The organism is Micromonospora sp. CPM1, assembly GCF_023896895.1.
In the GTDB taxonomy this organism is placed as follows: Bacteria; Actinomycetota; Actinomycetes; order Mycobacteriales; family Micromonosporaceae; genus Micromonospora; species Micromonospora tulbaghiae.
The window spans coordinates 114,536-170,334 of the sequence record NZ_JAMHIU010000003.1 but is presented as its reverse complement, the minus strand read 5'-3'; the positions used below and the strand labels follow the sequence as shown (position 1 = coordinate 170,334).

Genomic DNA, 55,799 nt, shown 5'->3' with positions numbered 1-55,799 from the left:
CTTGTCATGCCGGCGTGGCTGGCCGCCCTGATCGTGGCGGTGGCGCTGTTCCTGCTCGCCGGGATCCTGGCGCTGGTGGGCAAGAAGCAGGTCAGCCGTGCCGTCCCGCCGGTGCCCCAGGCGGCGGTCCGCAGCGTCCGGGCGGACGTCGACACGGTCACCGCCGCGGTGAAGGACGGGAGGCGGGCATGACCGGTAACGGGACCGGGGACGTGGCGGCGCTCCGGGAGGAGATCCGCCGGACCCGGGTGGAGCTCGGTGAGACGATGGAGCTGCTCGCCGCCAGGGCCGATCCGAAGGCGCTGGTGCGGCACTCCGCCGAGGCGGCGAAGGCGCGGATGCGTGAGCAGGCGTCGCTGACCGCGGCCCGGGTGCGCGGGCGGGCGGCGGAGCGGGCCCGGCTGGTCCGGGCGCAGGCGTACGAGAAGGGTGAGGCGGTCGGGCGCAACCCGTTGCCGTGGGCGGCCATCGCGGCCGGCGCGCTGGTGACCGCGGTGGTGCTGGTGATCGTCCGAGGGAGGCGCAGGTGAGCGGGAAGATCGGCAAGGCGGCGTACAGGCCGGTGGGGGTGCTGCTCGGCCTGGCCGCCGGTACCGTCGCCGGCGCGATCTTCCGCCAGGTCTGGAAGGTGACGGCGGGCGACGGCGAGGCGCCGAGCGCGACCGACGAGGACCGCCGCTGGGGCGAGGTGCTCGCCGCCGCGGCCCTGCAGGGGGCCATCTTCGCGGTGGTGCGGGCCGCCGTCGACCGGGGCGGAGCGGTGGGCGTACGCCGGTTGACCGGTCGCTGGCCGGACTGACGTAAAGGCCGGAAAGGCCCCTTTCCCGAGCGCGGGGAAGGGGCCTTTCGCATGGCCCCGGCGGGGCCGCGTAGCGCCGTCCGCGCGACCTTCAGGTCACATGTCGGAGAATTTCGTCCGCTAGGCTGTGCGAAGTTTTTGCGTACGTGGTTTGCTGTCTCACGCTGTTGAGAGACGCGTGGGTTGAGAGAAGTCTCCTGCATTGGGGGCCGCCTCAGGCGCCGCTGCTCGAAAACGGCCAATCGGCCGCACGGCGTGCTCGGCCGCCAGTTTTAGAAGGAGATACACATGGCGCAGGGAACCGTGAAGTGGTTCAACGCTGACAAGGGCTTCGGCTTCATCACCGTCGACGGCGGGGGTGCTGACGTGTTCGTCCACTTCTCGGCCATCCAGACCAGCGGCTACCGCACGCTGGAGGAGAACCAGCGGGTGGAGTTCGAGATCGCCCAGGGTCAGAAGGGTCCGCAGGCCGAGCAGGTCCGCCCCATCTGAGTCTCACCGCACCGGCCGCGCCGGCCGGTGCCGGAAGCCCCGCATCCCGCACGGGAGGCGGGGCTTCACCGTGCCCGGCGCCTCAGCGGCGCCGCGCCCGCATGCCCCACCAGAGCCCGGCCAGTCCGATCAGGACGAGCACCGGGCCGGCCGTCGCCCAGATCCGCTGGTCGCTCATGACGCTGCCCTCGACGTACCCGAGGCCCAGCACCGTCCACAGCGCACCGAGCACCACGGCGAGCAGCCCCAGGGTGAGCCGGAACCAACCCCTCATCGTTCCCCCTCCGACGACGACAGTCCCGCTCCAGCATGCCCGCCGCCGCCGGCGCCCGGCGGCGCCGCGCCGGCCGGCCGGCTCACCACCGGTCGTGCACCTGCGGGCGGATCAGCTCGTCGTAGGTGGCCCGCACCGCGGCCAGCTCCACCTCGGTCAGTGCCGGCTGCCCGGCCGCCTCGGCGTTGCGCCGCGCCTGCTCGGGGGAGCGGGCGCCGGGGATCACCACCGTCACGCCGGGCTGGTCGAGGACCCACCGCAGCGCGAACTGCGCCATCGTGCGGTCGTCGCCGACCAGCGGCGCGAGCCGGCGCACCGCGGCCAGGCCGCTGTCGTAGTCGACGCCGGAGAACGTCTCGCCCACGTCGAACGACTCGCCGTGGCGGTTGAACGTGCGGTGGTCGTTCGCCGGGAACGTGGTGTTCTCGTCGTACCGGCCGGAGAGCAGACCGCTCGCCAGGGGCACCCGGGCGATGATCCCGACCCCGGCCGCGGCGGCGGCGGGCAGCACCTGCTCCAAGGGCTTGTGCCGGACCGCGTTGAGGATGATCTGCACGCTGGCGACACCGGGCCGGGCGATGGCGGTGAGCGCCTGGTCGCAGGTCTCCACGCTGACGCCGTACCCGGCCACGCGTCCCTCGTCGACGAGCGTGTCGAGCGCGTCGAAGACCCGGTCGTCGGCGAAGACGGCGGTGGGCGGGCAGTGCAGCTGCACCAGGTCGAGCGTGTCGACGCCGAGGTTGGCCCGGGACCGGTCGGTCCAGGCCCGGAAGTTCTCCGGCGTGTACGCCTCCGGCGTCTGCTCCACCCGGCGGCCCATCTTGGTCGCCACGGTGAGCCCGTGCCCGGGGCGGGAGCGCAGGAACCGGCCGATCAGCGCCTCGCTGCGGCCGTCGCCGTACACGTCGGCGGTGTCCAGGAAGGTGACGCCCGCGTCGACGGCGGCGGCGAGCACGGCGAGCGCGTCGTCCTCGCTGACCTCGCCCCAGTCCGCGCCGAGCTGCCACGCGCCGAGTCCGATGATGCCGACGTGCCGGCCGAGCCGGTCGAAGCTGCGCTGTTCCACCCGGTCGAGCCTAGTGAGCCGCTTGCCGTTGCGCGCGGCGGGCCGTACGGTCTAACAAGACGTACGTACGGTTTGGAGGCTGTCATGTGGGATCCACGCACCTACCTGCGCTACGGCGACGAGCGGTCCCGGCCGTTCCACGACCTGCTGGCCCGCGTCGGCGCCGAGCACCCGCGCGCCGTGGTCGACCTCGGCTGCGGCCCCGGCACCCTCACCGCCACGCTCGCCGGCCGGTGGCCCGCCAGCCGGGTAACCGGCCTCGACTCCTCCCCGGAGATGATCGACCGGGCGGGCGCCGAGGGCGGTCCGGTCACCTACGCGGTCGGCGACGTCCGCGACTGGCGGCCGGAGCCGGACGTGGACGTGCTGGTCGGCAACGCCGTGCTCCAGTGGGTGCCGGAACACCGCGACCTGCTCCGTCGCTGGGCACACGCGTTGCCGGCGGGCGCGTGGATGGCGTTCCAGGTGCCCGGCAACTTCGACGCGCCCTCGCACCGGCTGCTGCGCTCCGTCGCCGCGGGGGACCGGTGGCGCGACGCGCTCGCCGGAAAGCTGCGCGAGGCACCGGTCGACGAGCCGGTCGGCTACGCCACGCTGCTGACCGACGCGGGCTGCGCGGTCGACGCCTGGGAGACTACGTACGTGCATCTGCTGCCCGCCGCCGGCGCCGACCACCCGGTGCTGGCCTGGATGGAGGGCACCGCGCTGCGCCCGGTCCGCGCCGCGCTGGACGCCGCCGGCTGGGCCGCCTTCCGCGCCGAGCTGGGGGTACGGCTCGCGCAGGCGTACCCGGTGCGGCATGGTCAGGTGTACTTCCCGTTCCGCCGGATCTTCATGGTGGCCCGCACCGGCGCCCGCCCAGAGGAGAACTCGTGACCGACCTGCCCACCTTCATCGCCGGACTGCCCAAGGTGGAGTTGCACGTGCACCACGTCGGCTCGGCCTCGCCCCGGATCGTCGCCGAGCTGGCCGCCCGGCACGAGGGGCGCAGCCCCGTCCCGGCCGACCCGGAGGCGCTCGCCGACTACTTCGCGTTCCGCGACTTCGCCCACTTCATCGAGGTCTACCTCAGCGTGGTGGACCTGATCCGCGACGCCGACGACGTCTGGCTGCTCACCCACGAGGTCGCCCGGGAACTGGCCCGCCAGCAGGTCCGCTACGCCGAGCTGACCGTCACGCCGTACTCGCACGTCAACCGCGGCATCCCGGCGCCGGCGTTCTGCGAGGCGATCGAGGACGCCCGCAAGCGCGCCGAGGCCGACTTCGGCATCTCGCTGCGCTGGTGCTTCGACATCCCCGGCGAGGCCGGCCTGCCCGCCGCCGAGCAGACGCTGCGGATCGCGCTCGACGAACGACCCGACGGGCTGATCAGCTTCGGCCTCGGCGGCCCCGAGATCGGGGTGCCCCGGCCGCAGTTCAAGCCCTGGTTCGACCAGGCCCGGGCGGCCGGGCTGCGCTCGGTGCCGCACGCCGGCGAGACCACCGGCCCGGAGACGATCTGGGACGCGCTGCGCGAGCTGGGCGCCGAGCGGATCGGCCACGGCATCTCCGCCGCGCAGGACCCGGCGCTGCTGACCCACCTCGCCGAGCGGCGCATCCCGCTGGAGATCTCCCCGACGTCCAACGTGCGCACGCGGGCCGTACCGAGCCTGGACGCGCACCCGCTGCCCCGGCTGGTCGAGGCCGGCGTGCCGGTCAGCATCAACTCCGACGACCCGCCGATGTTCGGCACCACGCTCAACGACGAGTACGCGGTGGCCGCCCGGCTGCTGCGACTCGGCCCGGACGGGGTGGCCGCGCTGGCCCGCGACGCCGTCGCCGCGGCGTTCCTGGCGCCCGCCGAGCAGGCCCGGATCACCGCCGAGATCGACGCGTACCTGGGGAGCGCGGCGGGCTGAGCGGCCGTACGGGCGCCGGCCGCCGGGACATCCGGGGCGGCCGGCGCCGCACGGTCAGCATCAGCCCGGCCAGCGCCAGCGCGGTGAGCGCGGTGGCGGAACCGGGAGCGACGGGCGCGGGCCGGACGGGACCGTGCGCGAGCACCGGGTCCTGCCACACCGCGAGCGTGAGCGCGATACCCAGGCCGATGACGGCGGCCCAGCGGAGCAGACGACTGACGGCCGGTGGCATGACGGTCACCTCGCGCCCGGGATCGACGGGAGAGCGCGCGCGACGGGAGCGAGGTGTGGGGGGACCGGACTCCCGCCGCGCGCATGATCCGTCGGCCGGAAGGTCTTACGGGGCGTCCCGGCCGACGGAACTGATGGGTTCTGTCAACGATCCTGGCAGTTCACGCCGGTTTCGCGGCCGTCGTTAAACCACCTTTAAGGAGAACTTGCGCCCGTACACAGCCACGGGTCAGCGCGGGCGCGGCCAGCGCCGCCCCGGACGTGGCTCGCGTGCCTCCCGGGCCATCCGCCCGACCAGCCCGAACCGGTTCACCGGCCGGGGTGCCGCGTCCGGGTCGGCCAGCAGCATCACCACGCTCGCGCCGCCGAGCCGGGCCCGGTCGATGCTCACCGAACCGTTCGCCTGCAACGCGACCCGCTTGGCGATGTCCAGCCCGAGCCCGGTGGAGCCCTTGTCGCTCTCGCCCCGGCGCAACGCCCGGTCCGGGTCGGCGATGCCCGGCCCGGCGTCGTCGATGCGGATCGCCACCCAGCCGTCCCGGCGGCTCACCGCCACCTCGAACGCGGTGCCCTGCGGCGTGTAGCGGAACACGTTGCCGATCACCGCGTCCAGCGCGGCGGCCAGCTCGGCGCGGGGCACCGGCGCCGGGATGCGCAACTGGGCCCCGACCACCCGGTGCGGCCGGTTCTGGTCCCCGGCCAGCGCCGACCAGAAGACCATCCGGTCCCGGACCACCTCGCTCACGTCGCACGACGCCGGCGCCGACTCCTGGGCGACCGCCTTGCGGGTCGTCTTGATGAGCTGGTCGACCTCGCCCTCCAGCGTGACGATCGCCTGCCGGATACGCCGGATGCCGCGCCGCCGGTCCAGCTCCGCCTCGCTGAACGTGCCGATGCTCGTGTCGTCGGACTCCAGCGCCTCGGCGTCCAGCCGCAGCGCGGTCAGCGGCGTACGCAGCCGGTGCGACAGGTCGGCGACCAGTTCGTGCTCGTCGGCGCGCAGCGCCACCAGCCGTTCCGTCATCCGGTTGAACGCGTGCCCGGCCTCGGCCAGCTCGCGCGGGCCGGTCGGCTCGACCCGTACCCCCAGCTCGCCGTCGCCCACCGCGAGCGCCGCCTTGACCAGGTCGCCGGTGGCGTCCACGGCCCGGGCCGCCACCCGGTCGACCACCGCGACCGCCGCGCCGACCAGCGCCAGGCCGATCGCGAGCAGCAGCAGCCACCGACCGTCGCCGCCGGAGTCGAGCACCTCGTCGGGGACGAAGACCTCCACCACCGCGACCCGGTCACCGAGCACCACCGGGTCCAGCCGCAGCACCCCGCCGTCCACCTCGGTCACCACCGAACGCCGCTGCGCGGCGGCGTCGGCGAGCACCCGCGGGTTCGCACGGCCGGCCGACTCGTCCGCGCCGATGCCGTGCACCACCGGTCGTTTGGCCGGATCGTCGCCGGCCGCGGCGGCCACCGCCCGCTCGATCGTCGCGGTGTCCGTGCTGACCGCCAGCGCGCCGGTCACCAGCGCGGCCCGGCGCGCGGCGTCGGCCAGCTCCGCCTCCCGGGTCCGGTCGGCGAGGGTCAGCCCGAGCGGGACGAGGAAGGCGAGCGCGATCAGGCCGCACAGGCCGGCGGTGAGCCCGGCGAGCGTGAGCCTCAGTCCGGCGCCACCAGCCGGAAGCCGACCCCCCGCACGGTGCGCAGGTAGCGCGGCTTCGCCGCGGACTCGCCCATTTTGCGGCGGAGCCAGTACAGGTGAACGTCGATGGTCTGGTCCTCGCCGACCGATGGCTGCCGCCATACCTCCTCCAAGAGTTCCCGCCGGGACACTACCCGGCCGGGACGTGCGGCGAGATACGCCAGCAGGTCGAATTCCTTGCGGGTCAGGGCCAGCGCCTCCCCGTCCAGCACCGCGCTGCGCTCGCCGACGTCGACCCGCAGGCCGCCGACCGTGTGCACGGCCGGCGCGACGGTACGGCTGGCCCGGCCCGCCCGGCGCAGCACAGTGGTGATCCGGGCGTCCAGGTGCGCACCGGTGAACGGCTTGACCATGTAGTCGTCCGCACCGGCGCGCAGCAGCCGTACCACCGACTGCTCGTCGTCACGGGCGGTGGCGATGATGATCGGCACGTCGGTGATGCCGCGCAGCATGCGCAGCGCGTCCGAGCCGTCCAGATCGGGCAGGCCGAGATCGAGCACCACCAGATCCGGTGTCTCCGCGGCGACCCGGCGCAGCGCGTCCAGCGCGGTGCCGACCGCGTGCACCGCGTGCCCCCGGTCGGTCAGCGATCGCAGCATGGCGCCGCGCACGACGTGGTCGTCTTCGACCAGCAGGACGGTTGCCACGTCAGCACCGTACTCGGCGTGGCAAGCCGGTCGCGTTGCGGCGGTCCGGCCAACCGGGCAAGCTGGGACGGCGATGACGTTCACGCTCTTCCCCGACACCCGCCTCACGCTCGCCCGCGACGCGCTGGCCGGCCTGTCGGTGGGCGACGCTCTCGGTTCCCAGTTCTTCGTTCCCGGCCGGCACCCGGACGACCTCGCCGCCGGGCGGCTGCCCGAGCCGCCGTGGGAGTGGACCGACGACACCGAGATGGCCTGCTCGGTGGTGGCCGAGCTGGCCGTCGCGGGCCGCATCGACCGGGACCGGCTGGCGCTGGCGTTCGCGCAGCGCTGCGAGCCGTACCGCGGGTACGGGCCGGGCGCGGTGACGGTGCTGCGGCTGATCCGCACCGGCACGCCGTGGCCGGTGGCCGCCGCGTCCGCGTTCGACGGGCAGGGCTCCTGCGGCAACGGCGCCGCCATGCGGGTCGCGCCGCTCGGCGCCTGGCACGCCGACTCCACCCGCCGCGCCGCCGAGCAGGCCCGCGCCTCGGCCGAGGTGACCCACGCCCACCCGGAGGGCGTCGCCGGTGCGGTGGCTGTCGCGGTCGCCGCCTCGCTCGCCGCCCGCGCCCGCCTCGACGGCGGCCGGCCCGACCCGGCCCGGCTGCTCACCGCCGTCGCCGGGGCGCTCGACCCGGCCGGTGAGGTGCACCGGGGGGTACGCCGGGCCGCCGCGCTGCTCGGACACTCCGCCGCCGAGGCGGCCGACGCGCTCGGCAACGGCTCCCGGGTGACCGCGCAGGACACCGTGCCGTTCACGCTCTGGGTCGCCGCCACGCTGCTGCACGACTACCCCGCCGCGATCCGCGCCTGCGTGGAGGCGGGCGGCGACGTGGACACCACGGCCGCCATCGTGGGCGGGATCGTGGCCGCGTACACCGGGGTCGGCGCGCCGGGTGGTGTGCCGGAGGGCTGGCTGACCGCCCGCGAGCCGCTGCCCGGCTGGCTCCCCACCCCCGCCTGACCGCCCGCCCTCTTTGGCCGGCTCTCCCTTGTCGGTTCCGGCCGGGCGCGCGGGCCAGTTCGGGGAGGTGGTGGGGTCGGGGGGGTGCGTGATGCGGCGACTTCCCCGAGCTGGTGTGGATCACGGTTGGTTCGGACCGTGCGCGCGGCCACCTCGGGGAGGTGGTGGGGTCGGCGGGGGCGTGATGCCGCCACTTCCCCGAGCTGGTGTGGATCACGGTCGGTTCGGACTGGGCGTGCGGGCACTTCGGGGAGGTGGTGGGGTCGGCGGGGGCGTGATGCCGCCACTTCCCCGAGCTGGTGTGGATCACGGTCGGTTCGGACTGGGCGTGCGGGCACTTCGGGGAGGTGGTGGGGTCGGCCGGGACGTGATGCCGCCACCTCGCCGCGCTGGTGTGGATCACGGTCGGTTTCGACCGGGCACGCGCCACCTCGGGGAGGTGGCGGGGTCGGCGGGGGTGGGATGCAGCCACCTCGGCGATCTGGAGTCGATCATGCGTCCCGGCGTGCACCACCGGCGGGGACGGGTTCGCCGAGCGGGCGCGCGGAGCTGCCCGAATCGGGCGAATCCGGCGCCAGCTCACCGCGGGGCGAGTCGGGTGCCGGGGTATCGGCGGGGGCGGGCTCGGGGGAGTCGGAGCGGGGGTCCGTTTCCGGGCGCTCGGTGGCGGCGGGCGCGTCGGGGGAAAGGCTGTCGTCAGGGGAAGGGCTGTCGTCGGGCGGGAGGGTCATGGTGTCGCGCCGGCGACGGCTGAGCAGCCAGCCGATCGCCGCGCCACCGGCCAGCCCGGCGAGCAGGCCGCCGCCGAGCAGCAGGTCCGCGCTCGGCCCGTCGTCGGCCGCACCGGCCGCCGGTGCCGCGCCGCCCACCGCACCGCCCTGCGCCCCGCCGGCAGCGCCGGGGCCGCCCGCCGCGCCGTGACCGCCGTGCGCGCCGCCGTTCGTACCGGCGCCGCCGTCGTGCGTCACGGTGCCCGGCAGCGGCGGCAGCAGCTCGACCGTCGGCGCCGGGTGCGCGCCACCCGCCGGGTCCGCCCACCGGACCACGGTGCCGTCGGCGTACGTCTGCACGACTGTGAACGTGAGCCGGTCGGTGGCGGGCATCGGTCCCATGCCCAGCGGCAGCCGGGCCGGCCCGGTGCCGGTGCCGGGCATCCGCAGCCAGCTCACCGCGTGGGTGACCTGGTTCAGCTCGGCCGCGTGCATGCCGGGGACGGGCTGGTCGAGCGTGCGGGTGGTGATGGTCGGCGCCCAGTCCGGCACCGACAGCGGGTACACCTCGCCGATCGGGGCGTCGGCGGGCATGGTCAGCTCGATCCGGTTGGTCCGCGTGCCGGGCCTGTCCGCGGGCACCAGCACCGCGAGTTCGATCGCGTCGCCCTGGCGTACCTGGGCGGGCGAGGTCGTGACCGTCACCCCGGCCGCGTTCGCCGCGCCCGGCCAGCCCACCGCCCCGGCGAGTACGGCCGTCAGCAACGCAGCCGCCCACCGGCCCTGACGGGTCATCCTCATGGTCGTCCCCATCCTCGTCGACTGGGGTCGGCACCGGCTCCGGCCCCACCTGGTAGTTCGGGCGGCGGGGCGAAAAGGTTCAACCCGGCACGGAACTCGCCGGGAACGGGCACCGGCGTCGGCGGCGGTCCGGGTCCGGGCGACCGATAGCATCGCAGGGGCCGGTCACCGGCCCTTCCGTACCGTCGACGACAGGAGTCACCGTGTCCGCACCCCGTATCCCCGTCGTGGCCGACCCCGTCGTCGTCGCCGCCGGGACCACGGCGGCCGACGCGGTGGCCGCGGCCGGCCTGCCGATGAGCGGGCCGAAGGCGATCGTGGTGGTCCGCGATCCGCAGGGCCAGCTCCGCGACCTGGACTGGCGCCCGGCCGAGGACGTCGCCGTCGAGCCGGTCACCCTGGACAGCCCGGACGGGCTGAACGTGCTGCGCCACTCCACCGCCCACGTGCTGGCCCAGGCGGTGCAGGACGTCTTCCCGGACGCCAAGCTCGGCATCGGCCCGCCGATCGAGAACGGCTTCTACTACGACTTCGGCGTCGACAAGCCGTTCCAGCCGGACGACCTGGCCAAGCTCGAGAAGCGCATGCAGGAGATCGTCAAGTCCGGCCAGCGGTTCCGCCGCCGCCGGTTCGCCGACCTGGACGAGGCCCGGGCCGAGCTGGCCGCCGAGCCGTTCAAGCTGGAGCTGATCGACGTCAAGGGGGAAGGGCTGGACTCCTCCGAGGTGATGGAGGTGGGCGGCGGCGAGCTGACCATCTACGACAACCTCGCCGCCAACGAGGACAAGGTCTGCTGGTCGGACCTGTGCCGCGGCCCGCACCTGCCGAACACCCGGCTGATCGGCGCGTTCAAGCTGATGCGCTCGGCCGCCGCGTACTGGCGCGGGTCGGAGCGCAACCCGCAGCTCCAGCGTGTCTACGGCACCGCGTGGCCGACCCGGGACGAGCTCAAGGCGTACCTGAAGCTTCTGGAGGAGGCCGCCCGCCGCGACCACCGCAAGCTCGGCGCGGACCTCGACCTGTTCAGCTTCCCCGACGAGATCGGGTCCGGCCTGCCGGTCTTCCACCCCAAGGGCGGCGTGCTCAAGCGCGTGATGGAGGACTACGTCCGGGCGCGCCACATCGAGGAGGGCTTCGACTACGTCGGCACGCCGCACATCTCCAAGGAAGGTCTCTTCCACACCTCGGGACACCTGCCCTACTACAAGGACACGATGTTCCCGCCGATGGAGATGGAGGGCAGCGACTACTACCTCAAGGCCATGAACTGCCCGATGCACAACCTGATCTACCGGTCGCGCGGGCGGTCCTACCGGCAGCTCCCGCTGCGGTTGTTCGAGTTCGGGTCGGTCTACCGGTACGAGAAGTCGGGCGTCATCCACGGCCTGACCCGGGTGCGCGGCTTCACCCAGGACGACTCGCACTCCTACTGCACCAAGGAGCAGGCGCCGGCCGAGATCAAGCACCTGCTCGGCTTCGTGCTCAGCCTGCTGCGCGACTTCGGCATCGACGACTTCTACCTGGAGCTGTCGACCCGCGACGACTCCCGGCCGGACAAGTTCGTCGGCTCCGACTCCGACTGGGCGACCGCCACCGCCGTGCTGGAGCAGTGCGCGCTGGAGACCGGCCTGGACCTGGTGCCGGACCCGGGCGGCGCGGCGTTCTACGGCCCGAAGATCTCGGTGCAGGCCAAGGACGCGATCGGCCGTACCTGGCAGATGTCGACCATCCAGTACGACTTCAACCAGCCCAAGGGCTTCGGGCTGGAGTACCAGGCAGCCGACGGCACCCGGCAGCAGCCGGTGATGATCCACTGCGCCAAGTTCGGGTCGATCGAGCGGTTCATCGGCGTGCTCACCGAGCACTACGCGGGCGCGTTCCCGGCCTGGCTGGCGCCGGTGCAGGTGGTCGGCATCCCGATCCGCGACGAGCACGGCGACTACCTGGTCGACTTCGCCGCGACGCTGCGCCGGCACGGCATCCGGGCCGAGGTCGACCTGGGCGACGACCGGATGCAGAAGAAGATCCGCAACGCGCAGCAGCAGAAGATCCCGTTCATGGTGATCGCCGGTGACGACGACGTGGCCGCCGGCACCGTCTCGTTCCGCTACCGGGACGGCTCGCAGCGCAACGGCGTACCGATCGACGAGGCGGTGGCGCACGTCCGTGAGGTGGTGGAGTCGCGCACCAACGCCGGCCCCACCGCCACCGCCGCCGAGTAGGCGGTCCGCCGACCGCGCCGCCCGGGCGGCGGCGCGGTTCGGCGGCGGTCCGGCCCGGATCGTAGGATCGCCTGTGTGACAGGGGCGGAGCGGGACACCGGGTACGGCGGCGACAACGGTCTGGCGGACGGGCTGGACCGGCTCTGGACGCCGCACCGGATGACCTACATCTCCGGCGAGGACCGGCCCGAGGGCGGCTATGAGAAGCCGGCCGGCTGCCCGTTCTGCCTCGCACCCGGGCTGCCGGCCGAGGAGAGCCTGGTGGTGGCCCGGGGCGAACACGTCTTCGCGGTGCTCAACCTCTACCCGTACAACCCCGGCCACCTGCTGGTCTGCCCCTACCGGCACGTGGCCGACTACACCGAGCTGGACGAGCCGGAGACGGTCGAGCTGGCCGCGTTCACCAAGGCCGCCATGCGGGTGGTCCGGCACGTCTCCAGCGCGCACGGCTTCAACCTGGGCATGAACCAGGGCGGCGTGGCCGGCGCGGGCATCGCCGCGCACCTGCACCAGCACGTGGTGCCGCGCTGGGGCGGCGACGCCAACTTCATGCCGGTGATCGGCCGGACGAAGGTGCTGCCGCAACTGCTCGCCGACACCCGGGAACTGCTCGCCAAGGCGTGGGCGGCGGCCTGACGGCGGCCCGTTCCGACAGTACGATCTTGCGCATGGCCCTCCTGCACCGCGCGGAACTGCGCCCCTCGAAACTGGAGCTGCTCGTACCCTGGCTGCCCGGCCGGTCCTGGTTCGCCGGCGAGGCGGGCGCGGAGGTCACCCGCGTCGCGGCGTACCGGTTCGACGACCCGGCCGGTGAGGTCGGCGTCGAGACGCTGCTCGTGCGCGCCGGTGACGGCCCGGTGCTCCAGGTGCCGCTGACCTACCGGAGCGCGCCGCTGGACGGGGCGGACCACTTCTTCGTGGGCCTCGTCGAGCACTCGGTGCTCGGCCGCCGCTGGGTGTACGACGCCTGCGGCGACCCGGTGTACCCGCCGCTGCTGGCCGCCGCCGTGCTCGCCGACGCCGGTCAGGCCGAGGAGTACTTCGAGGTCGACGGGAAGCGCGAGGTGCGCCCGGCGAGCATGACGCTGACGGGGAGCCGTACCGGCCGTCCGGTCCCGGCCGGTCCGGTGTCAGCGGCTTCGGCTCCGGCTGGTCCGGTTGACGGCGGCGTGACGGTGGTCCGGGTGGGGGACGTCGAACTTGCGGTGGTCCGGCGGCCCGTCCCGGCCGACGTGCCGGCGGCGGGCGGGCTTACCGGTGCGTGGCCGGGCCAGGACGAGCCGGTGCTGCTGGCCCACGCCCGCTGACGGACCGCGTTGAGGCAGCGGCCCGGCGCCCCGAGCGCCCGGCACCCGGACGGCCCGGCCGACGGCGCGGGCCGGGCCGGTCGTCCCTCCGGCCGGGACGAATTCCGCCCCACCACGACTGTTCCCGATCGGCGTCACGGGGCGTGACCGTGGCGGGACTCGTGGGCTACGAACCGGCCCGCGCTCCCCGGGAAGGTGACAGGATGCGGCGGTGGCAGTCGACACACGACAGTTGGGGCGCAGCGGCATCGAGGTGAGCGCCCTCGGCATGGGGTGCTGGGCGATCGGCGGCCCGTGGGCCGAGGGCGCCCGGCCGCTGGGCTGGGGCCGGGTCGACGACGACGAGTCGGTACGCGCCGTCCGCCGCGCACTCGACCTGGGCGTCACCCTGTTCGACACCGCCGACACGTACGGCGCCGGGCACGGCGAGCGGGTGCTCGGGCGGGCGCTCGCCGGCCGGCGCGACGAGGCGGTGATCGCCACGAAGTTCGGCTACACGTTCGACGAGCGCACCCGGCAGGCCACCGGGGAGAACGCCTCCCCGCACCACCTGCGCCGGGCCGTGACCGACTCGCTGCGACGGCTGGGCACCGACCGCATCGACCTCTACCAACTGCACCTCGGCGACCTGCCGCTGCCCCGGGCCGAGGCGCTCGTCGGCACGCTCGACGACCTGGTCGGCGCCGGCCTGATCCGGTCGTACGGGTGGAGCACCGACCGGGCCGACCGGGCTGCCGCCTTCGCCCAGGTCGCCCGCGGCGCCGCCGCCGTGCAGCACGCGCTGTCGGTGCTCCGGGACGCCCCGGCCATGCTCGACGCCTGCGACAAGCACGACCTGGCCAGCCTGGCCCGGGGGCCGCTCGGGATGGGTCTGCTCACCGGCAAGTACACGCCGGAGTCCACGCTCCCCCGCGACGACGTACGCGGACTCGGGCCGACCTGGCTGGAGTGGTTCCGCAGCGGCCGGCCCGCGCCGGAGTGGCTGCGCCGGGTCGCCGCCGTGCGCGACGCGCTCACCGCCGACGGGCGCACCCTCGCGCAGGGGGCGATCGGGTGGATCTGGGCGCGCAGCGACCGGGCCGTGCCGATCCCCGGCGCCCGGACGGTCGCGCAGGTCGAGGAGAACGCCGCCGCGCTGGCCCGGGGCCCGCTCGCCCCGGACCACTTCGCCGAGGTGGAGCGGCAGCTCGCGGCGGTACGGTCGGCGGCCCTCCGCGACGCCGACCGCCCGCACTGGCCGATGCCCCCCGTCCCCGCCGTCCGCCCCTGACCCGAAGGCCCCCCGCCCCCGCCCTCTCGGCGTCGATCTTGCGGTTGCGGCTCTTGAGATGACCGAAATGCCCGCCTTGTGGGGGCCGCAAGTGCAAGATCGCGGGGGCGAGGGGGCGCGGGGAGGGAGGGCGGGTCAGCGGGTTGTGGACTCCTTGCGGGCCTGGTCGGCCAAGTGGGCCGGCATGGGCTCGTGGCGGGCGAACTCGCGCCGGAACGTGCCGGTGCCGGCCGTCATCGAGCGCAGCTCGACGGCGTACCGCAGCAACTCAGTCGCGGGCACCTCGGCGCGGACCAGCGTGCGCCCCTCGGCATCCGGATCCGGCTCGGTGCCGAGCACCCGGCCGCGCCGCCCGGACAGGTCGCCCATCACCGCGCCGACCGACGCGTCCGGCACCCGTACGGTGATCTCGTCGACCGGTTCCAGCAGCGCCGGCTGGCCCTTCTCGGCGGCGTCGCGCAGCGCCAGCGCGCCGGCGGTCTGGAACGCCGCGTCGGAGGAGTCGACGCTGTGCGCCTTACCGTCGACGAGCGTGACCCGCAGGTCCACCACCGGGTAGCCGGCGACCAGGCCGCGTTCCATCTGCGCCCGGACGCCCTTCTCCACCGACGGGATGTAGTTGTGCGGGACCGCGCCGCCGACCACCCGGTCGACGAACTCGAAGCCGGCGCCCCGGGGCAGCGGCTCCACCTCGATGTCGCAGACCGCGTACTGGCCGTGGCCGCCGGACTGCTTGACGTGCCGGCCGTGCCCGCGCGCGGCGGCGGTGAACGTCTCGCGCAGCGGCACCCGGACCGGCTCGGTGTCCAGCTCGACGCCGCCGCCGCGCAGCCGGTCGAGCACCACGTCGGCGTGCGCCTCGCCCATGCACCAGAGCACCAGCTGGTGGGTCTCCGCGTTGCGTTCGAGCCGCAGCGTCGGGTCGCCGGCGACCAGCCGGGACAGGTTGCGGGCCAGCGCGTCCTCGTCGGCCCGGCTGCGCGCCACGATCGCCACCGGCAGCAGCGGCTCCGGCATCTCCCAGGGCGCGATGAGCAGCGGTTCGTCCTTGGCCGAGATGGTGTCGCCGGTCTCGGCGCTGCCCGACTTGGTGATCGCGCACAGGTCACCGGCGACGCAGGCGGGCACCTCGCGCAGCGTCGCGCCGAGCGGGCTGTAGACGTGACCGACCCGCTCGTCGGCGTCGTGGTCCGGGTGGCCGCGCTCGGCCATGCCGTGGCCGGACACGTGGATCACCTGGTCGGGGCGGAGCGTGCCGGAGAAGACGCGGACCAGCGAGACCCGCCCGACGTGCCGGTCGACTGTCGTCTTGACCACCTCGGCGACGAGCGGGCCGTCCGGGTCGCAGGTCAGCGGCGGGCGGGGCGAGCCGTCCACGCCGGTCACCGCGGGCAGGTCGTGCTCCAGCGGCGACGGGAACGCCGCGACCAGGCCGTCGAGCAGCGCGTCCAGGCCGACGCCGGTCTCCGCGCAGACCGGCACCACGGGGTAGAAGTGGCCGCGGGCGACGGCCGTCTCCAGGTCGGTGATCAGCACCTCGGGGTCGATCTCCTCGCCGCCGAGGTAGCGGTCCATCAGGGTCTCGTCCTCGCTCTCCGCGATGATCCCCTCGATCAGCTCGTTGCGGGACTCCTGGATGGCCGGCAGGTGCTCCGGGTCCGGCTCGCGCACCGCCGCCGGCAGCCCGTCGGAGTAGTCGAACACCCGGCGGGTGATCAGCCCCATCAGGCCGGCCACCGACTCGCCGTCGTCGCCGAGCATGGGCAGGTAGAGCGGGAGCACGTTGTCGCCGAAGACGCGCTGGCACAGCGCGACCGCCTCGTCGAAGTCGGCGCGCGGGTGGTCCAGCCGGGAGACGGCGACCGCCCGGGGCATGTCGACGGCGGCGCACTCCTCCCAGAGGGCGGCGGTGGCGGCGTCCATCCCGTCGACGGCGGAGACCACGAACAGCGCCGCGTCGGCGGCCCGCAGCCCGGCGCGCAGCTCGCCGACGAAGTCGCCGTAGCCCGGCGTGTCCAGCAGGTTGACCTTGACGTCGCGGTGCATCAGCGGGGCGCAGGCCAGGCTCACCGAGCGCTGCTGGCGTACGGCGGCGGGGTCGTGGTCGCAGACGGTGGTGCCCTCGGTGACGGCGCCGGCCCGGCCGATCGTGCCACCGGCGGCCAGCAGCGCCTCGACGAGTGTCGTCTTGCCGGCGCCGGAGTGCCCGACGAGCACCACGTTGCGAACCCTGCCGGGCTCGGTCACCACCGGCGCGCCGCCGGTGACACCCTTCTCGTTCTTCTGCGCCATCGCGGCGCACCTCCCTCAACCGGTGGTGGTGGCGACCGCCGCGGGCGACGGGGGAGCGGACCCGGGACGGGCGCCGCGGCGATATCTTCCGGTGATCTCCTGCTGGACGGGAACGCGGACCGGTGATCCGGTGAACTGGCTCACCTCCCGGCTCGATCTCACACCCGCACGGGTGCCCGCACAAGGGCCGCCGGGCGGGTCGTACGCCCGGCTGTGTCCCCGGCGGTTGCGGGCCGTTATCGTGGGACCGCCATGGCGAAGATCTTCCAAGTGACGGCCCGCGCGGGCATGACCCGCGTCGTGGAGCCGATCGCCCGCGCGCTGCTGCGTGCGGGCGTGTCCCCCAATGCGGTCACCGTGACCGGAACCGTCGGCGTGCTCGTCGGCGCGCTCGGCTTCGGCGCGCGCGGCCATCTGGTCGCCGGCGCGCTGATCGTCACGGTCTTCGCTCTCACCGACCTGCTCGACGGCACGATGGCGCGGATGAGCGGCGGGTCCACCCGGTTCGGGGCGTTCCTCGACTCGAGCATGGACCGGGTCGCCGACAGCGCGGTGTTCGGCGCGGTCGCGTACTGGCTGGCCACCGAGCACGACTACTCGGGCGTGGCGGCGGCGCTGATCTGCCTGGCCGCGGGTGGGCTGGTCTCCTACGTCAAGGCCCGCGCCGAGGGCCTCGGGATGACCTGCAACGTGGGCATCGCCGAGCGCACCGAGCGGCTGCTCATCGTCGGCGTCGGCGGCCTGCTCACCGGCGTCGGCGTCGATCCGGCGCTGGAGATCGCGCTCTGGCTGCTCGCCGCCGTCTCGATCTTCACGGTGGGTCAGCGGATGGCCCACGTGTACCGCCAGGCCCAGCGGGTCGGCGCCGAGTGAACCTGACCGAGGCGGGCTTCGTCGCGGGCTGGCGCCTGGTCCGGGCGCTGCCCCGGCCCGTCGCGGCGGCGGCCTTCCGGATGGGCGCCGACCGCGCCCACCGCAAGGACGGCGGGGGTACGCGCCGGCTGCGCGCCAACCTGCGCCGGGTGGTCGGCCCGGAGATGCCGGACGCGGAACTGGACGCGCTGGTGCGCGACGGGCTGCGCTCGTACGCCCGGTACTGGATGGAGGCGTTCCGGCTGCCCGGCCTGAGCCGCACGGACATCCTCGCCGGGTTCCGCCTCGACGGGCAGGAACTGCTCGCCGCCGACGTGGCGGCCGGGCGCGGCGCCGTGGTGGCGCTGCCGCACGCCGGCAACTGGGACGCCGCGGGCGCCTGGGTGGCGGCCACCGGCTGGCCGATGACCACGGTGGCGGAGCGGCTGCCGGACGGCGTCTACGAGCGGTTCGTCGGGTTCCGGGAAGGGCTGGGCATGGAGATCCTGCCCAACACCGGCGGCCCGCGTCCCGCGTTCGACGTGCTGGTGGACCGGCTGCGCGCCGGTCACGTGGTGCCGCTGCTGGCCGACCGGGACCTGTCCGCGCGCGGCGTGGAGGTGGACTTCTTCGGCGGCCGGACCCGGATGCCGGCCGGTCCCGCGCTGCTGGCGATCCGTACCGGCGCCCCGCTCTACGTGGCCTCGATGTGGTACGAACCGGACGCGGCGTGCGCCTCGATCGAGGGCCCGCTGCCGCTGCCGGACCCGGACAGCGCGCCGCTCGACGAGCGGGTGCGTGCGGTGACGCAGCGGATTGCCGACGGTCTGGCGGCGGGCATCGCCCGGCATCCGCAAGACTGGCACATGTTGCAGCGGATGTGGCTGGACCAGGGCCGGGACGGTACGCCCATGTCGGCGCAGCCACCGGCCACCACCGGGACGGTCTAGGGGGCGCAGTGCGTATCGGCATCGTGTGCCCGTACTCGTTCGACGTGCCGGGCGGCGTGCAGAACCACGTCATGGACCTGGCCGAGGCGCTGCTCGGGCTCGGCCACGAGGTGAGCGTGCTGGCGCCCGCCGACGAGGACTCGGCGCTGCCGCCGTACGTGGTGTCGGCGGGCCGGGCGGTGCCGTTGCCGTACAACGGGTCGGTGGCCCGGATCGCGTTCGGCCCGGTCTCCGTCGCCCGGGTGCGGCGCTGGATCACCCGCGGCGACTTCGACGTGCTGCACGTGCACGAGCCGCTGACGCCGAGCCTGTCGATGCTGGCGGTGCTCTGCGCCCGCGGCCCGGTGGTGGCGACCTTCCACACCGCGATGACCCGCTCCCGGGTGATGTCGGCCGCGCAGGGCGTGCTCCAGATCGTGCTGGAGCGGATCACCGCCCGGATCGCGGTCAGCGCGCTGGCCCGCAAGGTGCAGGTCGAGCACATGGACGGCGGCGCGGTGGAGATCCCGAACGGGGTGGCGGTGGCGAAGTTCGCCGGGGTGCCGCCGCTGCCGGGCTGGCCGGGGGAGTGCGCCCCGGGCACCGGCGGCACGCTGGGGTTCCTGGGCCGTTTCACCGAGCCGCGCAAGGGCTTCCCGATCCTGCGGGACGCGTTCGTCGCGCTGGCGGCGCACCGGCCCGGGCTGCGCCTGCTGGTCGCCGGGCCGGGCGACGCCGACGAGCTGTACGGGCGGTTCCCGGCCGGCCTGCGTGACCGGGTCACGTTCCTCGGCCTGGTCTCCGAGGCGGACAAGGCACGCATGCTGCGCAGCGTGCACCTCTACGTCGCACCGAACACCGGAGGGGAGTCCTTCGGGATGATCCTCACCGAGGCGCTCGCCGCCGGCACCACGGTGGTCGCGAGCGACCTGGACGCGTTCCGCCGGGTGCTCGACGGCGGGCGGGCCGGGCGGCTGTTCCCGACCGGCGACGCGGTGGCACTGGGCGCCGCGCTGTCCGAACTGCTCGACGACGACGGCCGCCGCGCCGGGCTCACCGCCTGCGGCGACCAGGTGGTGGCGAATTTCGACTGGCCCGTGGTTGCCCGCCGCGTTCTGGAGGTATACGCAGCCGCGATCGAGGCCACCGACGGCCGGGTCATGGACCAGGAGTGGGCGGGTCTGGGCTGACCGCTGTGGCCGCTGCGGCCGCTGTGACGAGCGCGTCGACCGGTGCACCGCGCCGGCCGGCCGGGATGAGGAGCAGCACTACGATGCCGGGCATGTGGTGGGTGGTGGGCGCGGTCGCGGTGCTCGGGCTGCTCTCGGCGTACCTGATCTGGACCTCCGGCCGCGTGCAGCGGCTGCAGGTCCGCGCGGACTCGGCGGCCCGCGCGCTCGACGCGCACCTGCTGCGCCGCGCGGCCGCCGCCGCGGTCCTGGCCGAGCAGCGGTACGGCGTGGAGCTGTACGCCGCCGCCCGGATCGCGCTGGACGCCGCTCCGGAGGAGCGCGAGGCGGCCGAGAACGACCTGACCCGGCAGTTGCGCGGGGTGCGGCTGGACCCGGACGACCCGGCGTGCGCGGCGGTGATCGCGGCCAGCCGGCGGCTGGCGCTGGCCCGGCAGGTGCACACCGACCTGGTCCGGGACGCCCGCTCGGCGCGAGGGCGTCCGGTGGTACGGCTGTTCCGGATGGGGCGCGGCCGGGAGTGGCCGCGCTACTTCGACATCGACGATCCCACGCTGGCCTCGCACGCGGACGTGACCACCGGCTGATCGCCACCGGCCGTGACGGGGGCCACACGGCAGGCCACCGGGGGTTCGATTGGCGCTCGGATCGGCGTCGCGCCGGTCGTAGCATTCCTGCGCAGTCACCTCCCGAGCACGCCGAGGAGCGATGTCCCGTGTCTGAATCCGCAGCCCCGACCACCGCCACCGCCGTCGGCACCGCCCGCGTCAAGCGCGGCATGGCCGAGATGCTCAAGGGCGGTGTGATCATGGACGTGGTCACCCCCGAGCAGGCGAAGATCGCCGAGGACGCCGGCGCGGTCGCCGTGATGGCCCTGGAGCGCGTACCGGCCGACATCCGCGCGCAGGGCGGCGTGTCCCGGATGAGCGACCCGGACATGATCGACGGCATCATCGCGGCCGTCTCGATCCCGGTGATGGCCAAGGCCCGCATCGGCCACTTCGTCGAGGCGCAGATCCTCCAGGCGCTCGGCGTCGACTACGTCGACGAGTCCGAGGTGCTGACCCCGGCCGACTACGCGAACCACATCGACAAGTGGGCGTTCACCGTGCCGTTCGTGTGCGGGGCGACGAACCTGGGCGAGGCGCTGCGCCGGATCACCGAGGGCGCTGCGATGATCCGCTCGAAGGGCGAGGCGGGCACCGGGGACGTCTCCAACGCGACCACCCACATGCGCAAGATCCGGCAGGAGATCCGCCGGCTCCAGTCGCTGCCCGACGACGAGCTGTACGTCGCGGCCAAGGAGCTCCAGGCCCCGTACGAGCTGGTCAAGGAGGTCGCCGAGCAGGGCAAGCTGCCGGTCGTGCTGTTCACCGCCGGCGGCATCGCGACCCCTGCGGACGCGGCCATGATGATGCAGCTCGGCGCCGAGGGCGTCTTCGTCGGCTCGGGCATCTTCAAGTCCGGCAACCCGGCCCAGCGGGCCGCCGCGATCGTCAAGGCGACCACGTTCCACGACGACCCGGACGTGCTCGCCAAGGTCTCCCGCGGCCTCGGCGAGGCGATGGTCGGCATCAACGTCGACGAGATCCCCCAGCCGCACCGGCTCGCCGAGCGCGGCTGGTGAGCCGGGCGTGACGGGACCCGTGATCGGCGTGCTCGCCCTCCAGGGCGACGTACGCGAGCACGTCGCCGCGCTGGCCGGTGCGGGCGCGGACGCCCGGCCGGTGCGGCGGCCGGGCGAGCTGGACGCGGTCGACGGCCTGGTGGTGCCCGGCGGCGAGTCGACCACGATCAGCAAGCTGGTGGACATCTTCGAGATGCGCGAGCCGATCGACAAGCGGATCGCCGCCGGCATGCCGGTCTACGGCTCCTGCGCCGGCCTGATCATGCTGGCGGCCGAGGTGCTGGACGGCCGCCCCGACCAGCGCGGTTTCGCCGGCGTCGACATGACGGTGCGGCGCAACGCGTTCGGCCGCCAGGTCGACTCGTTCGAGGCGCCGGTGGCGCTCACCGGCGTCGACGGCGGCCCGTTCCACGCGGTGTTCATCAGGGCTCCCTGGGTGGAGCGCGTCGGCCCGGACGTGGAGGTGCTCGGCCGGGTGACCGAGGGCCCGGCCGCGGACCGGATCGTCGCGGTGCGGCAGGGCAACCTGCTGGCCACGTCGTTCCACCCCGAGCTGACCGGCGACCTGCGGCTGCACCGCCTCTTCGTGGAGCTGGTCCGGGCCGCTTCCTGAGCGGCCGGTCCGTCCCCGGTTGTGCCGGTTCGGGTGGGCCGGGACGGGCCGCTGCCGTGCGGTGCGTGACAGTGCCCCGGCTCCCGCCGGTAGGATTGCGGAGATTCGGCAGGGCCATCAGCCCGCCGCGGCTCCCAGCGAAGATCACGGCACCTCGACGTGCGCCGCCTTGGGAGCGGGGCGTGTGCGGTGCGGTCGATGCAGACGGCGGGTAGCAACGGAGGTAACAGATGTCCGGCCACTCAAAGTGGGCGACGACCAAGCACAAGAAGGCGGTCATCGACGCCAAGCGCGGCAAGATGTTCGCCAAGCTGATCAAGAACGTCGAGGTGGCGGCCCGTACCGGCGGCGGCGACCCGGCCGGCAACCCGACTCTCTACGACGCCATCCAGAAGGCGAAGAAGAACTCGGTCCCGAACGACAACATCGACCGCGCGGTCAAGCGCGGCTCCGGCCTGGAGGCCGGCGGCGCCGACTGGCAGACGATCATGTACGAGGGTTACGGCCCGAACGGCGTGGCGATGCTGATCGAGTGCCTCACCGACAACCGCAACCGCGCCGCCACCGAGGTGCGTACCGCGCTGACCCGCAACGGCGGCTCGCTGGCCGACGCGGGCTCGGTGTCGTACATGTTCTCCCGCAAGGGCGTGGTGATCGTCCCCAAGGGCGGCACGACCGAGGACGACGTGATGATGGCGGTGCTCGACGCCGGCGCCGAGGAGGTCAACGACCTCGGTGAGGCGTACGAGGTGGTCTCCGAGCCGGGTGACCTGATCGCGGTCCGCACCGCGCTGCAGGACGCCGGCATCGAGTACGAGTCGGCCGAGTCCTCCCTCATCCCCAGCGTGAACGTGCCGCTGGACGAGGAGGGCGCGCGCAAGATCTTCAAGCTGATCGACGTGCTGGAGGACTGCGACGACGTGCAGAACGTCTACGCCAACTTCGACGTCTCCGACGAGGTGATGGCCGCCGTCGGCTGAACCCGCCCCGACGCGCGGAGCGCCGGCCACCCCCATCGGGTGGCCGGCGCTCGCCGTCTCGCGGTCAGCCGATCGGCTCGCGCTGCCGCCACGCCGCCCGCACCGAGGTCCGCCCGTTGGTGCGCAGCAGCGAGCCCTCGTAGACGCGCGCCCCGGCGAGCAGGAACCCGGCCGCCGCGAGCAGCAGCAGCGCCAGCGACACGAACGGCTCCCACGTCGCCGCGTCGCCGGTGAACAGCCGCACCGGCATCGCGGTGGGCGAGGAGATCGGCAGGTACGACAGGATCCGCATCGCGGCGGCGTTGTCGTTGAGGAACACCACGGCGAAGAACGGCGCCATCACCGCGAGCTGCACCGGCGTGGACGCCCCGGCGATGTCCTCCTGCCGGTTCACCAGCGCCCCGGCGGCCGCCCACATCGCCGCGAGCAGCAGGAAGCCGCACAGGAAGAACGGCACGAACCAGCCGACCGCCGGCGCGATCAGGCCCAGCAGGTCACCGCCGCCGGTCAGGCGCATCCCGATCAGCGCGGCGGCCGCGATCAGGGTGATCTGCCCCAGCGCCAGCGCGCCCGCGGCGAGGATCTTGCCGGCCAGCAGCGCCCGGGCCGGCACGGCGGCGACCAGGATCTCCACGATCCGGGTCTGCTTCTCCTCGGTGACGCTCTGCGCGATCTGCAACCCGAACGTCTGCGACATGAAGAAGAAGACGAACGCGAACGCGAACGGCACCAGGTAGGCGACGAGCGGGTCCACCGCGTCCGGGTCCAGCAGCTTCACCTGCGGTGCCGCGCTGAGCGCGGAGACCACGTCGTCCGGGGCCCGCTCGTCGGCGACCACGACCGGACCGGTCACCACAGCGGCGTCCGCGTCGCCGTCGCGTACTGCCTGCTCGGCGGCGCCGTCGTCGGCGACCAGCACGACGTCCAGCCCGGCCGCGCGCAGCGGTTCGGCGCCGGCGGCGGTCACCGCCACTGTGGACGGGCCGCTGCTCAGCATCGCCGGCACCACTGTGGCGACGACGGCGAGCAGCAGGAAGATCAGCGTGCTGTAGAGGAACGTCTTGTCGCGGACCTTGACCTTGATCTCGCGGGCGGCGACCAGCCGGGCAGCCTGGAACGTGTTCACTGGTTGACCTCTCGGAAGATCTCGGCGAGGGACGGGGTGACCGGGCCGAAGGCGCGCACCGAACCGCGGGCCAGCGCCGCGCGCAGCACCGACTGGTCGTCGGCGGGCGGGTCCACCTCGAACACGGCGCGCGCGCCGTCGAGGTCGACCAGCCGCACGCCGGGCTGGTCCCGCAGCCAGCCGGCGTCGCCGTCGACCACGAGCGAGAACCGGGGCAGCGTGTACGCGGCGCGCAGCTCCTCGCGGGCGCCGGCGGCCCGGATCGTGCCGCCCGCGATGAGCACCAGGTCGTCGCAGAGCCGCTCCACCACGTCGAGCTGGTGGCTGGAGAACAACACCGGCGCGCCGGCGGCGGCGCGTTCCCGCAGCACGGCGACCACCATGTCGACGGCGAGCGGATCGAGCCCGGAGAACGGCTCGTCCAGGATCAGCACCTCCGGGTCGTGCACCAGCGCGGCGGCGATCTGCGCGCGCTGCTGGTTGCCGAGCGACAGCGTCTCCAGCAGGTCGTCGGCCCGCTCGCCGAGACCGACCCGCTCCAGCAGCGCGTCGGTACGCCGGCGGGCTCCGGCGGCGTCCAGCCCGTACAGGCGGCCGAGGTGGACCACCTGCTCGCGGGGCGTCATCTTCGGGTAGAGGCCGCGTTCCTCGGGCATGTAGCCGAACCGGGCCCGGGCCTCGCGGCTGAGCGGCTGCCCCCGCCACGTCACCTGGCCCGCGTCCGGGGCGAGCACGCCGAGGATGATCCGCATGGTGGTGGTCTTGCCGGCGCCGTTGCCGCCGACGAATCCGGTCATGCGCCCGGCGGTCACGTCGAAGGAGACGTCTTTGAGCACCTGACGGCCGCCGAAGCTGCGGTCGACGCCGTCGAGGCGGAGCACGCTGGTCATGATCCCGACGCTACGGCCGGTCCTCACCCCCGTCGTCCCACCACGGGGCGATCACGGGGTCCGTCGCACGGCGGACGGGCGTCATCCGCCCGGTCGCACCACCCCGTGCTCGTACGCGAACACCACTGCCTGCACCCGGTCGCGCAGCCCGAGCTTGGCCAGCACGCGGCTGACGTGGGTCTTCACCGTCGCCTCGCCGACGCGCAGGGCGTCCGCGATCTCGGCGTTGCTCGCACCGCTCGCGACCAGCTCCAGCACCTCCCGCTCACGCGGGGTCAGATCCGCCGTCGCCGCGTCGTGGCGGGGGTCCGGCGGTGCCGCGCCGGGACGGGCGAACGTGGAGATCACCCGCCGGGTGAGCGCCGGCGCGATCAGCCCTTCGCCGCGCGCCACCACCCGGACCGCCTCGACCAGGTCCTCCGGGGTGCCGTTCTTGAGCAGGAAGCCGCTCGCCCCGGCGCGCAGCGCGGCGAACAGGTAGTCGTCCCTGTCGAACGTGGTGAGGATCAGCACCGCCGGTCCGCCCGGCGTCGTGTCGCCGGTGATCCGGCGGGTGGCCTCCAGCCCGTCGAGGACCGGCATCTCCACGTCCATCAGCACCACGTCCGGCCGCAGCGCGGACGCCATCGACACGGCGCGCTGCCCGTCGGCGGCCTCGCCGACCACCTCGATGTCGTCCTCGACCTCCAGGATCACCCGGAAACCGGTCCGGACCAGGTGCTGGTCGTCGACGAGCAGCACCCGCACCGGCGCGCTCACGCGGCCCGCCCGGCGGCCTCGACCGGCAGCGGCATGCGGGCCCGGACCCGGAACCCGCCGCCGGGGCGCGGCCCGGCCTCCACCTCACCGCCGTGCGCGGCGACCCGTTCCCGCATGCCGATCAGGCCCAGCCCGGCCCCGGCCGCCGGTACGCCACCGTGTCCGTCGTCGCTCACGTCGATCTCCAGTTCCCTCGCCAGATAGCGGATGCGCACGTCCAGCGTGGTGGCGTGGGCGTGCTTGACCACGTTCGTCACCGCCTCCTGCACGATCCGGTACGCCGCCTGCGACACCGAGCGGGGCAGCGGCGCCGGTTCCCCGTACACCCCGAGTTCGGCCCGCAGCCCGGTGTCCCGGGCCCGGTCGACGAGCGCGGCGACCTGGTCGATGCCGGCGGTGTCCTCCGGGGCGGCGGCCGCGCCGGCCGCGGCGTCCGGGTCGCGAAGCACGCCGAGCATCCGGCGCAGCTCGTCGACTGACGTGCGGGCCGTCTCCTCGATCGCGGCCAGGGCGGTCCGCGCCTTGTCCCGGTCCCGGTCGAACACGCGCCGGCACGCGGCGGCCTGCACGCCCATCACCGACACGTGGTGGGCGACCACGTCGTGCAGCTCGCGGGCGATGCGGACCCGCTCGCCCATCACCGCGCGCTCGCGCGCCTCGACCTGTGAGCGGCGCAGTTGCTCGGCCTGCTCCCGCAGTTCGTACCGGCGGCGCGCGGCCACCCAGGCGGTCTGCCCCGAGTAGTAGGCGAACCCGAAGAACAGCACGTTGTAGAGCACGCCGTTGACCACGGCGGCGAGCACCGGCGGCACCGGGCCGGCGGCGTCGGCGAAGGAGGCCGCCGAGATCTGGTCGGCCCGCAGCGCGAGGGACAGCCAGAGCCAGGCGAACATCGCGACGATGATCCCCGCCCGCAGCCGCCCGGCCAGCCGCCGGTCGGTGCCCCACGCGCCGAGCGTGAACAGGGCGGCGAACAGCGCGCCCGACGGGAGCTGCGCCAGCGGGACGGCCCGCGCCTGCCCGGCGACGAAGGCGACGGCGACGATCACCGCGACGGTGGCGGGCCACCGCCGCCGCACGGCCAGCGGGGCGGTCACCGCGACGGTCCACCAGACCTGCTCGGCCACGCTCGGCGGCGGCCCGAGCAGGAAGGCCCCGGTGCTGTACGCCAGGGTCAGCTCGAACAGGGCCAGCACGGTGACCGCGAGCCCGACCCAGAGGTCGGCGCGGTACTGCGCGGCCGTGGGAGCCGGCCGGCGCCAGGCGGTGGTGGGTGCGGTGCTCACCGTACGACCATGCCACCGGCCGGGCCGCCGTGGTGCCCGGGGCGTAATCGGGTGGGCCGGACGACAGCCACGACGTAGCCTGCCGGGGTGTTCGTGCCCGATCTGCCGATACGCACCGAGCGGCTGCTGCTGCGCGCCTTCACCGCCGGTGACCTGGCGGTGCTCCGGGACTACCGGGGCCGCCCGGAGGTCACCCGGTTCCTCTACCACGAGCCGTACGACGACGCCGCCGCCCGCGCGGCGATCGACCGGCTGGTCCGGCGGACCGCGCTGCGCGCTCCTGGCGACGTGCTCAACCTGGCGGTGACGCTGGCGGACACCGGCGAGTTCGTCGGCGACGTGCTGCTGAGCTGGACCAGCGGCGAGCACCGGCAGGGCGAGATCGGGTACGTGGCGCACCCCGGTCACACCGGCCGGGGGTACGTCACCGAGGCGGCCCGGGAGATGCTGCGCGCCGGATTCGAGGGGCTGGGGCTGCACCGGATCGTCGGCCGGCTGGACGCCCGCAACACCGCCTCGGCCCGGGTGCTGGAGCGGCTCGGCATGCGCCGGGAGGCGCACCTGCGGGAGAACGAGTTCGTCAAGGGGGAGTGGACCGACGAGGTGGTCTACGCGCTGCTGGCCCGCGAGTGGCGGGCGGCGGCCTGAGCGGGCGGAGGCGGGCCCGGCGCGACGGCCGGGCCCGCCACTCCTCAGCAGCAGCAGCCCTGCCGGAACGACCGCTCGACGTACGACGCCAGACCGGCGGAGTAGAAGCCGACGCCGGGCCGGATCGGGTGGTCGCTGAACAGCTCGACCCGCGACCCGAACCGGACCAGGTACGCCTCGGCGTCACCCGCGTCGTTGCGGATCATGCTGCCGCGCGGCCCGTAGATGCGCTCCAGCTCGGCGAAGGACATCCCGACCGACCCGCCGGCCGGTGAGCGCGGCGGGGCGGTGGCCGTGCCCACCGAGACGAGCCGGCCGTCCCGGAAGGTCAGCATGATCGCCCCGGCCCAGGAGCCGGTGACGCCGGCGTGCACGATTCCGGGACAGCCCGGCGCGGTCCAGTCGATCAGCCCGGCCGCGACGAGCCGGTCCAGCCGGACGCCGATCCGGTACGGCCCGGCGCCACGGACGCTGAGCACCTCGTTCTCCGCGACGGTCGACCGGACGCGGGCCGGCGTGCCGTCGCCGTGGCCCGCGGTCGCCGGGTGCGCGGGCGCGGCGGAGGCGGCCGGCGCGCCGGCGGTGACCGGGACGATCCCGGCCAGCGCCAGCAGACCGGCGAGGATGGTGGACGGGAGACGGTTCATGGTGGATCTCCTTCGATCGGGTTCTCCTGTCCTGTTGGTCTCCGGCCGGCTCGGTTCGGTTCGGTGGATCGTCTACCGTCGACGTGACGGCGGCCGTGGTGGCGGTCCCGGAGGTGATGCGGATGATCACGCCGGCGCGGATCGGGGCGTACCGGGTGGAGCGTCTGCTCGGGACGGGGTCCTTCGCCACGGTCTGGCTCGCGTACGACCCGGCCCTGGCCGACCGGGTGGCGGTCAAGGTCCTGGCCGAGAACTGGAGCCACGACCTGCGGGTGCGGGAACGGTTCCTCGACGAGGCGCGGCTGCTGCGGCGGCTGGACGACGACCGCCTGGTCCGGGTGCACGCCCTGGGGGAGTTGCCCGACGGCCGCCCGTACGCCGTGCTGGCCTGGGCGGACGGCGGCAGCCTGCGGGACCGCCTGACCCGCGGTCCGCTGCCGGTGGGACGGGCGCTGACGGTGCTCGACGAGATCGCGGCGGGAGTGGCGGTGCTGCACCGGCACCGGGTGGTGCACCGTGACCTCACGCCGAGCAACGTCCTGTTCCACTCGGCGCCCGGCGGCGACCGGGTGCTCGTCGCCGACCTCGGCCTGGCCAAGGCGCTCGCCTCCGCCTCCGGGCTGACCGCGCGGGCCGGCACGCCCGGCTACATGGCGCCCGAGCAGGACGATCCGCTCGCCGTCGTCGACACCCGCGCCGACGTGTTCGGGCTGGGCCGCCTCGGGCTGCGGCTGCTCGGCCGGGAACGTCCACCGGTCGGTGCGGCCGACGGCCGGACGGCCGGCTCGCGGCTGCGTGCCGGGGTCCCCGCCGCCGTGGACACGGTGCTGCGGACCGCCACCGCCGTGCGCCCCGCCGACCGCTACCCGGACGCGGACGCGTTCCGGCAGGCGCTGCGGCGCGCGGTGGCAGGCGTGCCCGCGGGTGGCGGCGCGCGGCGCGCGGTGGCAGACGCACCCGCGGGTGGCGGCGCGCGGCGCGCATCCCGGCCACGCCTGGTCCCCGCCGCGGCGGCGGTCGTGCTGGCGCTCGCCGTCGCCGCCACGTGCGCGGCGGACGCGGTCCGCCCCGCCCCGGCCGGTGCGGTGGGCCGCAGCGGGCCGCTGACAGTGGTCCTGCCGGTCGGCTGGCGGGCCGAGGGGACCGGCTGGGCGGGACGGTACGGCGACGACGGCGACCTCGAACCGGCGCTGGTGATCTCCCCGGACCCGGGGGACTGGGCGGCCGACCCGGCGCTGCCCGGCGCGTTCGTCGGCCTCTCCACCGGTGCGGAGGGCCGGTCCGGTCCGGCGGCCTTCCTCGCCGGACGGGCCCACGAGGACTGTGCCGCGGCTGCGCCACGTCGCAGCCGGCCGGGTGGCGTGGAGTGGACGGTCGTCACGTACACCTGCCCCACCGGCCGCCCGGTCATCGTCGAGGCGGCCGCGCCGGCCACCGGCCGGGCCGGTCTGCTCTACGTCCAGCTCGTGCCGCCGCCGGACGTGGGCGCGGACTTCGTCGACCACGTGCTCGCCGGGGTGCGGGCCGGGTAGGCGGCGCCGTCAGACCACCACCACGGTGATCGGGTACGCGCGGCCGTCCTGCGGGACGGTGACCACCACCGTGCCGGTGCGCACGAACCGGATGTCCACCACACCGGCCTCGTAGCTGCGCGAGACCAGGTCCTCGCGGTCCACTGTGACCTCACCCGGCCCGATCCCCGTGATGCGCAGGATCCCGCCGGCGGCGAAGCAGAGGGACTTCAGCAGTGCCAGCTCGGTCTCGGCGAGCACCAGGTCGTAGCGGACCGGGCCGAAGCACGCGGCCGGGGCCGTGGTGCGTACCGACGGGGTGGGCCGGGTGGCCGGGGGCACGACCGGCGGTCGTGACCGCGTACCCGGGCTCGTCGGCGCGGCCCTCGACGGTGCCGGGACCGGGGTGCTCGCGCCCCGCGGAGCCGGGGTGGGGCCGGGCGGGGTCGCGGCGGTGGGTGGCGCGACGGCGACGGTGCTGGTCACCGCCGGTCGTACCGGCAGCGGCGAGACCGGACGGTCGGCGCAGGCGGGCGCCCCGGCGAGGGCGACGAGGGCGACGACCGCGAGGCGGCGCCGGCGGCGGGCCGGGTCACGCATCGGACAGCCGCGCCCGGAGCTGCCGGCGGGCCTCGTGGATGCGGGACTTCACGGTCCCCTCCGGCACGTCGAGCAGGCCGGCGATCTCCCGGTAGCTCAGCCCGAGCACGTCGCGCAGGGTCACCGCCTCGGCGAGGTCCGGCGGGACCGCGTCCAGCGCGTCGAGCAGGTCGAGCCGGGTGCCGGCGACCACGCTGGTCCGGCGCGGGTCGGGCCGGTCCGGCAGCGGGACGCCGCCGGCCTCCCGCTGCCACCGTCGCCGCAACGTGCGGTAGGTGGAGCGGGCCCGGTTGGCGGTGACCCGGTAGAGCCAGGTGTCGAACGACGAGCGGCCCTCGAACCCGGTGATCCCGTGGGCGAGCGCGAGCAGAGCGTCCTGGCAGGCCTCCTCGGCGTCCTGCCGGTGGGGCAGCAGCCGGGCGCACTGTCGCAGCACCTCCGGCCGTACGGCGGCCAGCAGGGCGTCGAGGGCCTCGCGGTCGCCGCGTGCCGCCGACCGGGCCAGCTCGTCTGTGCCGTCGGGGAGGGGCATCAGGGCGTCCCAGTGCTCGCCGGTGGTCCTGCCACCAGGCTATGCCCCGGGAGGCGGTGCCGCCCCGGCTGAGTCGGGCAGCCGACGGCGTCCCGCCCCGGCGCCGACGGCACCGGGGCGAGAAGGGGATCCGGTCCGGCGGCCTCTCGGCCGCCGGACCGGAGCCGTGCGTCAGCGGGCGGCGCGGGCGGCCTTGACCGCGCTGTCGGCCACGTCCCAGATCGTGACGAGCACGACCACCGCGGCGGCCACCCGGGCGACCTGGTCCGTGCCGCCCTCGCGCAGCCAGGCGAACCGGTCGACCAGCTCCGGGTTGAGCAGCCGGTCGGTGGCGAGCAGCCAGAGCACCGGGGCGGCGAAGGCCACGCCGAGCACCGCGTTGACCGCCACCAGCGGCCAGGTCCACCGCCCGGACCGGTACTTCGCGATCTCCAGGCCGACGGTGGCCAGCAGCACCACGATCAGGGCCGGCAGCCAGAAGCTCCAGAGAGCCGGGTCGAGCACCGCCATCCGGGAACCGTCGTCGGTGGTCCAGCGCTGGAAGTGCTGACCGATCAGGCCACCGACGGTGGCGAGCAGGAACACCACCGAGGCGATGCTGTCGGAGTGGCTGATCTGCCGCTCCCGGGTCTCCTCGGGAAGCTGGTCGACGGTCCACTCGGGCAGGCCGAGCGGGGTCCGGGTGCGTTCCAGCACGGCGAACACCAGCGTGACCCAGAACGCGATCTGCACCGCCGTCTGCATCGCCGCGACGACGGCCGCCCCGATCGCCGCACCCGGCTCGCCGTCGACGAGCGCCTTGGTGACGCCGGCGAGCACGCCGACGATCGCCGGGATCCAGGTGAGCAGCAGCCGCAGCAACCGCCACCACATCAGGAAGTAGCGTGGGCCGATGAGCTGCAGCGTGCGGTCGCTGTAACGGGCCGCGAGCTGCTCGGGGTTGCCCAGCTCGGTGAGCACCTCGCGCTCGGCGGAGGCGTGGTCCTGTCCGCCGGAGGTCCGGTCGTCGATCATGTCGGCGATGGAGCCGCGCAGCTCCTCGGCGAGTTCCAGGCGGCGCTGCGCGGGCACGGAACGCATGGTGGCGGCGACGTAACGGTCGGTCAGGGAACTCATCGTTCCGCTCCTTCGATCAGTTCGGTGACGGACGACCGCACCGCGGTCATGTCGTCGAGCAGGCGGTTCAGGACGTCCTGGCCGTCGTCGCTGGTCCGGTAGAACTTGCGCGGCCGGCTCTCCTCGGTGTTCCACTCGCTGGTCAGCAGGCCCTGGTCCTCCAGCCGGCGCAGCAGCGGGTAGAGCGTGTTGGCGTCGACCGCGAAGCCGTGCGCGGCCAGCCGTTGCAGCAGTGCGTATCCGTAGTCGGGACGGCGTAGGGCGACCAGGCTGGCCACCACGACAGTGCCGCGTCGTAGCTCCTGGAGGTGGGTCCGGAGGACCTCTTCGCTGACCATGTCCAACACGATAGTGTGTGTCACACACCATTGCAATAGAGAAGAACATCGCGTGGCGTACGCCAGCCGGTCGGAGAGACCCGGGCCACCCTCGGCGCGGACGGTGGAGCCCGCACGATCACCTCGGTAGGGTGGGTCGGTCGACTCCGACGCAGCTTGATCCACAACCCGGGGGGCGCCACGCATGGGCGATTCGTTCGCGCATCTGCACGTACACACCGAGTACTCGATGCTCGACGGGGCGGCCCGGCTCAAGGACCTCTTCGCCGAGGCGGCGCGGCTCGGCATGCCGGCGGTGGCGATCACCGACCACGGCAACATGCACGGCGCGAACGACTTCTACAAGCAGGCCATGGACGCCGGGGTCAAGCCCATCCTCGGCGTCGAGGCGTACGTCGCGCCGGAGTCGCGCTTCCACAAGGCGCGGGTCAAGTGGGGCCGCCCCGAGCAGAAGAGCGACGACGTCTCCGGCAACGGCGCGATCACCCACATGACCATGTGGGCGAAGAACCGCGACGGCCTGCACAACCTGTTCAAGCTCAACTCGCGCGCCTCCATGGAGGGCCACTACGTGAAGTGGCCCCGGATGGACATGGAGCTGATCGCCGAGCACGCCGAGGGCATCATGGCCACCACCGGCTGCCCGTCCGGCGCGGTGCAGACCCGGCTGCGGCTGGGCCAGTTCGACGAGGCGCTCAAGGTCGCCGCCGCGTACCAGGACATCTTCGGCAAGGACAACTACTTCCTGGAGATCATGGACCACGGCCTCGACATCGAGCGCCGGGTCCGCGAAGGGCTCACCGAGATCGCCCGCAAGCTCGACATCCCGCCGGTGGTCACCAACGACTCGCACTACACCCACGAGGCGCAGGCCGAGGCGCACGACGTGCTGCTCTGCGTGCAGACCGGCAGCAACGTCGCCGACCCGAACCGGTTCCGCTTCGAGGGTGGCGGCTACTTCGTCAAGTCCGCCGACCAGATGCGCGCCGTCGACTCCTCCGAGCTGTGGCAGCAGGGCTGCCGCAACACGCTGCTGGTGGCCGAGAAGGTCGACCCGGCGGGCATGTTCACGTTCCACAACCTGATGCCGCGGTTCCCGATCCCCGAGGGCGAGACCGAGGAGTCCTGGTTCCGCAAGGAGACCTTCGCCGGGCTCAAGCGCCGCTTCCCCGACGGCATCCCCGAGGGCCACGTCGTCCAGGCCGAGTACGAACTGGGCGTCATCATCCAGATGGGCTTCCCGTCGTACTTCCTCGTGGTCGCCGACTTCATCCAGTGGGCCAAGAGCCAGGGCATCGCGGTCGGCCCCGGGCGTGGTTCGGCGGCCGGCTCGCTCGTGGCGTACGCGCTGGGCATCACCGACCTCGACCCGATCCCGCACGGCCTGATCTTCGAGCGGTTCCTCAACCCCGAGCGCGTCTCCATGCCGGATGTCGACATCGACTTCGACGAGCGCCGGCGCGGCGAGGTCATCAAGTACGTGACCGACAAGTGGGGCGAGGACAAGGTCGCGCAGATCGCCACGTTCGGCACGATCAAGGCGAAGGCTGCGATCAAGGACTCGGCCCGGGTGCTCGGCTACCCGTACGCGGTCGGCGACCGGATCACCAAGGCCATGCCCCCGGCGGTGATGGGCAAGGACATCCCGCTGTCCGGCATCTTCGACCCGAAGCACCCCCGCTACGCCGAGGCGGGCGAGATCCGCGGCCTCTACGAGTCCGACCCGGACGTCAAGAAGGTCATCGAGACCGCCAAGGGCATCGAGGGCCTGATCCGGCAGACCGGTGTGCACGCCGCCGGCGTCATCATGTCCGCCGAGCCGATCATCGAGCACATCCCGCTGATGCGGCGCGACTCCGACGGCGTCATCATCACGCAGTTCGACTACCCGACCTGCGAGTCGCTCGGGCTGCTGAAGATGGACTTCCTCGGCCTGCGCAACCTGACGATCATCGACGACGCGGTGAAGAACATCCAGCTCAACCACGGCCGGGAGCTGGACCTGCTCGGCCTGCCGCTGGACGACAGGCAGGCGTACGAGCTGCTGGCCCGCGGCGACACGCTCGGTGTGTTCCAGCTCGACGGCGGGCCGATGCGCTCGCTGCTGCGGCTGATGAAGCCGGACAACTTCGAGGACATCTCCGCCGTCCTGGCGCTCTACCGGCCCGGCCCGATGGGCGTGGACTCGCACACCAACTACGCGCTGCGCAAGAACGGGCTCCAGGAGATCACCCCGATCCACCCGGAGCTGGAGGAGCCGCTGCGCGAGATCCTCGCGCCCACCTACGGCCTGATCGTCTACCAGGAGCAGGTGCAGCGCGCCGCGCAGATCCTCGCCGGCTACACGCTCGGCCAGGCGGATCTGCTGCGCCGGGCGATGGGCAAGAAGAAGAAGGAGATCCTCGACAAGGAGTTCATCCCGTTCCGGGACGGCTGCCGCGAGCGCGGCTACTCCGACGAGGCCATCCAGGCCGTGTGGGACGTGCTGGTGCCGTTCGCCGGCTACGCGTTCAACAAGGCCCACTCCGCCGCGTACGGCCTGGTCTCCTACTGGACCGCGTACCTCAAGGCGCACTACCCGGCCGAGTACATGGCCGCCCTGCTCACCTCGGTCGGTGACGACAAGGACAAGATGGCCATGTACCTGTCCGAGTGCCGCCGCATGCGCATCCAGGTGCTCCCGCCGGACGTGAACACCTCGGCCGGGCCGTTCACGCCGGTCGGCAAGGAGATCCGCTTCGGTCTCGGCGCGGTGCGCAACGTCGGCGCGAACGTGGTCGCCTCGATCATGCGGTGCCGGGAGGAGAAGGGCGACTACGCCGACTTCTACGACTTCCTGTCCAAGGTCGACGCGGTGGTCTGCAACAAGAAGACCATCGAATCGCTGATCAAGGCCGGGGCGTTCGACTCGCTCAAGCACCCGCGCAAGGGCCTGCTCGCCGTGCACGCCGACGCCATCGACGCGTACGCCGACGTCAAGCGCAAGGAGGCGGTCGGCCAGTACGACCTGTTCGGCGCCGGCTTCGGCGAGGCGGAGACCGGCGGCACCACCACTGTCATGCCGGTCATCGGCGAGGGGGAGTGGGACAAGCGCGACAAGCTCGCGTTCGAGCGCGAGATGCTCGGCCTGTACGTCTCCGACCACCCGCTGTTCGGCCTGGAACACGTGCTCGGGGCGGCCGCCGACACCACGATCGCCGCGCTGTCCGAGGAGGGCACCGTGCCCGACGGCGCGGTGGTCACGCTGGCCGGCATCCTCTCCGGCGTGCAGCGCCGGGTCACCAAACAGGGCCGGGCGTGGGCGTCGGCGACGCTCGAAGACCTCGCCGGCGGCGTGGAGACGCTGTTCTTCCCGAATACGTACGAGGTGATCGGGCAGTACATCGCCGAGGACGCCATCGTGGTGGTCAAGGGCCGGGTCGACCGGCGCGACGACACCCCGCGCATCATGGCGATGGACATGTCCATGCCGGACGTCACCAGCAACCCGGCCAACAAGCCGGTCACGCTGACCATCCCGGTGCACCGCTGCACGCCGCCGCTGGTGGAACGGCTCAAGGAGACGCTCGTGCTGCACCCCGGCGACACCGAGGTGCACGTCAAGCTGCTCAACGGCGGCAAGGTCACCACGCTGCGCCTCGGCCCGTTCCGGGTCGCGCCCACCACCGCGCTGATGGGTGACCTGAAGAGCGTCCTCGGCCCGGCCAACGTGAGCTGACCGGGCCGAGCGCCTCCGGCGCGACGCCGGGGACGTACCGCTAGACGCGGGTGACGCGGATGGCGTCGGCGATCACGTACCCGGTGCTGCCGGACCACCGGCTGACACCCACCTTGTTGGCGTCCCCGGCGGCCAGGGTGAAGGTGCCCAGCGAGCGCCACGCGCCGCCGTTCGCCGTCTGGTTCACCGAGACCGTCTGGTTGCCGCTCGTCGTCGCGACGATGTACGGCGTGGACGTGTTGTAGCCGGCCACTGCCGGATACCAGACCTCCACCCGGTAGGTGGCTGTCGCCGGGATGTTCACCTTGTACCAGGCGGTGTCGCTGGCCGCGACGGGGTTGGCGTACCGGTAGTCGGCGCCGTAGCGCTGCGCCGAGTACGTCGAGGTGCTCCAGTTGGCGCTCGCGGTGAACCGGCCGGCGGTGGTGTTGTCCACGATGGTCGACCAGGCCGTCGGCGGGGGCGTGGTGCCGCCGGTGACGAGCTGCATGTAGTAGGTCCAGTTCCAGTTCGAACCCGGGTCGGTGTGCGTCGCGCCCGGCACCTGGTTGTGCCCGATGATGTTGGTGCGGGTCTTCGGGATGCCGTACTTGTCGCACAGGTACCGGGTCAGCGCCGCCGACGACCGGTACATCGCGTCGGTGTACCAGGAGGCGTTGTCGACGTACCCCTCGTGCTCGATGCCGATCGACTGGGTGTTGTAGGTCCAGTTGCCGGCGTGCCAGGCGATGTCCTTGTCCCGCACCATCTGCGTCACCGCGCCGTCGGAGGAGCGGAGCAGGTAGTGCGCGCTGGTGCCGGCGGCGGCGTTCTGGAACCAGCTGATCGAGCCGGCGTAGCTGCCCTGCATGGTGTGGATGACGATGTAGTTGATCGGGTACGCCGACTCCCGGCTGGAGACCGTGTAGTTGGACGAGTTGGCCGGCACCCAGGCCGCCGGGCCGTAGTCGGTGCTCAGGGTGCCGAAGTCGCCGGTGCCCAGCGGCGCCACGTCGGCGTACCGCCCCCGCTGGGGCGCGACCGGGCGGCCGTCCACGCTGACCTCGCCGCCGGCCGTGGACGCGATGAAGCCCCGGGCGAGCAGGTCGTACACGGAGTCGGCGTACAGCCGGGCGGTGGCCGCGTCCGCCGAGCCGCCGTAGCGGGCGATCGGGCCGTACCACTGGTTGACGTCGTCGCGCTGCGCCGCGGTCAGCCCGGCCTCGTCGGCGTAGGAGCGCAGAACCGCCGCCGCGCCGGCCACGTTCGCCGCGTCCCGGGTACGCAGTTCGGCGCGGTCCAGCCGGGTCCGGCGCGCGGCCTCGTCGAGCGTGCGCACCTTCGGGTTGCTGGTCAGGTGCATCACGCCGTATCCGCCGGAGGCGCTGGGCTCGCCGCCGTGACCGTCCAGGCGGGTCTCGGCGTACCCGAGCGCGGCGAGCAGGTCGCGCGGCACGTCGGAGCCGGCGGCGGCCCGGTCGAAGGCGGCGGCGAGCGGTTGCGCGCCGTGCTGTGGCGCGGCCTGGGCCGGCTGGCCGGTCAGGCCGATCATGAGGATCAGGGCGCCGCCGAGCAGGTGGCTCATCCGACGCGAGGGTCTCCGAATCGTCACAGGCACTCCTCGTCCACTACAGGGGGGCGACTGCGCTCACGTCGCCGGTTCGCCGCACCCTATAGCGTGACGTTTGTCTATGTCGATACCTTGCATCAACGCTCTCTTTGATGAAGACTTCCTTCAGATGCGGGGCCGGCCCCGTACCGTCGCGGTCTTGCCCGGCGCGCCACGGCCGGGCAGCATCGTGCGGATGCCGCCCACCGACCTGCTGCGGGTCCGCGACCTGGTGCCCGACTTCCTCGCCTGCGCCGGCCGCGGCGCGCCGGAACTCCCGGCCTCCCGTTACCCGGCCGGGCATCCGGACGTGGCGCGGGCGCTGCGCCGCGACGGCGACTGGTCCGACGCCGCCCGGGTGGCCGCCGTCCTCGACGGGCTCCGCGACCGCGCCGCCGACCTGGCGGCAAGAGCCGAGACGGTACGCGTGGCGCTGCCCCACGGCGTCGCGGCGGTGGCCGGCGCGCTGGGCTGGTCCGGCGACGGCGGGCCGGTCGAGTGCGTCGTGCTGGTCGGGCTGAACCAGGCCAACGGCTGGGCCGGCGAGCTGAACGGCAGATACGCGCTCTTCCTCGCCGTGGAACAACTCGGGCCGCCGGAGGACCTCGACCTGCTGGTGCGGCACGAGGCCGCGCACGTGGTGCACGACCGCCGCGTCGCGATCCGCGACTGGCCCGAGTACGGGGTGGCGAACGCGCTGTTCACCGAAGGGCTCGCCACGCAGGTCACCGCGGAACTCGACGCCGGACGGCCGGACGAGGCGTACCTCTGGTTCGGCCGCCCCGGCCACCGCCCCTGGCTCGACGAGTGCCGCCGCCGGTGGCCGAAGATCCTGCGGCGCGTACGCGCCGACCTCGACGCCACCGACGCCGAGCACCACGCCCCGTACTTCCTGATGCGGGACTCGCCGCTGGCCGGCGACCTGCCCAAACGGTGCGGCTACCTGGTCGGCCTGACCGCGGTACGGCGCCTGCGCCGCCACCACACCCTACGCGACCTGGCCGCCTGGCCCTTGCCGAGGGTGCGATCGGAGATGGCCGCCGCCCTGACCGACCTCCCCCCACCCCCCTGACGCCCCACCCGGCCCGGCCCCGCCCCGCCCCGCCGCGACGATCATGAGGTTAGCGGCGCCTGCGGTCCGATTTGTCGCCGCTAACTTCATGATCGTCCGGCGGAGGCGCTGGTGTGGCGCGCCCCGGGCTCCCGCTCGCCGCCTCACCCCGCGATCTTGCACTTCCTGCCCGACTCCGCCGGCTCCGCTGCGCGATCTTGCGGTTTCGGCCCTGCGTTTCGCGGCTTTGCACCATTTGTCGGGGCCGAGAGTGCAAGATCGCGGGGCATGGGAGCCGGGGGTGGGGGCGGCGCCGGGGCCACGGGGGTGGGATTGGCGGTGTCGGGGTGGGGGAGGGGGTGGCTAGCGTCGGGCCATGGAGCTGGAGCAGGCGCAGAAGTTGTGGCAGCCCGAGCCGGGCTGGTTGAACACGGCCACCTATGGACTGCCGCCGGAGCCGGTGTGGGACGCCGTACAGCGGGTGCTCGCCGACTGGCGGACCGGGCGGGTGTCGTTCGAGGTGTGGGAGGAGTCGGTGGACCGCTCCCGGGCCGCCTTCGCCCGGCTGACCGGTGTGGACGTCGCCGACGTGAGCGTCGGCGCCAGCGCGTCGCAACTCGTCGCGCCGATCGCGGCCGGGCTGCCGGCGGGCGCGACCGTGGTGGTGCCCGAGACCGAGTTCACCTCGATCCTGTTCCCGTGGCTGGTCCAGCAGGAGCGCGGCGTGCGGGTACGCACCGTGCCGCTGGCCGGCCTGGTCGACGCGATCGACGCCGACACGGACCTGGTGGCGTTCAGCGTTGTGCAGTCCGCCGACGGCACTGTGACTCCGTACGACGAGATCGTCGCGGCGGCCCGGGCGCACGGCGCGTTCGTGGTGGCCGACGCGACGCAGGCGTGCGGGTGGCTGCCGTTCGCGGCGGACCGGGCCGACGCGGTGGTGGTGGCGGCGTACAAGTGGTTGATGGCGCCGCGCGGCTCGGCCTTCGCCTACCTGGCCCCGGCGCTGCGCGAGCGGATGCGCCCGGACGCGGCCGGGTGGTACGCCGGAAGCGACCCGCACGCCTCCTACTACGGACCGCCGCTACGCCTGGCCGACGACGCCCGGCGTTTCGACATCTCCCCGGCCTGGATGAGCTACGCCGGGGCGGCTCCGGCGCTGGAACTGCTCGCCGACCTGGACCCGGAGGCGGTGCGCGCGTACGACGTGGGGCTGGCCAACCGGTTCCTGGCCGGGCTGGGCCGGCCGCCCGGCGACAGCGCGATCGTCACAGTGGACGTGCCGGACGCGCAGGAGCGGCTGGCCCGGGCGGGGGTGCGCGCGGCGGTACGGGCCGGCCGGGTCCGCGCCTCGTTCCACCTCTACACGACCGAGGCGGACGTGGACCGGGCGGTCGAGGCCCTGACCGGCTGACCCCGCAACCGGAGAGCGGCCGGGAGCGGCCCGTAGGCGGCGAGAACGGCCGGCGCGTCACTGCGCGCCGGCCGTCCCGAACCGCTCAGCAGACGTCGAAGGTCGCGGACGTGTAGGAGAGCAGTTTCCATCCGCGGTCCGGTCCGAGGGTCATGTCCCACCTGCCGTCGGTCCGGCGACCGAGCTGGAAGTAGTCGGTGGTTCCGTCGTAGGCGTACCAGCCCTCGCCCTCCCAGACGACGAGCCGGGTGGCCGCCCGGGACAGGGTCCTGGCCCCGACGACGCCGTCGGCGACGAGGCCCCGGGCGCTCTGCCACCGCTTCGTGGCCGCCGTCGTCTGCGGCCCGAACCGGCAGTCGACGTCGGAGTGGGTGAGGTAGCCGTCGGCCCACAGGATCATCTGCCACATGGCGACGACGTTGCTGTACGAGCGTGTCGACGCCGAGATCGGGCCCTCGTCGCCCCAGTCGTCCCGCCAGTCGCCGGAACCCGTGATGTACCCCTGACTCACGCTCGCCGAGGCCGGTGCGGCCGAGACCGCGAGGACTCCGAGCATGGCGGCGGCCGTCGTGAGCGCGACGGCCGTGATTCGAGTACGCATGTGCATCTCCTCCGGCTGGTGGTGCCTTTGCCGGGGACACACCTGGCGCCCGTAGCCGGTTGCGCAGAGTCAGAGTCGAGACACAAGGCGTCAGGCCAGGTGGCCGCCGATCTTCGTGTACCCGCGCAGCAGGTCGCGGGAGATGATCAGCCGCTGCATCTCGTCGGTGCCCTCGAAGATCCGGTACAGCCGGACCTGCCGGTACCAGCGTTCGATCGGCAGCTCACGGGTGTAGCCCATGCCGCCGTGGATCTGGAGCACCCGGTCCACCACGCGGTTGACCATGCCGGCGCCGTAGAGCTTGCCCATCGAGGAGGCGTGCCGGGGGTCGAGGCCCTGGTCGACCGTCCAGGCCGAGCGCAGGATCAGCCAGCGGGCCGCCTCCAGCTCGGTCTCCGAGTCGGCGATCATCCACTGGATGGCCTGGTTGGTGCCGATCGGCGCGCCGAACGTCTCGCGCGTGTTGGCGTGGTCGATCGCCATCTGGAGGGCGCGTTCGGCGATGCCGATGGCGTGCGAGGGGATGGTGTAGCGGCCCTTGCCGATCCACTCCATGCCGAGCGTGAAGCCCTGCCCGATCTCGCCGAGGATGTTGCGGTGCGGCACGCGTACGCCGTCGAAGATCAGCGAGGCGGGGCCGCCCTCGCCCATGGTCTGGATGAACTCGGACCGCCAGCCCATCGCGCGGTCCACCAGGAACGCGGTGGCGCCGCCGCGGCGGGCGCCCTTCTCCGGGTCGGTGACCGCGACCACGATGGCGAAGTCGGCGTCGTTGCCGTTGGTGATGAACGTCTTCTCGCCGTCGAGGACCCAGTCGTCGCCGTCGCGGCGGGCGCGCAGCTTGATGTTCGCCGCGTCGGAGCCCGCGCCGGGCTCGGTGATGGCGAAGCAGGAGATCCGTTCGCCCTCGATGGTGGGGATGAGGAACTCGCGCTTCTGCTCCTCGGTGGCGTGGAACAGGATGTTGTCTGCCTCGCCGCCGAAGCGGAACGGCACGAAGCTGCGGCCCAGTTCGGTCCAGATCAGCGACTGCATCACCGCAGGCAGGGCCATGCCGCCGTACTCCTCGGGCGTGGCCAGCCCCCAGAAGCCGAACTTCTTGGCCTTGAGCTGGAGTTCGCGCAGCTCGGAGCGGTCCAGGCCGGGCTGGTGGGCGCGTTCGCGGCGCAGCACCTCCGCCTCCAGCGGCATCACCTCGCGGGTGACGAACGTGCGAACGGTGTCCCGGATCGCGCGTTCCTCGTCTGACAGTGCGAAGTCCACGGTGCCCCCTCAGGTCGACTGGCTATAAACTAGCGCTGGAAGTTTTGCCGCGTCCAGACCCGATGTCGAAAGGAGGATGATGACCAGGTGCCCCGACCCCGACAAGCCCTGCTCACCCGCGACCGGATCGTCGAGACCGCGCTGGCGCTGATCGACGCCGACGGGCTGGACGCGCTCTCGACCCGTCGGCTCGCCGCCGCGCTGGGCGTCCGCGGCCCCTCGCTCTACAACCACTTCGCCACCAAGGAGGAGATCCTCGACGCGGTGGCCGACGGCGTCGCGGCAACTGTCGACATCGGCGTCTTCGAGGAGTACGACTGGCTCGACGCGCTCGGTCGCTGGGCGCGCTCGTACCGGGCCGCGCTGGCCGCGCACCCGAACATCGTGCCGTACCTGGCGCAGGGGCCGGGCCGCCGTCCCGCCGCGCTCGCCATGGCCGACGCGGTCTACGGCTCACTGGTCCGGGCCGGCTGGCCGCCCGCGCGGGCCACGCACATCGGCGCCGCGATGCGCTACTTCGTGGCCGGGTCCGCGCTCGGCTCGTTCGCCCGCGGCTTCGTCGAGGACCCCTCGCTCTACGCCGCGCACCCGCACCTCAACCAGGCCCACCGCCTCGCCGGCCATCAGCGCAGCGTGGACGAGGGGGCGTTCGCGCTCGGCCTGGACGCGCTGCTGCACGGGCTGGCCGCCGAGTACGCGGCCACCGTCGCCCCGCTGGAACGGGTCGGCGGTCCGGAGTAGCGTCGAAACTCCCACCGCTAGTTTCCACCGCCCCCGAAGGACGCCATGGATCTCGCCGCCGCCCCTCCCGCCCTGCTGACGCGCCGCCACCTGCACGTCGCCGGTGACTGGGTCGACCCGTCGTCGGGCGACACCATCCCGGTCGAGAACCCGGCCACCGGGAGCATCGTCGGCGAGGTGCCCGCCGGCACACCGGCCGACGTGGACCGCGCGGTCGCCGCCGCCCGCGCCGCGTTCCCCGGCTGGGCCGCCACCGCCCCCGAGCAGCGGGCCGCGCACCTGGACCGGCTGCACGCCGCGCTCGCCGCCCGCGCCGACGAGATCGCCCGCACGGTGGCGACCGAGCTGGGTACCCCGCTCAAGCTCGCCACGCGCGTCCAGGCCGGCCTGCCGCTGACAGTGCTGCGGACCATGGTCGACCTGGCCGCCCGCCCGGCCGCCGAGCACACGGTCGGCAACTCGCTCGTGGTCCGGGAGCCGGTCGGCGTGGTCGGGGCGATCACCCCGTGGAACTACCCGCTGCACCAGGTGGTCGCCAAGGTCGCGCCCGCGCTCGCCGCCGGGTGCACAGTGGTGCTGAAGCCGAGCGAGCTGACGCCGCTGACCGCGTACCTGCTGTTCGACGCGATCACCGACGCCGGCCTGCCGCCCGGCGTGGTGAACCTGGTGCCCGGCACCGGCCCGGTGGTCGGCGAGGCGCTCGCCGCGCACCCCGACGTCGACCTGGTCTCGTTCACCGGCTCCACCGCCACCGGCCGGCGCATCGCCCACCTGGCCGCCGAGCGGATCGCCCGGGTGTCGCTGGAACTCGGCGGCAAGTCGGCGAACGTCGTCCTGGCCGACGCCGACCTGCCCACCGCGGTCAAGGTCGGCGTGGGCAACGCGCTGCTGAACTCCGGGCAGACCTGCACCGCCTGGACCCGGATGCTGGTGCACCGCGACCGCTACGCCGAGGCGCTGGACCTGGTCGCGGCGGCGGTGGCCGGCTACCGGCTCGGCGGCCCCTTCGACCCGGCCACCCGGCTCGGCCCGCTGGCCTCCGCCGCGCAGGCCCAGCGGGTACGCGACCACGTCGACCGGGCGCTCGCCGACGGCGCCCGGCTCGTCGCCGGTGGCCCGGACGCGCCACTGCCGCCGCAGGGGCACTTCGTGGCGCCCACCGTCTTCGCCGACGTGCACCCGGACAGCGCGCTCGCCCAGGAGGAGGTGTTCGGGCCGGTGCTCGCGGTGATCCCGTTCGCCGACACCGACGAGGCGGTCGCCATCGCCAACAACTCCCGGTACGGGCTGGCCGGCGCGGTCTGGTCGGCCGACGAGGAGGCGGCGCTGGCAGTGGCGCGGCGGATGCGTACCGGCCAGGTGGACGTCAACGGCGGCGCGTTCAACCCGCTCGCCCCGTTCGGCGGCTACAAGCAGTCCGGCCTCGGCCGCGAGCTTGGCGCGTACGGCATGGAGGAGTTCACCGAGGTGAAGGCGATCCAGCGATGAGGGCGCTCGTGGTGCGCGGCCGGGGCGAGACACCGGCGGTCGAGGACGTACGGCTGCCCGCGCCCGGCCCGGGTGAGCTGCGGGTACGCATCCGCGCCGCCGGCATCTGCCACTCCGACCTGGCCATGGTGGACGGCACGCTGGCGCCCGCGTACCCGCTGGTGCTGGGGCACGAGGCCACGGGCGTGGTGGCCGAGGCCGGGCCCGGCACGACGCTCGCGGTCGGCACACCCGTGGTGCTCAACTGGGCGCCGGCCTGCCGGGAGTGCTGGCACTGCCGGCACGGCGAGCCGTGGCTCTGCGCCGCCAACCCCAACCCGTCGACACCCCGGGGCGAGACGGCTGCCGGTGAGCCGCTTCAGGTCACGCTCGGGCTCGGCGCGCTCGCCGAGGAGGTGGTGGTGCCGCAGCACGCCGCCGTGCCGGTGCCGGCCGGACTGCCGCCGGAGCAGGCCGCGGTGCTGGGCTGCGCGGTGCTCACCGGCGTCGGCGCGGTCCGCAACACCGCGCGGGTCGTACCCGGCGAGTCGGTGGCGGTGATCGGGCTCGGCGGGGTGGGCCTGGCCGTGCTGACCGCCGCGCGGCGGGCCGGCGCGTCGCCGATCCTCGCCGTGGACGTGGTGGAGGCCAAGCGGGACCTGGCGCTCGCCGCCGGGGCCACCGACTTCCTGCGCTCGGACGACCGGCTGGGCAAGGAGATCCGGGTCCGCACCGAGGGACGCGGCGTGGACCACGCGTTCGAGTGCGTCGGCCGGTCCGCCACCATCCGCGCCGCCTGGCGGGCGACGCGGCGCGGGGGAGCGGTCACCGTGGTCGGCATGGGCGGCAAGGACGACATGCTCAGCCTCTCCGCGCTGGACATCTTCCACTCCGCGCGCACGCTGCGCTCCTCGGTGTACGGCTCGACCGACCCGGACCGGGAGGTGCCGGAGCTGGCCGAGGCGCTCGCCGCCGGTGACCTGGACCTTGGGCCGCTGGTGAGCGGCACGGTGCCGCTGACCGAGGCGCCCGCCGCGCTGGAGCGGCTGGCCCGCGGCGAGGGCGCCCGCTGGGTGGTCACCTTCCCGGACTGATCCGGCTCCGGGCCGGATTCGCCGGTGGCGCATCCGGATCGGGCCGTGCGGACGAACCCCTGGGTAGGAGAGCTACCCGGGGGTACGTCCGTTGCTGACCGAGAACATGCCGGCCTGGGCCGCCGAGACGGCCCGCAAACGGCTGACCGCCGCCGCCGAGGACCTGGACGACAACCGGGTCGCCGGGCTGGTGCTCGACCTGGCCGCCGAGGCCGGGGTGGTGCCCGCCTGGGAACAGGTGTGCCTGCCGCTGCTGGGCACGCTGCGCGGCGACAGCGCCGCCGAGATCGCCGTCGAGCACGCCCTCTCCGAGGGGGTACGCGTCGGCCTGGACGTGTTCGGCCGTGAGCCGTCCCGGCCGCTTCCCGCCCAGGGCGTGCTGCTCGCCGGCGCCGAGCACGAGACGCACTGCCTCGGGCTGCACGCCCTCGCCGCGGCGCTGCGCGAACGCGGCCGGGGCGCGCTGCACCTCGGCCCGGCGCTGCCCTGGTCCGCGCTGGCCGGCGCGGTGGTCCGGGTCCGCCCGCGGGTGGTGGTGGTCTGGTCGCAGTCGCCGCTGACGGGCCGCGCGTACCGCCTGGTCCGTCTGCGGCGGGACCTGCCCGGGGTACGCGTGCTCGCCGCCGGCCCGGGGTGGATCGAGCCGTTCCCGCCCTCGTCGGCCGTGCCGCGTCGCCTCACCACGCTCGGTGAGGCGACGCTGGCCTGCCTCGCCGGAGGCGGCGCCTGACGCCAGGGCGCCTGACCGGCCCGCGCCTGACGCCGGCTGCCTGATCGGCTCGCCTGACGCCCGCCGCCTGGCATCCGGTCAGCCGGCGCGGAGGCCGCGCAGCAGCGTGGCGACGGCGGCCTCCGGGTCGAAGCCGTCATCGGGGGAGGCGAGCTGGTTGCTCAGCAGCCCGTCGACGAGCGCCAGCAGCATCCGGAAGTGGGCGGGCGGATCGGCCGAGCCGAGCGTGGCGAGCAGCGGCTCGCCCCAGCCGGCCAGCCGTGCCCGGGCGGCCTCGATCGCCGGGCGCAGGTCGGGCCGCACGGCCGCCTCGACGAACAGCGCGTACCGGGCCAGGGTGACCACCCGCTGCTGGTCGGTGAACTCCCGGATCAGCCGGCCGACCACGGCGGCGAACGCGGCGACGTCGCCCGGCGGCAGGTCCGCGGCGAGCCGTTGCCAGGCCGCCGTCTCCACCTCGACCAGCCGGTCGAAGACGCCGGTGACCAGCGCCTCCCGGGTGCGGAACCGGTTGGACGCCGAGCCTTCGGGCAGGCCCGCCTCCGCGTCCACGGCCCGGTGGGTGAGCTGCCGCGGCCCTCCGGTGCCGAGCACCCGGATGGCGGCGTCGAGCAGGAGCTGCCGGCGATCGGTCACCCGGTCAGACTACAGCCGTAGTGTGGCCGACTACATCTGTAGTACGGTGACCGCATGGGCGGACGCGCGGTCGTGGTCGGGGGCGGCATCGGCGGGCTCGCGGCGGGCATCGGCCTGCGCGCGGCGGGCTGGGAGGTGACGGTCCTGGAGCGGTCGGCCGCGTTGCCGCACAGCGGCACCGGGCTCGGCATCTGGCCCGCCGCGATGCGCGCCCTGGACGCCCTCGGCGTCGGCGACGAGGTGCGCCGCCGGGGCAGCCGTCAGGCCGGCGGGTCGATCCGCCGTCCCGACGGCAGCCGGATCGCCACCGTCGACGTCGAGCGGCTGGAACGCCGGCACGGCGAGCCGGTGCACCTGGTCACGCGGCCGGTGCTGCTCGCCGTCCTGGCCGGCGCGCTGCCCGGCCCGGCGCTGCGCCTCGGCGCGCCGGTGGTCGACCCGGCGTCACTGCGCGACGCGTACGACCTGGTGGTGGGCGCGGACGGGATCAACAGCGTGGTGCGCGCGCAGATGTACGGGCGGCGGTACCCGCTGCGCTACGCGGGCGCGGTGGCCTGGCGCGGCGTGGTCGACATGGACCTGGCCGAGGGTGGCGAGACCTGGGGGCGGGGGCGCAAGTTCGGGCTGACCCCGGCCGGGCCGGGCCGCACCAACTGGTACGCCGCGGTGCGGCTGCCCGAGGGGCACCCGGCGCCGCCGGACGACCGGGCCGAGCTGCGCCGCCTCTTCGGCGACTGGCATTCGCCGGTGCCGGAGGTGCTCGACGCGCTCACCCCGGAGGGGATCCTGCGGCACGAGATCCGCGACCTGACGCCGCTGCCGTCGTACGTGTCCGGCCGGACGGCGCTGCTCGGCGACGCCGCGCACGCGATGACTCCGGACCTCGGGCAGGGCGCCTGTCAGGCGCTGATCGACGCGGTCGCGCTCGCCGACTGCGTACGCGACGCCTCAGACGTGCCGGCCGCGCTGCGCGCGTACGACGGGCGACGCCGGCGGCCCACGCAGCGGATCGCGGCCGGCGCGCGATGGGCCGGGCGGCTGTCCGGCGTGCGGCGGCTGCTGCCGGTACGGGACGCGCTGCTGCGGATGGCGCTGGCGGCCGGCCCACCCACGTGACCTGAGACACATCCGATACGAACCCGTTCCGTATCGAAACCGGCTCACCTAGGCTCGGTAACGTTACGAGTCTGACCCGTATCGTATTTCGAACGCGGGTGAACCGGGGGGAGAACGGCAGTGGAACCACACGAGAACACCGGACACCCGAGGAGGTGGGCGATCCTCGGGGTGCTGGTGATCAGCCTCCTCGTGGTCGTCCTCGACAACACCATCCTCAACGTCGCGCTGCGCACCCTGGCCGACCCGGTGCACGGCCTCGGCGCCACCCAGGGCGAGCTGGAGTGGGCGATCAACTCCTACACGCTCGTCTTCGCCGGACTGCTGTTCACCTTCGGCGTGCTCGGTGACCGGCTCGGCCGCCGCCGCTTCCTGATCCTCGGGCTGGCGCTGTTCGGCCTGTCCTCGCTGCTGTCCGCGTACGCGCAGGACCCGGGCCAGCTCATCGCGGCCCGCGCGCTGATGGGCGTCGGCGGCGCGGCCATCATGCCGGTGACACTCTCGATCATCTCCAACGTCTTCGACCCGCGCGAGCGCGCCAAGGCGATCGGCGTCTGGGCCGGCGCGGTCGGCCTCGCGGTGGCGATCGGCCCGGTGCTCGGCGGCGCGCTGCTGGAGCACTTCTGGTGGGGCTCGGTCTTCCTGATCAACGTGCCGGTGGTGGCGCTCGGCGTGGTACTCGTCGCGGCCCTGGTCCCCGAGTCGCGCGACCCGAAGCCCGGCCGGGTCGACCTGCTCGGCGTGCTGCTCTCGGTGGTCGGCCTGGTCGCGCTCACCTACGGCATCATCGACGGCGGCGAGCACGGCTTCGGCCGCCCGCAGGTGTGGGTCGCGGTGCTCGGCGGTCTCGCGGTGCTCGGCTGGTTCGTCGCCCACGAGCTGCGCAGCGACCACCCGTCGCTGGACGTACGGCTGTTCCGGGTGCCCCGCTTCGCCGCCCCGGTGGCCCTGGTCGGGCTGGTCTTCTTCGCCGCGATGGGCGTGATGTTCTTCGGCGCGTTCTACCTCCAGCTCGTCCGCGGCTACAGCCCGCTGGAGAGCGGCCTGCTGTTCCTGCCGTTCGCCGCGGCCCAGCTCATCTTCGCGCCGCGCAGCGCGGCGATGGTCCGCCGCTACGGCGGCCGGGCGGTCGCCGCCGTCGGGCTGCTGCTCACCACTGTGGCGCTCGCCGCGTTCGTCTTCATCGACGCGGACACCCCGATCTGGATCTTCTCGGCGCTCGGTTTCCTCCAGGGCGCCGGGATGGCCAACATCATGCCGCCGGCCACCGAGTCGATCATGTCCTCGCTGCCCCGGGAGAAGGCCGGCGTCGGTTCCGCAGTCAGCAACACCGTGCGCCAGGTGGCCGGCGCGCTCGGCGTGGCGGTGCTCGGCTCGGTGCTCTCCGCTGTCTACCGCGACCAGGTCGGCCCGGCGGTGGCGGCCCTGCCCGCCCCGGTGCGCGACGCGGCCCGCGAGTCGGTCTCCGGGGCGTACGCGGTCGCCGGCCGGCTCGGCCCCGACGCGCCGCGGCTGATCGACGCGGCGAACGACTCGTTCGTCTCGGCCATGCACTGGGCGGCGGGTACCTCCGCGGTGGTGGCCGCGCTCGGCATCGTGATCGTGCTGCGCTGGATGCCGGGCCGGCCGGTCGTCGCCCCCGACGCGACGCCGGTCACCGACCGGGAGTTGGCCGGTACCGCGTAGGTTCGTGGACAATGTCTGACATGACTTCCACGGCGGATGCTCCGCGGTCGCCCGGGCGACCGCGGAGCACCCGCGCGGACGAGGCGATCGTCGACGCCACCCTCGACCTGCTGGCCGAGGGCAGCACCATAGAGTCGCTGTCCATCGAGGCGATCGCGGCCCGCGCCGGCGTCGGCAAGGCCACCATCTACCGCCGCTGGCCGGGCAAGGACGCGTTGCTGCTGGACGCGTTGCGCACGCTCAAGGGGCCCGCGCCCCGCACCGCCGGGCGCTCCGTCCGCGACGACCTGGTGCTGCTCGTCGGCGCCGTGGGCCAGCACGCCGACCCCCGGGTCCGCAAGATCATGCCCTGCCTGGTGCCCGAGGTGAACCGCAGCTCGGCCCACCGGCAGGCGTACGAGGCGATCGTCGAGCCCCGGCGCGCGGCGCTGCGCGAGGTGCTGCGCCGCGGGATCGAGCAGGGCGAGCTGCGCGCCGACCTCGACGTCGAGGTGACCATGTCGCTGCTCACCGCGCCGATGCTCACCCAGCGGATGCTGCGCTGGCACCCCGAGCGTGACGAGCGGATGCTGCCCGAGCGGATCGTGGACACGGTCCTGGACGGCCTGCGCGTGCGCTGATCCCCGGGTCGCCGTGCCCGGCCGCTCAGCGGCCGGGCGTGCGCAGCCGGTGCAGGCGCAGCGCTAGCTGCACCTCCAGCGCCCGCTCCGGCCGCTGCCAGTCCGCGCCGAGCAGGTGCCCGACCCGCTCCAGCCGCTGGGTGACCGTGTTGACGTGCACGTGCAGCTGCTCGGCGGCGCGAGCCAGGCTGCCGCCCACCCCGAAGTACGCCTCCAGCGTCTTCACCAGCGCGGTGCCCCGCCGGGCGTCGTAGTCCAGCACCGGCCCCACCGTGGTGGCGAGGAACCGGGCCACGTCCCGGTCCCCGGCGTCACCGACCGCGCCCAGCAGCAACCCGACGAACCCCAGCTCGGCGGTGCTCGCCCCCTGCCCGGCCCGGCCCAGCGCACCGAGCGCGGACAGGCAGCGCTCCGCCTCGGCGAACGTGACAGCGAGCGACGCCGGGCCGGTCGACGGCCCGCTCGCCCCGGCGGTCACCGGCCGGCCGGTCACCCGGGACAGATCCCGCGCCACCGCGCGTGCCGCACCACCGGCGTCGTGGCCGGGCAGCATCAGCACCACCCGCCCGTCGCGCGCCGCGGCCAGGCCACCCCGGGTCGAGGCGTACGTGGTGGCCCAGGACAGCACCCGCTGCCGGGCGGAGCCGGTCTCGGCGAACGCGTCGTCGCCGACCGCGACCAGCACGTGCGGGGCGTCCAGGTCCACCCCGATCCGGCGGGCCCGTGCCCGCAGCGCGTCGGCGTCGCGCAGCGGCCGGGCGATCAGGTCGTCCAGCAGCTCGCCGCGGACCCGTCCCTCCGCCTCGGCCACGGTCCGGCGGAACAGCAGCAGCAACGCGGTCACCAGCGCGGCCCGCTCCAGGATGCGCTGGTCGGCGTCGACCAGCTCGTCGTCCGGGCGCAGCACCAGCGCGCCCAGGTTCTCCGCACCGGCCACCACCGCCGCGTACCAGAGCGGGCCCCGGCGCACGCTCCGCCCCTCCGTACGCGACGCGGCCACCGCCTCCACGATGTCGGCCCGGTCCGGCTCCTCGATCTCACCGACCCGGGCCAGCCGCCGGCCCTCGGCGTCCAGCGCCAGCAGCGCGCCGCCGAGCACCTCGGTGACCGCCGCCGCCACGTCCTCCATCCCGCCGCCGCGCACCACCAGCGCGGTCATCCGGTCGTGCGCGGCGGCGGCACGCTCCACCGAGCTGCTGTGCGCCCGGATGGTGCTGTTCGCCGCCGACAGCTCCGCCAGCGCCGCACGGGTCTCGGCGAGCAGGCGCGCGGTGTCGATCGCCACCGCCGCGTGCGCCGCCAGGGACACCAGCAGCGACACCTCCTCGCGGGCGAACGGCCGGGCCGAGCGGTTCGCCGCGTACAGCACGCCGATCACGCTGGACCCCAGCCGCAGCGGCACGCCGAGGATGGCCACCAGCCCTTCCTCGCCCACCCCGCCGTCGATCTCGCCGGTGTGCCGGAACCGCTCGTCCTCCTGGTAGTTCGAGGTGACGTACGGGGTGCCGGTCTGCGCGACCAGCCCGCCCAGCCCGTCGCCCAGCTCCAGCCGCAGCCGCTGGAACCGGGCCGAGATCGAGCCGTCGGTGACCCGCATGTACGTGTCGCCGCGCTCGTCGTCGTTGAGCGTCATGTACGCCACGTCGGTGCCGAGCAGGATCCGCGCCCGGTGCACGATCGCGCGCAGCACGTCGTCCAGGTCGCGCAGGCCGGCCAGGTCGCTCGCGGTGTCGTACAGGCCGGACAGCTCGGTCTCCCGGCGGCGCCGGCGGGCCAGCAGCGCCCGAACCCGCAGCGCCACCACCTTCGCCTGCTCCAGCTCGGCCAGCCGTTCGGCGGGCAGGCCGGCGGCGCGCGCGGCCACCAGCGGGCCCTCGAACTCGACCGCGGCGGCCTCGCGCGCCAGCAGCTCCAGGAACTCGACCGGCGACGACATGACCGACATTGTGCGCGGGGCCACTAGTTCGCCGTCCAGCCCCCGTCGAGGGCGATCGAGGTGCCGGTGAGGAACGCGGCGGGCGGCGAGCACAGGTACGCCACCAGTTCGGCCACCTCCGCCGGCTCGATCAGCCGCTTGATCGCCGCCCGGGCCAGCATGATCTTCTCGACCACCTCGTCCTCGCCGATGCCGTGGGTGGCCGCCTGGTCGGCGATCTGGCTCTCCACCAGCGCGGTGCGCACGTACGCCGGGTTGATGCAGTTGGCGGTGACACCGTGCGCGGCGCCCTCCAGCGCGACCACCTTGGACAGGCCCTCCAGCGCGTGCTTGGCCGAGACGTACGCCGACTTGAACGGCGACGCGCGCAGCCCGTGCACCGAGGAGATGTTCACGATCCGGCCCCAGCCGTTCGCGTACATCCGGGGCAGCGCGCGGCGGATCAGCAGGAACGGCGCCTCCACCATCACCCGCTGGATGTACTCGAAGCGCTCGACCGGGAAGTCCTGCACCGGCGCGACGTGTTGCAGCCCGGCGTTGTTGACCACGATGTCGGCGTCGGCGTCGAGCGCGTCCACCGCCGCCGGGTCGGCCAGGTCGATCCCCACGGCCCGGCCGCCGGTCTCGGCGGCCACCGCCTCGGCCGCGGCCACGTCGCGGTCCAGCACCACCACCGTCGCGCCGGCCGCCGCCAGGCGCAGGGCGCAGGCCCGCCCGATGCCGCCGCCACCACCTGTGACCAGCGCGGTGCGACCGGTCAGGTCGACGTGTACGACGTGGGGGACCGCCACGGGTTCTGCCGTCATGGCGCATGAACGTACGAGCCGGGTGCCCCCCGGCACATGGGGCGGCGGCACATACTCCACCGCCCGCGTGTGTGGTGCGCCGCGTCACCGTCCGCGCCCGGCGTGTCCGCCCGCCCCGCTGTCGGCGCGCACCAGTAGGGTGTGTCGAACACACGTACTGCTGGCGGCTCGGGGAGGAGGCGGCGTGCGCGTGCTGGGCGTCGACCCGGGGCTGACCCGGTGCGGGGTCGGCGTGGTCGAGGGCGTGCCGGGCCGCCCCTGCACGCTCGTGGCCTACTACGTGGTCTACACCGACCCCGAGGACGACCTCGCGCTGCGCCTGCTGCACCTGGACCGCTCGCTCACCGAGCTGGTCGCCGAGCACCGGCCGGACGCGGTCGCGGTGGAGCGCGTGTTCAGCCAGCACAACGTCCGCACCGTGATGGGCACCGCCCAGGCCAGCGGCGTCGCGGTCCTCGCCGGGGCCCGGGCCGGGCTGCCGGTGACGACGTACACGCCGAGCGAGGTGAAGGCCGCGGTGACCGGCTCCGGCCAGGCCGACAAGAAGCAGATGACCACCATGGTCACCCGGCTGCTGCGGCTGCCCGAGCCGCCGAAGCCGGCCGACGCCGCCGACGCCCTGGCGCTGGCCATCTGCCACGTGTGGCGCGGCGGCACGCGGTCCAAGCTGGCCGCCGCCGCGCAACAGGCCCGACGAGGAGGGACGCGATGATCGCGAGCGTACGCGGCACGGTGACCGCCACCGGCCCGGATCACGCGGTGGTGGAGGTGGGCGGCATCGGCCTGGCCGTGCAGTGCGCCCCCGGCACGCTCGCCGACCTGCGCGTGGGCCAGCCCGCCCGGCTCGCCACCAGCCTGGTGGTCCGGGAGGACTCGCTCACCCTCTACGGCTTCGCCGACGACGACGCCAAGCAGCTGTTCGAGCTGCTCCAGACCGCCAGCGGGGTCGGTCCCCGGCTGGCCCAGGCGGTGCTCGCCGTGCACACGCCGGACGCGGTCCGCAAGGCCATCGCCAACGCCGACACCGCGGCGCTGACCCGGGTGCCGGGCATCGGCAAGAAGGGCGCCGAGCGGCTGGTGCTGGAGCTGCGCGACCGGGTCGGCCCGGTGCCGGTGGGCGCCGACGGCGCGGCCGGGGTGACCGCCGGCACCTGGCCGGAGCAGGTCCGCCAGGCGCTCGTCGGGCTCGGCTGGACGGCGGGCCAGGCCGAGCAGGCGGTGGCCGCGGTGGCGGAGACCGTCGACGGCGAGACCCCGCCGGTTCCGGTGCTGCTCAAGCAGGCCATCCGCCTCCTGGGCCGGACCCGATGACCGGAGAGAACCTGGTCTCGGCGTACGTGGACGACGCCGAGCGGGACGCCGAGGCGAGCGTCCGCCCGAAGCGGCTCGACGAGTTCATCGCCCAGCACCGCGTCCGCGACCAGCTCGACCTGCTGTTGCAGGGCGCGATGCGGCGCGGCTCCCCGCCCGACCACATCCTGCTGTCGGGCCCGCCTGGCCTCGGCAAGACGACGCTGGCCAACATCGTCGCCGCCGAGCTGGGCACCGGGATCCGGGTGACCAGCGGCCCGGCCATCGAGCGCTCCGGCGACCTGGCCGCGATCCTGACCAGCCTCGCCGAGGGCGACGTGCTGTTCATCGACGAGATCCACCGGATCGCCAAGCCGGCCGAGGAGCTGCTCTACAGCGCCATGGAGGACTTCCGGGTCGACGTGGTGGTCGGCAAGGGGCCGGGCGCCACCGCCATCCCGCTCGACGTGGAGCCGTTCACGCTCGTCGGCGCCACCACCCGGTCCGGCCTGCTGACCGGCCCGATGCGCGACCGGTTCGGCTTCGTCGCGCATCTCGACTTCTACGCACCGGCCGACCTGGAGACGCTGCTGCACCGGTCGGCCCGCATCCTCGGGGTGCCGATCACCGCGGACGGCGCGGCGGAGGTCGCCGGCCGGTCCCGGGGCACCCCGCGTATCGCGAACCGGCTGCTGCGCCGCGTCCGCGACTACGCCGAGGTGCGCGCCGACGGCGTGGTCACGCTGGAGACGGCGCGGGCCGCGCTGACCGTCTACGACGTGGACGCGCTGGGCCTGGACCGGCTCGACCGGGCGGTGCTGACCGCGCTGGTCGACTCGTTCCGGGGCGGTCCGGTGGGCCTGTCCACGCTCGCCGTGGCGGTGGGGGAGCAGCCGGACACGGTCGAGGAGGTCTGCGAGCCGTTCCTGGTCCGGGCCGGGCTGCTGGCCCGTACTCCGCGCGGGCGGGTGGCCACCGAGGCCGCCTGGCGCCATCTGGGCCGTACGCCCCCGAATGGTACATTTGGTGCGGATGCCCCTCCGGGGCCCGATCTGTTCTCGGTGCAGACCGACCAGCCGTGATCCGTTCGTGATCTGTGCCGCATTCGGTCTTCTCAGGAGCAGGGACTAGACTTCGCCGCGGTTTGTACAGGACGTGAGAATCCGCTTCCGCTGCGGCGCCCTCCGGCGCCGGGGTGGAGGCCAACCGGAAGGTCTACACCGTGCTTTACGCAGCAGCGAGTGGCGGGGGAGCCGGCAGTCTGACGCCGATCCTCATGATCGCTCTGCTTTTCGTCGTCATGTACTTCATGATGATCCGTCCGCAGCAGAAGCGCCGCCGCGAGGCCGAGCAGATGCAGGCCGCTCTCGCCCCGGGCGACGAGGTGGTCACCATCGGCGGCCTGCACGGCACGGTCACCGCGGTCGAGGACGAGACGGTCCTGCTCGAGGTCGCCCCGGGCGTGCAGACCCGGTACGCCCGTCCCGCCGTCGCGCGCGTGATCAAGCGCTCCGAGGCGCCGGCGGCCGAGACGATCACCGAGGAAGCCGAGCCGGTCAAGGAGTGACCACCCGTCCCGGACGGGGCAGCGGATTCATCCGTACAAGTGGATAGTTGGGGTCGGCGCGCGGCGCCGGCATCCGGCCGGGCCGTGCGGCGCCCCCGCGCCGCGCTCCAGCCGGCGTGCCGTCCT

At 74.1% G+C, this 55,799-nt stretch carries 56 protein-coding genes (1 of these 56 cut by a window edge); 34 read left to right on the top strand and 22 right to left on the bottom strand.

Annotation, left to right across the window (positions count from 1 at the left end; all coding sequences use genetic code 11):
- The 4 genes from M8C11_RS05215 to M8C11_RS05200 form a co-directional block, all read left to right on the top strand.
- A protein-coding gene (locus M8C11_RS05215; RefSeq protein WP_013285414.1) for a phage holin family protein crosses the window boundary here: on the top strand, positions 1–192 show its 3' end. 243 nt of this gene lie to the left of the window's left edge; 192 of the gene's 435 nt are visible here — the last part of the coding sequence; its start codon lies beyond the left edge, outside the window; the stop codon is at positions 190–192.
- The gene (locus M8C11_RS05210; protein WP_013285415.1) at positions 189–530 is read left to right on the top strand and encodes a DUF3618 domain-containing protein; all 342 of its coding nucleotides are present in this window, start codon (positions 189–191) and stop codon (positions 528–530) included. Before M8C11_RS05215 ends, M8C11_RS05210 begins: the two co-directional genes overlap by 4 nt.
- Entirely contained in the window at positions 527–799 is a 273-nt protein-coding gene (locus M8C11_RS05205) for a DUF4235 domain-containing protein (protein WP_120570586.1), read from the top strand. The genes M8C11_RS05210 and M8C11_RS05205 overlap by 4 nt, the downstream gene beginning before the upstream one ends.
- 288 nt (positions 800–1,087) lie before the next feature.
- On the top strand, positions 1,088–1,291 hold the full coding sequence (locus tag M8C11_RS05200; protein ID WP_007075740.1) for a cold-shock protein: 204 nt from the start codon (positions 1,088–1,090) through the stop codon (positions 1,289–1,291).
- Positions 1,292–1,373: 82 nt separating this feature from the next.
- On the opposite strand, the gene M8C11_RS05195 is transcribed toward M8C11_RS05200, so the two are convergent.
- Positions 1,374–1,565, bottom strand: coding sequence for a hypothetical protein (locus M8C11_RS05195; RefSeq protein ID WP_252448584.1), 192 nt, complete (start codon positions 1,563–1,565; stop codon positions 1,374–1,376).
- Between the two features lie 82 nt (positions 1,566–1,647).
- Positions 1,648–2,631 (bottom strand): aldo/keto reductase, encoded by a 984-nt coding sequence (locus tag M8C11_RS05190; protein ID WP_120570584.1) that lies wholly within the window; start codon positions 2,629–2,631, stop codon positions 1,648–1,650.
- 84 nt (positions 2,632–2,715) lie between these two features.
- Between M8C11_RS05190 and M8C11_RS05185 the strand changes: the two genes are divergently transcribed.
- Positions 2,716–3,507 carry a trans-aconitate 2-methyltransferase gene (locus tag M8C11_RS05185; RefSeq protein WP_252448583.1) on the top strand — a complete coding sequence of 264 codons (792 nt, stop codon included), beginning with the start codon at positions 2,716–2,718 and terminating at the stop codon, positions 3,505–3,507.
- Positions 3,504–4,529 (top strand): adenosine deaminase, encoded by a 1,026-nt coding sequence (locus tag M8C11_RS05180; protein ID WP_252448582.1) that lies wholly within the window; start codon positions 3,504–3,506, stop codon positions 4,527–4,529. The genes M8C11_RS05185 and M8C11_RS05180 overlap by 4 nt, the downstream gene beginning before the upstream one ends.
- On the opposite strand, the gene M8C11_RS05175 is transcribed toward M8C11_RS05180, so the two are convergent.
- The 3 genes from M8C11_RS05175 to M8C11_RS05165 form a co-directional block, all read right to left on the bottom strand.
- Positions 4,486–4,761, bottom strand: a complete 276-nt coding sequence (locus M8C11_RS05175) for a hypothetical protein (protein WP_252448581.1) — start codon at positions 4,759–4,761, stop codon at positions 4,486–4,488. The genes M8C11_RS05180 and M8C11_RS05175 overlap by 44 nt on opposite strands.
- A 228-nt stretch (positions 4,762–4,989) precedes the next feature.
- Positions 4,990–6,381, bottom strand: coding sequence for a HAMP domain-containing sensor histidine kinase (locus tag M8C11_RS05170; RefSeq protein ID WP_252448701.1), 1,392 nt, complete (start codon positions 6,379–6,381; stop codon positions 4,990–4,992).
- Between the two features lie 29 nt (positions 6,382–6,410).
- On the bottom strand, positions 6,411–7,100 hold the full coding sequence (locus tag M8C11_RS05165; protein WP_013285422.1) for a response regulator transcription factor: 690 nt from the start codon (positions 7,098–7,100) through the stop codon (positions 6,411–6,413).
- A gap of 73 nt (positions 7,101–7,173) precedes the next feature.
- On the opposite strand from M8C11_RS05165, the gene M8C11_RS05160 reads away from it, so the two are divergent.
- The gene (locus M8C11_RS05160) at positions 7,174–8,103 is read left to right on the top strand and encodes an ADP-ribosylglycohydrolase family protein (RefSeq protein WP_252448580.1); all 930 of its coding nucleotides are present in this window, start codon (positions 7,174–7,176) and stop codon (positions 8,101–8,103) included.
- A gap of 491 nt (positions 8,104–8,594) precedes the next feature.
- On the opposite strand, the gene M8C11_RS05155 is transcribed toward M8C11_RS05160, so the two are convergent.
- Positions 8,595–9,614 (bottom strand): YcnI family protein, encoded by a 1,020-nt coding sequence (locus M8C11_RS05155; protein WP_252448579.1) that lies wholly within the window; start codon positions 9,612–9,614, stop codon positions 8,595–8,597.
- 203 nt (positions 9,615–9,817) lie between these two features.
- Here M8C11_RS05155 and thrS point away from each other — a divergent pair, with 203 nt between their 5' ends.
- From thrS to M8C11_RS05135, 4 genes are all read left to right on the top strand, one after another.
- The gene (gene thrS, locus M8C11_RS05150; RefSeq protein WP_252448578.1) at positions 9,818–11,836 is read left to right on the top strand and encodes a threonine--tRNA ligase; all 2,019 of its coding nucleotides are present in this window, start codon (positions 9,818–9,820) and stop codon (positions 11,834–11,836) included.
- A gap of 75 nt (positions 11,837–11,911) precedes the next feature.
- Positions 11,912–12,472, top strand: coding sequence for an HIT domain-containing protein (locus M8C11_RS05145; RefSeq protein ID WP_043325006.1), 561 nt, complete (start codon positions 11,912–11,914; stop codon positions 12,470–12,472).
- Positions 12,473–12,504: 32 nt separating this feature from the next.
- The gene (locus M8C11_RS05140) at positions 12,505–13,143 is read left to right on the top strand and encodes a hypothetical protein (protein ID WP_252448577.1); all 639 of its coding nucleotides are present in this window, start codon (positions 12,505–12,507) and stop codon (positions 13,141–13,143) included.
- Between the two features lie 211 nt (positions 13,144–13,354).
- Positions 13,355–14,413: an aldo/keto reductase gene (locus M8C11_RS05135; RefSeq protein WP_252448576.1), complete on the top strand. Its 1,059-nt coding sequence runs from the start codon at positions 13,355–13,357 to the stop codon at positions 14,411–14,413.
- Between the two features lie 135 nt (positions 14,414–14,548).
- Here the strand turns inward: M8C11_RS05135 and M8C11_RS05130 are convergent, their stop codons facing one another.
- Complete coding sequence (locus M8C11_RS05130; protein WP_252448574.1) at positions 14,549–16,705, bottom strand: elongation factor G-like protein EF-G2; 2,157 nt, start codon at positions 16,703–16,705, stop codon at positions 14,549–14,551.
- Between the two features lie 252 nt (positions 16,706–16,957).
- Here M8C11_RS05130 and pgsA point away from each other — a divergent pair, with 252 nt between their 5' ends.
- The 7 genes from pgsA (at position 16,958) to M8C11_RS05095 (ending at position 22,896) form a co-directional block, all read left to right on the top strand.
- Positions 16,958–17,578 carry a phosphatidylinositol phosphate synthase gene (pgsA, locus tag M8C11_RS05125; protein WP_120570572.1) on the top strand — a complete coding sequence of 207 codons (621 nt, stop codon included), beginning with the start codon at positions 16,958–16,960 and terminating at the stop codon, positions 17,576–17,578.
- Positions 17,575–18,507: a phosphatidylinositol mannoside acyltransferase gene (locus M8C11_RS05120; RefSeq protein WP_252448572.1), complete on the top strand. Its 933-nt coding sequence runs from the start codon at positions 17,575–17,577 to the stop codon at positions 18,505–18,507. Before pgsA ends, M8C11_RS05120 begins: the two co-directional genes overlap by 4 nt.
- An 8-nt stretch (positions 18,508–18,515) precedes the next feature.
- Positions 18,516–19,676, top strand: coding sequence for a glycosyltransferase family 4 protein (locus M8C11_RS05115; protein ID WP_121686014.1), 1,161 nt, complete (start codon positions 18,516–18,518; stop codon positions 19,674–19,676).
- Positions 19,677–19,759: 83 nt separating this feature from the next.
- Positions 19,760–20,263 carry a hypothetical protein gene (locus tag M8C11_RS05110; protein ID WP_120570569.1) on the top strand — a complete coding sequence of 168 codons (504 nt, stop codon included), beginning with the start codon at positions 19,760–19,762 and terminating at the stop codon, positions 20,261–20,263.
- 128 nt (positions 20,264–20,391) lie between these two features.
- Positions 20,392–21,303, top strand: coding sequence for a pyridoxal 5'-phosphate synthase lyase subunit PdxS (gene pdxS, locus M8C11_RS05105; RefSeq protein WP_121686013.1), 912 nt, complete (start codon positions 20,392–20,394; stop codon positions 21,301–21,303).
- Between the two features lie 7 nt (positions 21,304–21,310).
- Positions 21,311–21,916 (top strand): pyridoxal 5'-phosphate synthase glutaminase subunit PdxT, encoded by a 606-nt coding sequence (gene pdxT, locus M8C11_RS05100; RefSeq protein WP_252448570.1) that lies wholly within the window; start codon positions 21,311–21,313, stop codon positions 21,914–21,916.
- Between the two features lie 230 nt (positions 21,917–22,146).
- Entirely contained in the window at positions 22,147–22,896 is a 750-nt protein-coding gene (locus M8C11_RS05095; RefSeq protein ID WP_043324998.1) for a YebC/PmpR family DNA-binding transcriptional regulator, read from the top strand.
- A 64-nt stretch (positions 22,897–22,960) separates the two neighbouring features.
- Here the strand turns inward: M8C11_RS05095 and M8C11_RS05090 are convergent, their stop codons facing one another.
- The 4 genes from M8C11_RS05090 to M8C11_RS05075 all read right to left on the bottom strand — a co-directional run bounded on the left by M8C11_RS05090 (position 22,961) and on the right by M8C11_RS05075 (position 26,957).
- Positions 22,961–24,022: an ABC transporter permease gene (locus M8C11_RS05090; RefSeq protein ID WP_252448569.1), complete on the bottom strand. Its 1,062-nt coding sequence runs from the start codon at positions 24,020–24,022 to the stop codon at positions 22,961–22,963.
- Positions 24,019–24,912: an ABC transporter ATP-binding protein gene (locus M8C11_RS05085; RefSeq protein ID WP_121686010.1), complete on the bottom strand. Its 894-nt coding sequence runs from the start codon at positions 24,910–24,912 to the stop codon at positions 24,019–24,021. The genes M8C11_RS05090 and M8C11_RS05085 overlap by 4 nt, the downstream gene beginning before the upstream one ends.
- A gap of 81 nt (positions 24,913–24,993) precedes the next feature.
- Positions 24,994–25,671 (bottom strand): response regulator transcription factor, encoded by a 678-nt coding sequence (locus M8C11_RS05080; RefSeq protein ID WP_114919987.1) that lies wholly within the window; start codon positions 25,669–25,671, stop codon positions 24,994–24,996.
- Entirely contained in the window at positions 25,668–26,957 is a 1,290-nt protein-coding gene (locus tag M8C11_RS05075; protein ID WP_252448568.1) for a sensor histidine kinase, read from the bottom strand. The genes M8C11_RS05080 and M8C11_RS05075 overlap by 4 nt, the downstream gene beginning before the upstream one ends.
- An 87-nt stretch (positions 26,958–27,044) precedes the next feature.
- Between M8C11_RS05075 and M8C11_RS05070 the strand changes: the two genes are divergently transcribed.
- Complete coding sequence (locus M8C11_RS05070; RefSeq protein ID WP_252448567.1) at positions 27,045–27,605, top strand: GNAT family N-acetyltransferase; 561 nt, start codon at positions 27,045–27,047, stop codon at positions 27,603–27,605.
- Positions 27,606–27,649: 44 nt separating this feature from the next.
- On the opposite strand, the gene M8C11_RS05065 is transcribed toward M8C11_RS05070, so the two are convergent.
- Positions 27,650–28,252, bottom strand: coding sequence for a hypothetical protein (locus tag M8C11_RS05065; protein ID WP_252448566.1), 603 nt, complete (start codon positions 28,250–28,252; stop codon positions 27,650–27,652).
- An 83-nt stretch (positions 28,253–28,335) separates the two neighbouring features.
- On the opposite strand from M8C11_RS05065, the gene M8C11_RS05060 reads away from it, so the two are divergent.
- On the top strand, positions 28,336–29,784 hold the full coding sequence (locus tag M8C11_RS05060) for a serine/threonine-protein kinase (protein ID WP_252448565.1): 1,449 nt from the start codon (positions 28,336–28,338) through the stop codon (positions 29,782–29,784).
- Positions 29,785–29,793: 9 nt separating this feature from the next.
- Here the strand turns inward: M8C11_RS05060 and M8C11_RS05055 are convergent, their stop codons facing one another.
- The 4 genes from M8C11_RS05055 to M8C11_RS05040 all read right to left on the bottom strand — a co-directional run bounded on the left by M8C11_RS05055 (position 29,794) and on the right by M8C11_RS05040 (position 32,349).
- Positions 29,794–30,363, bottom strand: coding sequence for a hypothetical protein (locus tag M8C11_RS05055; protein WP_252448564.1), 570 nt, complete (start codon positions 30,361–30,363; stop codon positions 29,794–29,796).
- On the bottom strand, positions 30,356–30,895 hold the full coding sequence (locus tag M8C11_RS05050; RefSeq protein WP_120570558.1) for an RNA polymerase sigma factor: 540 nt from the start codon (positions 30,893–30,895) through the stop codon (positions 30,356–30,358). Before M8C11_RS05050 ends, M8C11_RS05055 begins: the two co-directional genes overlap by 8 nt.
- 171 nt (positions 30,896–31,066) lie before the next feature.
- The gene (locus M8C11_RS05045) at positions 31,067–32,011 is read right to left on the bottom strand and encodes a permease prefix domain 1-containing protein (RefSeq protein WP_252448563.1); all 945 of its coding nucleotides are present in this window, start codon (positions 32,009–32,011) and stop codon (positions 31,067–31,069) included.
- Complete coding sequence (locus M8C11_RS05040; RefSeq protein WP_091424162.1) at positions 32,008–32,349, bottom strand: PadR family transcriptional regulator; 342 nt, start codon at positions 32,347–32,349, stop codon at positions 32,008–32,010. The genes M8C11_RS05045 and M8C11_RS05040 overlap by 4 nt, the downstream gene beginning before the upstream one ends.
- 184 nt (positions 32,350–32,533) lie before the next feature.
- On the opposite strand from M8C11_RS05040, the gene dnaE reads away from it, so the two are divergent.
- Positions 32,534–36,067 carry a DNA polymerase III subunit alpha gene (gene dnaE, locus M8C11_RS05035; protein WP_252448562.1) on the top strand — a complete coding sequence of 1,178 codons (3,534 nt, stop codon included), beginning with the start codon at positions 32,534–32,536 and terminating at the stop codon, positions 36,065–36,067.
- A 40-nt stretch (positions 36,068–36,107) separates the two neighbouring features.
- Here the strand turns inward: dnaE and M8C11_RS30690 are convergent, their stop codons facing one another.
- A complete protein-coding gene (locus M8C11_RS30690; RefSeq protein WP_374667244.1) occupies positions 36,108–37,058 on the bottom strand; it encodes an N-acetylmuramoyl-L-alanine amidase in 951 nt (316 codons plus the stop codon).
- A gap of 793 nt (positions 37,059–37,851) precedes the next feature.
- On the opposite strand from M8C11_RS30690, the gene M8C11_RS05025 reads away from it, so the two are divergent.
- Entirely contained in the window at positions 37,852–38,727 is an 876-nt protein-coding gene (locus tag M8C11_RS05025; RefSeq protein WP_252448560.1) for a DUF2268 domain-containing putative Zn-dependent protease, read from the top strand.
- Between the two features lie 355 nt (positions 38,728–39,082).
- Positions 39,083–40,120 carry an aminotransferase class V-fold PLP-dependent enzyme gene (locus M8C11_RS05020; protein ID WP_252448559.1) on the top strand — a complete coding sequence of 346 codons (1,038 nt, stop codon included), beginning with the start codon at positions 39,083–39,085 and terminating at the stop codon, positions 40,118–40,120.
- An 85-nt stretch (positions 40,121–40,205) separates the two neighbouring features.
- Here the strand turns inward: M8C11_RS05020 and M8C11_RS05015 are convergent, their stop codons facing one another.
- Together M8C11_RS05015 and M8C11_RS05010 are read right to left on the bottom strand one after the other, a co-directional pair.
- Positions 40,206–40,721 (bottom strand): peptidoglycan-binding protein, encoded by a 516-nt coding sequence (locus tag M8C11_RS05015; protein WP_252448558.1) that lies wholly within the window; start codon positions 40,719–40,721, stop codon positions 40,206–40,208.
- A 90-nt stretch (positions 40,722–40,811) separates the two neighbouring features.
- Positions 40,812–41,984: an acyl-CoA dehydrogenase family protein gene (locus M8C11_RS05010; RefSeq protein WP_252448557.1), complete on the bottom strand. Its 1,173-nt coding sequence runs from the start codon at positions 41,982–41,984 to the stop codon at positions 40,812–40,814.
- A gap of 87 nt (positions 41,985–42,071) precedes the next feature.
- On the opposite strand from M8C11_RS05010, the gene M8C11_RS05005 reads away from it, so the two are divergent.
- The 4 genes from M8C11_RS05005 (at position 42,072) to M8C11_RS04990 (ending at position 46,016) form a co-directional block, all read left to right on the top strand.
- Entirely contained in the window at positions 42,072–42,725 is a 654-nt protein-coding gene (locus M8C11_RS05005; RefSeq protein WP_252448556.1) for a TetR/AcrR family transcriptional regulator, read from the top strand.
- Positions 42,726–42,770: 45 nt separating this feature from the next.
- Positions 42,771–44,213, top strand: a complete 1,443-nt coding sequence (locus M8C11_RS05000; RefSeq protein ID WP_252448555.1) for an aldehyde dehydrogenase family protein — start codon at positions 42,771–42,773, stop codon at positions 44,211–44,213.
- Positions 44,210–45,286 (top strand): alcohol dehydrogenase catalytic domain-containing protein, encoded by a 1,077-nt coding sequence (locus M8C11_RS04995; protein ID WP_252448554.1) that lies wholly within the window; start codon positions 44,210–44,212, stop codon positions 45,284–45,286. Before M8C11_RS05000 ends, M8C11_RS04995 begins: the two co-directional genes overlap by 4 nt.
- Positions 45,287–45,377: 91 nt before the next feature.
- Positions 45,378–46,016: a transcriptional regulator gene (locus M8C11_RS04990; RefSeq protein WP_252448552.1), complete on the top strand. Its 639-nt coding sequence runs from the start codon at positions 45,378–45,380 to the stop codon at positions 46,014–46,016.
- 78 nt (positions 46,017–46,094) lie between these two features.
- On the opposite strand, the gene M8C11_RS04985 is transcribed toward M8C11_RS04990, so the two are convergent.
- Positions 46,095–46,652 carry a TetR/AcrR family transcriptional regulator gene (locus M8C11_RS04985; RefSeq protein ID WP_120570547.1) on the bottom strand — a complete coding sequence of 186 codons (558 nt, stop codon included), beginning with the start codon at positions 46,650–46,652 and terminating at the stop codon, positions 46,095–46,097.
- Between the two features lie 54 nt (positions 46,653–46,706).
- Between M8C11_RS04985 and M8C11_RS04980 the strand changes: the two genes are divergently transcribed.
- From M8C11_RS04980 to M8C11_RS04970, 3 genes are all read left to right on the top strand, one after another.
- On the top strand, positions 46,707–47,768 hold the full coding sequence (locus M8C11_RS04980) for an FAD-dependent monooxygenase (RefSeq protein WP_252448551.1): 1,062 nt from the start codon (positions 46,707–46,709) through the stop codon (positions 47,766–47,768).
- 120 nt (positions 47,769–47,888) lie between these two features.
- Positions 47,889–49,454, top strand: coding sequence for an MFS transporter (locus M8C11_RS04975; RefSeq protein ID WP_252448550.1), 1,566 nt, complete (start codon positions 47,889–47,891; stop codon positions 49,452–49,454).
- A gap of 11 nt (positions 49,455–49,465) precedes the next feature.
- On the top strand, positions 49,466–50,074 hold the full coding sequence (locus M8C11_RS04970; RefSeq protein ID WP_252448549.1) for a TetR/AcrR family transcriptional regulator: 609 nt from the start codon (positions 49,466–49,468) through the stop codon (positions 50,072–50,074).
- Positions 50,075–50,099: 25 nt separating this feature from the next.
- Here the strand turns inward: M8C11_RS04970 and M8C11_RS04965 are convergent, their stop codons facing one another.
- Both M8C11_RS04965 and M8C11_RS04960 read right to left on the bottom strand, forming a co-directional pair.
- Positions 50,100–52,019 carry a helix-turn-helix domain-containing protein gene (locus M8C11_RS04965; protein ID WP_121683421.1) on the bottom strand — a complete coding sequence of 640 codons (1,920 nt, stop codon included), beginning with the start codon at positions 52,017–52,019 and terminating at the stop codon, positions 50,100–50,102.
- Positions 52,020–52,033: 14 nt separating this feature from the next.
- Positions 52,034–52,816 carry a 3-hydroxybutyrate dehydrogenase gene (locus M8C11_RS04960; protein WP_252448548.1) on the bottom strand — a complete coding sequence of 261 codons (783 nt, stop codon included), beginning with the start codon at positions 52,814–52,816 and terminating at the stop codon, positions 52,034–52,036.
- Positions 52,817–53,000: 184 nt separating this feature from the next.
- On the opposite strand from M8C11_RS04960, the gene ruvC reads away from it, so the two are divergent.
- From ruvC to yajC, 4 genes are all read left to right on the top strand, one after another.
- Positions 53,001–53,528, top strand: coding sequence for a crossover junction endodeoxyribonuclease RuvC (gene ruvC, locus M8C11_RS04955; protein WP_252448547.1), 528 nt, complete (start codon positions 53,001–53,003; stop codon positions 53,526–53,528).
- On the top strand, positions 53,525–54,127 hold the full coding sequence (ruvA, locus tag M8C11_RS04950) for a Holliday junction branch migration protein RuvA (protein ID WP_252448546.1): 603 nt from the start codon (positions 53,525–53,527) through the stop codon (positions 54,125–54,127). Before ruvC ends, ruvA begins: the two co-directional genes overlap by 4 nt.
- The gene (ruvB, locus tag M8C11_RS04945; protein WP_120570539.1) at positions 54,124–55,188 is read left to right on the top strand and encodes a Holliday junction branch migration DNA helicase RuvB; all 1,065 of its coding nucleotides are present in this window, start codon (positions 54,124–54,126) and stop codon (positions 55,186–55,188) included. Before ruvA ends, ruvB begins: the two co-directional genes overlap by 4 nt.
- 140 nt (positions 55,189–55,328) lie before the next feature.
- The gene (gene yajC, locus M8C11_RS04940) at positions 55,329–55,673 is read left to right on the top strand and encodes a preprotein translocase subunit YajC (RefSeq protein ID WP_199733067.1); all 345 of its coding nucleotides are present in this window, start codon (positions 55,329–55,331) and stop codon (positions 55,671–55,673) included.
- Positions 55,674–55,799: the final 126 nt, after the last annotated feature.

What these genes read in the sequence shown, in the direction of transcription:
- M8C11_RS05210 (WP_013285415.1), top strand. Translation starts at nt 189, where the DNA reads ATGACCGGTAACGGGACCGGGGACGTGGCGGCGCTCCGGGAGGAGATC.
- M8C11_RS05200 (WP_007075740.1), top strand. Translation starts at nt 1,088, where the DNA reads ATGGCGCAGGGAACCGTGAAGTGGTTCAACGCTGACAAGGGCTTCGGC.
- M8C11_RS05195 (WP_252448584.1), bottom strand. Translation starts at nt 1,565, where the DNA reads ATGAGGGGTTGGTTCCGGCTCACCCTGGGGCTGCTCGCCGTGGTGCTC.
- M8C11_RS05185 (WP_252448583.1), top strand. Translation starts at nt 2,716, where the DNA reads ATGTGGGATCCACGCACCTACCTGCGCTACGGCGACGAGCGGTCCCGG.
- M8C11_RS05175 (WP_252448581.1), bottom strand. Translation starts at nt 4,761, where the DNA reads ATGCCACCGGCCGTCAGTCGTCTGCTCCGCTGGGCCGCCGTCATCGGC.
- M8C11_RS05160 (WP_252448580.1), top strand. Translation starts at nt 7,174, where the DNA reads ATGACGTTCACGCTCTTCCCCGACACCCGCCTCACGCTCGCCCGCGAC.
- M8C11_RS05155 (WP_252448579.1), bottom strand. Translation starts at nt 9,614, where the DNA reads ATGAGGATGACCCGTCAGGGCCGGTGGGCGGCTGCGTTGCTGACGGCC.
- M8C11_RS05140 (WP_252448577.1), top strand. Translation starts at nt 12,505, where the DNA reads ATGGCCCTCCTGCACCGCGCGGAACTGCGCCCCTCGAAACTGGAGCTG.
- M8C11_RS05130 (WP_252448574.1), bottom strand. Translation starts at nt 16,705, where the DNA reads ATGGCGCAGAAGAACGAGAAGGGTGTCACCGGCGGCGCGCCGGTGGTG.
- pgsA (WP_120570572.1), top strand. Translation starts at nt 16,958, where the DNA reads ATGGCGAAGATCTTCCAAGTGACGGCCCGCGCGGGCATGACCCGCGTC.
- M8C11_RS05110 (WP_120570569.1), top strand. Translation starts at nt 19,760, where the DNA reads ATGCCGGGCATGTGGTGGGTGGTGGGCGCGGTCGCGGTGCTCGGGCTG.
- M8C11_RS05095 (WP_043324998.1), top strand. Translation starts at nt 22,147, where the DNA reads ATGTCCGGCCACTCAAAGTGGGCGACGACCAAGCACAAGAAGGCGGTC.
- M8C11_RS05085 (WP_121686010.1), bottom strand. Translation starts at nt 24,912, where the DNA reads ATGACCAGCGTGCTCCGCCTCGACGGCGTCGACCGCAGCTTCGGCGGC.
- M8C11_RS05065 (WP_252448566.1), bottom strand. Translation starts at nt 28,252, where the DNA reads ATGAACCGTCTCCCGTCCACCATCCTCGCCGGTCTGCTGGCGCTGGCC.
- M8C11_RS05055 (WP_252448564.1), bottom strand. Translation starts at nt 30,363, where the DNA reads ATGCGTGACCCGGCCCGCCGCCGGCGCCGCCTCGCGGTCGTCGCCCTC.
- M8C11_RS05050 (WP_120570558.1), bottom strand. Translation starts at nt 30,895, where the DNA reads ATGCCCCTCCCCGACGGCACAGACGAGCTGGCCCGGTCGGCGGCACGC.
- M8C11_RS05045 (WP_252448563.1), bottom strand. Translation starts at nt 32,011, where the DNA reads ATGAGTTCCCTGACCGACCGTTACGTCGCCGCCACCATGCGTTCCGTG.
- M8C11_RS05040 (WP_091424162.1), bottom strand. Translation starts at nt 32,349, where the DNA reads ATGGTCAGCGAAGAGGTCCTCCGGACCCACCTCCAGGAGCTACGACGC.
- dnaE (WP_252448562.1), top strand. Translation starts at nt 32,534, where the DNA reads ATGGGCGATTCGTTCGCGCATCTGCACGTACACACCGAGTACTCGATG.
- M8C11_RS05025 (WP_252448560.1), top strand. Translation starts at nt 37,852, where the DNA reads ATGCCGCCCACCGACCTGCTGCGGGTCCGCGACCTGGTGCCCGACTTC.
- M8C11_RS05020 (WP_252448559.1), top strand. Translation starts at nt 39,083, where the DNA reads ATGGAGCTGGAGCAGGCGCAGAAGTTGTGGCAGCCCGAGCCGGGCTGG.
- M8C11_RS05015 (WP_252448558.1), bottom strand. Translation starts at nt 40,721, where the DNA reads ATGCGTACTCGAATCACGGCCGTCGCGCTCACGACGGCCGCCGCCATG.
- M8C11_RS05000 (WP_252448555.1), top strand. Translation starts at nt 42,771, where the DNA reads ATGGATCTCGCCGCCGCCCCTCCCGCCCTGCTGACGCGCCGCCACCTG.
- M8C11_RS04995 (WP_252448554.1), top strand. Translation starts at nt 44,210, where the DNA reads ATGAGGGCGCTCGTGGTGCGCGGCCGGGGCGAGACACCGGCGGTCGAG.
- M8C11_RS04980 (WP_252448551.1), top strand. Translation starts at nt 46,707, where the DNA reads ATGGGCGGACGCGCGGTCGTGGTCGGGGGCGGCATCGGCGGGCTCGCG.
- M8C11_RS04970 (WP_252448549.1), top strand. Translation starts at nt 49,466, where the DNA reads ATGTCTGACATGACTTCCACGGCGGATGCTCCGCGGTCGCCCGGGCGA.
- M8C11_RS04965 (WP_121683421.1), bottom strand. Translation starts at nt 52,019, where the DNA reads ATGTCGGTCATGTCGTCGCCGGTCGAGTTCCTGGAGCTGCTGGCGCGC.
- M8C11_RS04960 (WP_252448548.1), bottom strand. Translation starts at nt 52,816, where the DNA reads ATGACGGCAGAACCCGTGGCGGTCCCCCACGTCGTACACGTCGACCTG.
- ruvA (WP_252448546.1), top strand. Translation starts at nt 53,525, where the DNA reads ATGATCGCGAGCGTACGCGGCACGGTGACCGCCACCGGCCCGGATCAC.
- ruvB (WP_120570539.1), top strand. Translation starts at nt 54,124, where the DNA reads ATGACCGGAGAGAACCTGGTCTCGGCGTACGTGGACGACGCCGAGCGG.